This is a genomic window from uncultured Arthrobacter sp. (genome assembly GCF_964021775.1).
Taxonomy (GTDB): Bacteria; Actinomycetota; Actinomycetes; order Actinomycetales; family Micrococcaceae; genus Arthrobacter.
On record NZ_CAXHZI010000010.1, the window covers coordinates 1 to 56,831 of the forward strand.

The window sequence follows — 56,831 nt, forward strand, 5'->3', positions numbered from 1 at the left end:
CTTCGGTACCGCAGCCCCGGACACCGGCGCCACTGGTGCAGCAGGCGGCCCGGGCGGCGAGCCGGGTTCGGGCACCGGCGACCCAGGCAGCCCGGCCGACGAACGCGCCTTCACGACCTGGATCCGCCGGCTCTACACCGCCCCCGCCACCGGAGAACTCATCGCCATGGACTCCCGCGCCAGGCTCTTCCCCGCCGGGCTCCGCCGGTTCATCCAGGCCCGGGACGACACCTGCCGCACCCCGTACTGCGACGCGCCCATCCGCCACATGGACCACATCATTCCCTGGCGCAACGGCGGAACCACCAGCCTCAGCAACGGCGCCGGACTCTGCGAAGCCTGCAACCACACCAAAGAAACCCCCGGCTGGACCGCCAAGCCCCGCCCCGGCCCCAGACATACGCTGAAACTCACGACACCGACCGGCCACACTTACCACTCCACCGCACCGCCGTTGCCGGGAACCAGCGTCATCCGCCGGCCACAACCGCGCTCCGAAGAGGACAGATCTGCCACGGACACTCCAAAACCGCCGCTCCAGAGCCGAAAGCTCAGGCACCGCGCCAAACAGCGCCGGGCGAAGGTAAGCGCGGGCACCCGCCCGCCGGTACAGCCGGCCGCTTAGTTGAGCCAGCCGCCCTGCGCCGGGTCGGCTGCCGGGTCGGCCTGGGAGGCCGGGTCGGCTGCCGGCTCGGCCTGGGATGCGTCGCCCTCCGGAGCGGCACCGGTCACCACCTCGTTGGCGGCGTTGTTGGACCATTCCGAGAATGATCCCGGGTATAGGGCCGCGGGAAAGCCTGCGATCTCCAGTGCCGCGATCTCGTGGGCAGCGGTCACGCCGGAACCGCAGTACACCGCCGTCGGCAAGTCCACCTGCACGCCCAGGCGGGTGAAGCGTTCGCGGAGCTCGGCTGCCGGGAGGAAGCGGCTGTCGGCAGCCAGGTTTGCGCTGGTGGGCGCGCTCACCGCGCCGGGAATGTGCCCCGCGCGGGGGTCCACGGGTTCGATCTCGCCCCGGTACCTCTCGCCGGCGCGGGCATCCAGGAGCAGGCCCCGGCCGGACCACGCGGCTGCCTCACCCATGCCGATCACCGGCATGGCCCCGTCGTCCAACACGACATCTCCGGCCTCGACGGCCGGTTCACCGCTTTCGACGTCGAAGCCCTCGGCGCGCCAGGCTGCCAAGCCGCCGTCGAGCAGGCAGACCGCAGGGAAGCCGGCGTTGCGCAGCATCCACCACACCCGGGCAGCGGCAAGGTTGCCGGTGTCGTCGTACGCCACCACGACGTCGCCGTCCCGGACACCCCAGCTGCGCACTGACTCCTGGAACTGCTCCAGCGGCGGCAAGGGATGACGTCCGCGGCTGGGATCGGCCGGTCCGGCGAGTTCGGTGGCGAGGTCTACGAACACCGCACCGGGGAGGTGCGCCGCGAGGTAGTGTTCCCGGCCGTGCGGGTCGCCCAGCGCCCAGCGGACGTCCAGCAGCACGGTCCGCGCGCCGGAGTCCAAGCGGTCTTTGAGTTCGGCGGCAGTCATGAGGGTGTCCATCCGCCCACTCTAACCGGGGGCGCACGCCGCCGCGGGTAGGCTGGGTCGGTGACAAATGTGCGCCAGCAGGACCGGGATTGGGCCGACGAAGCCATCCGCCGGATCAATGCCGAGAACAACAGATCAGCCGACACCCACCTCTACTCGGTGCCCCTGCCCGAGGACTGGGGCGTCCAGTTGTACCTCAAGGACGAATCCACCCACCGCACCGGAAGCCTCAAGCACCGGCTGGCCCGTTCGCTGTTCCTCTTCGGGCTGGTCAACGGCTGGATCCGCGAAGGCACCACCATTGTGGAAGCCTCGAGTGGCAGCACTGCCGTCTCTGAGGCCTACTTCGCGCAACTGCTGGGCCTGCCGTTCATCGCGGTGATGACCCGGACCACCAGCCGCGAGAAGATCGCGCTGATTGAACAGTTCGGCGGCTCGTGCCATCTGGTGGACCATGCCTCGGAGGTGTACGCGGCGGCCGAGGATCTGGCCCGCAGCACCGGCGGCCATTACATGGACCAGTTCACCTATGCCGAGCGGGCCACCGACTGGCGGGGCAACAACAACATTGCCGAGTCGATCTTCGGCCAGCTTGCGCTCGAAGAGCACCCGGTCCCCCGCTGGATCGTCGTGGGCTCCGGCACCGGCGGGACGAGCGCCACGATCGGCCGCTATCTGCGCTACCAGCGGCACGCCACCCGGCTCGCCGTCGTCGATCCGGAGAATTCCGCGTTCTTCCCCGGCTGGCTGGCCAGCCGGGACGGCGGCGCTGCGGCGGGTGCGACCGGCCTGCCCTCCCGGATCGAGGGAATCGGCCGGCCCAGGCTGGAGCCGAGCTTTGTGCCGGCCGTGATCGACCACATGATCCAGGTGCCGGACGCCGCCTCGGTGGCGGCGATGCGCCATCTGCGCGAGCACGCCGGGCTGCATGCCGGCCCGTCCACCGGTACGAACCTCTGGGGCGTGTGGCAGCTCATCGCCGAGATGATCGCTGAAGGACGCCGCGGCAGCGTGGTCTCATTGATGTGCGACGGCGGGGACCGCTACTCCGGCAATTACTACGACTCTGCCTGGCTGCAGTCCCAGGGCCTGGATCCGGAACCCCACGAGGCCACCATCCGCGACTTCTTCGCCAGCGGAACCTGGCCCGCCTGACCGGCAGCGGAACCTAGACCTCCACCGATTCGCCGCTGGAGAGGTGCCGGTATTCGGTGCCGTACCGGGCGCCGATGCGGGTCACGTGCCCTTCCACCAGGCCGCGTCCCGTGTCGTTCAGCAGGGCGTCGTGGATCGGGAAAGCCAGCGGCGCGCGGACGCCGATGACGAAGTCCACCACTTCGCCCACCTTGTTCCACGGTGCGTGGATGGGCACCAGCAGGGTCTGAACCTCGATGCCGTCCGGGATCGCGAAGGAATCCCCCGGGTGGTAGACGTTGGAATCAATCAGGAAGCCGACGTTGGCCACCACGGGAATCTGCGGATGGATGAGGGCATGCTGTCCGCCGTAGCTCCGGATGGCGAAGCCGGCCGCCTCGAAGGTACTGCCCGCGGCCACCGTGTGGATCCGATCCTCCGCCGCGGGCGCCTTGCCGCGCAGCTGGGTCGCGACGCCGTCGGGGGCGAAGAGCTGCAGTTCTGCGTTCGCCAGCAACGCCTCGGTGACGACGTCGACGTCGATATGGTCCGGGTGCTCGTGCGTGATCAGCACGGCGGACGCACCGGCGAGGGCCTGGTCCGTCTCGGAGAACGTTCCAGGGTCCAGCACCAGCACCCGGCCTTCCTTTTCGAGACGGACACAGGCGTGGGTGAATTTTGTCAGCTTCATCCGGCCAGCCTATGGTGCCCCGCGAAGCGGTGTCCACGATGCCCGGCTGGTAATCTGGGACCCTGCCCCTTTCCCGCAGTATGACCCCCAGCGAAGCGAGTTTCCCCATGTCCCAGGGCGCCACCACCGGCGGCAGCCAGGCTCCGGCCCAGGCAGCGGCGCCGGCCGGCAAGGAGCCGGGCAAGGAGCAACGCGTCACGAAGCAGCGGCTGGCCGTCAGCGCCGCCCTGGACGATTTGGCCGACTTCGTCAGCACCCAGGAGCTGCACCGCATCCTGCAGGAGCGGGGCACTTCGGTTTCGCTTGCCACCTCGTACCGGATCCTGCAGTCTCTCGCCGACGACGGCCTGGTGGATGTGCTGCGGAACGCCGAGGGCGAAGTCGTCTACCGTCGGTGCGCGGTCACCGGGCACCACCACCATCTGCTGTGCCGCAACTGCGGCAAAGCCGTCGAAGTCGAAGCGCCGGCCGTCGAGGCCTGGGCGGCACGGATCGCAAGTGAGCACGGCTTCACCGCCGTGGAGCACACGGTGGAGATCTTCGGGCTGTGCCCCGAGTGCACGGCCCTGCAGGCAGGCCGCTAGAGAAACCCGGTTTGGCGCTGTCCGTCCAGACAGACCGGTCCCGAGCTCATTCACGGCCCTGCCCTTAGGATCAGGTCCATGACGGAGCTAAACGGCGAGCGGGCCCGGATCCTGGCGGAGTTGGCTGAACGGGCGTGGGCTGACCACCGGCTCAAGACGGAGACCGAGGACCGGCTGGCCGCCGAACGCTCGGCAGCGGTTTCCGAGGAACGGCTATCCGCTCTCGGAGTGACAGCGGAACGCCGCCGCGAAGCCGCCCTGTGGATAGCGCGGTGGAAGGACCAGGAGCGCGGCCATGAGCGCGCACAAATCGCAGAAGGGCTCAACTTTTTCGGTACGTTTGCGACTCAAACGCTGATGGATCTCGATCACGATCTGCAGTCCAACGGACCTTTTGCCGTGGCGATGCGCATCAGCCTTCATGACGGCAAGCCGAATCCCAGTCCTCGGTATCCACACGGGGCTACCGAAAGTTTTGTACGCCGCTTCCGGAGCGAGTTCTCGGGTGAGCGCTTCATCCGGGACTTCCTGGCGTTCGAGCCCGAAAACTACGAAATTATCCTCGACGCCTACCGTGCACTCGGGCTGGCCGAGCCCGTCGGCCTGACGGATTTGGCCTCGGAGGAGTATTCACTTCGGGCGGTCGAGGATGTCCTGCTCATCGGAGAGGCTCTCCGACGGGTCCAGCGCCGACGGCAGCAGGGTCTGGTAATAGGCACCGGGTACAGCGCGGGGGACGAGATGCATTGGCGCTGCAAGCACCTTCAACACCTGACGCCCCATTTCGCCCGCTGGATCCTCACTGAGTCGCCGTCGGATGAAACACTCGTCCAGAAGCTCTTCGTTGGACGCGGTGGCGTCTTTGGACTCACCCTTGAAGGACTCTCATCCGATGAATTCCTCAGGGAGCTCCGCCACTACCGAGCACGCCGAAAATGCTAGTCAGCCCAGCGGCGCGGACATCCTGAGTTCCAGCAGCGGCGGGGCGAAGCGTGAAATTGCGTCCCGCACCTCAGTTCTGCGTGAACCGGATCTGGCCGTGCTCGTTGGTCAGCACGAGCTCTGCGGAGGCCAGCTGGTAGACCAGCGGTGCCTTAAAAAAGGCGCTCGTCCAGGCCCGGTTTTCCGCGTCCGGGCCGGCGCAGCCGTCGGCCGACTCCGCCATGCGGGCCGGGTCGGGAACCAGCCCGAAATCGTCCACTGAAACAGGGACGTTCAGTACGCCGCACGGCATCCGGACCACCATGGTCACACCGCTCATCCGGTCAAAGCTCAGGTGCAGCGGCGACGATGTCAGCCAGTGCATGTTTTGGCCGCGAGCGTAGCCCGACGTCGAGGTGAACGTCCGGCAGGTCAGCGCGTCGGCGCCGGTTCCAGCTGTGCGGACGGGGCACGCCGCGGGCAGCCCGGCCGGCTGCGTCGGCTGCGGCGGCTGGCTTGAAGCGCCCGTCGAGGGGGTAGTCTCCCCCGGCAGAATCTTGGGATGGGCGCCCGGGCCGATGGGCTTCGCGCCGGCGCTTGCGCCGCCGCTCGGGCCGCCCGTTGACTCCCCCATCACCAGGACCCAGCGGTCGTCGCTCCACGAGATCGCGAAGCGGACGGCGGAGGCGTGTCCGTTCTGCGAGGCGGTGACGTTGGCTATCTCCGGGAAATCGTTGCTGATCCCGAGCTGCCAAGAGCCCGGAGTCCAGCCCCGGGTGGAGTCGACCAGCTGTTGGGCTTCGGGCCGGGGGTTGCTGAAGACGGGGTCGACCAGAGCTTCGACGCGCTCCACGGAGCCGGACACGGCTGCGGACATGACGCTGCGGGCGAAGTCCTCCCGGCTGGACAGGTCCGGCTGCCGCGGCTCCGCAAGGCAGCCGGAAACCGCCGTCGAGAGCAGCAGCATTAGCAGCACTACGCGCAGAAACGGCCGCAGCATTTTCCTCTGTGTATCCCCCATGCCTGCACCATACTTCCGGCGGCTGCCCGAAGCGACCATCCGGGCGAACGGCACGGCGGGGAAGGAACGGGTCCCTGGACCTAGCCCTGCGCCGGCGCCGGCGCGACGATCCGGCCGTTATAGCCCCGCCGGTCCCGGATGCCGCCGATCATCCGGCACACCACGTAGATCAGGAAGGACAACGTGGTCACATAGGGGCTGATCGGCAGCCGGCCGCCGAGCGCCAGCAGGATTCCGCCCACCGTTGCCGTCACCGCGAAGACCACGCTGAGGAGCACCACGAGCCGCGGTGAGGAGGTCACGCGCAGGGCGGCGGCGGCCGGAGTGATCAGCAGCGCCAGCACCAGCAGGGCGCCGACGATCTGGATGGAGAGCGCCACGCTCACGCCCAGCAGCAGCATAAAGCCGAGCGCCAGTCCGCGCACCGGAACGCCGCGCGCCGCGGCCACCCTGGGATCGACGCTCGCGAAGGTCAGCGGCCGCCAGATGGCGATCAGTGCCAGCATCACGACGACGGCGGCGCCGGCCAGCACCTGCAGCTGCACGGTGCCGACGGACACGATCTGGCCGGTGAGCAGCCCGAACTTGTTAGCGGCCCGGCCCTCGTAGAGCGAGAGGAACAGAATGCCCAGGCCCAGGCCGAAGGGCATAAGCACGCCGATGGTCGAGTTCTTGTCCCGCGCCCGGACCCCCATCAGACCCAGCAGCAGCGCCGCCACCACGGACCCGGCGAGCGAGCCGAGCACCACATCGGCCCCGACCAGCAGGGCAAAGGCGGCGCCGGCGAAGGAAAGTTCGGAGATGCCGTGAACCGCGAACGCGAGGTCGCGCTTCATGACGAAGGTGCCCACCAGGCCGCCCAGCAGGCCCAGCACCGCGCCGGCCCAGATGGAGTTCTGCACGAGCACCAGCAGTTCGCCGTAGTTCTCGAAGTTGAAGATTGAACGGAGCAGGCTGTCCAGATCCACCTAGCCCACCTCTCCGGCGATCGAGTGGGCGTCTTCATGGTGGTGCGTCGTCGCGTCGGGCAGCCCCACCACGATCAGCCGGCCGTTGGCGCGGATCACTTCGACGTGGCTGCCGTACAGATCCGACAGGACCTCCGTGGTCATGACTTCCTCGGGCGTTCCCACCCGGAAACGGCCGCCGGCCAGGTAGAGGACGCGGTCCACGTAATCCATGATCGGGTTGATCTCGTGGGTCACGAAGATCACCGCGCTGTCCTGCTCGTGGCACTGCTTGTTGATCAGCGCGCTGACCGCCTGCTGGTGGTGCAGGTCCAGTGACAGGAGCGGTTCGTCGCACAGCAGCACCTTGGGCTCGGTGGCGAGGGCCTGTGCCACCCGCAGCCGCTGCTGTTCCCCGCCGGAGAGCTTTCCGACCGGGACCTTGGCGTAGTCCTGCGCGCCCACTTCGGCGAGCAGCGCGTCGATCCTGCGGTTCACCTTCGCCCCGCCGAGGCGGATCCCCCAGCGGTGCCCGTCGACGCCGAGGCCCACCAGGTCCCGGGCGCGCAGCGGCGTGTCGGGATCGAAGGATTCCTGCTGCGGAACGTAACCGATCCTCCGGCTGCCGCGGGAGATGGGTTGGCCGTCCAGGACGGCGGTCCCGGAGCTCAGGTCCTGCAAACCCAACAGGACCTTGAGGAGGGTGGTCTTGCCGCTGCCGTTGGGTCCCAGCACGGCGAAGAATTCACCGGGGTGGATGTCCAGGTCCAGGTTCTCCCACAACGTCCGGTTCCCGAACGTCAGGGAGGCTCCGCGCAGGCTCACTACGGGTGTCAACTGGGTTTTCCTCGATTTCTGCTTAGGCCCGGTGGCCACGCCGTTGCGATCATCTTAGGCGCTAGCGCCGGGCGAGGGCCTTAGCCAGGTTGTCCACGTTGCCGGACATCCACTGCAGGTAGCCCTCGCCTTCCGGCGGGGTCTCGCCGAAGTCCACCACGGGTACCCCCGCGGCGACGGCGGCGTCCTTGAGCGCGCGGGTCTGGGGGCCCTCGGTTTGCGGGTTGTAGGCCAGCAGCCGGATGTCGCCGGACTTCACGACGTCGATCGCGGACCGCAGCACGGCGGGCGGAACATCCGAACCCGCTTCGATTGCGGCACTATATTCGGCCGGCGTTCGGTTCTCCAGGCCTGCTGCTTCCAGCAGGTACAGCGGCACCGGTTCGGTGACGGCGACGCCGCCGTGGGCGGCCGACGCCTTGAGCGCGGTCAGCTTCGTTTCCAGGCCGCCCAGCTCCTTCTTCATGGTCGCGGCGTTGTTCCGGAAGTCCCCGGCCGAGGAAGGCTCCAGCGCGCCCAGCTTCTCCGCCAGCGCATCAGCCAGTCGGCTCATCGCGGCCGGGCTGTACCAGACGTGTTCGTTGAATCCCCCGGCCGCGTGGCTGTGGCCGTCGTCGTCCGTCGAGGGTGAGACCGAGGCAGCGGTCGAGGGCGCGGCTGAGGCTGAACCGGCCGCGTCAGAGTCCAGGCCCGAGACCTCCACCGCGTTGAGCAGGTTCTTCTCGGCCAGCCCGGTGTCCTGCGCCAGTTTGTGCAGGAAGTCGTCGTAGCCGCCGCCGTTCTCGACCACCAGCTCGGCCTTGGAGACCGCGAGCTTGTCCTGCGTGGTGGCCTCGTAAGAGTGCGGATCCTGGCTGGTCCGGTTGATGATCGAGGTGACCTTGACCTTGTCACCGCCGACGGTGCGGGCGATGTCGCCGTAGACGCTGGTGGAAGCGACGACGTCGACCACACCGTCGCCGGCACCGGGCCGGTCGCCGCCGGAGGTGGGACCGCAGGCCGTCAGCAGGAGGCTGCTGAGGCCGGCAAGGAGAACAGCGGCAGCGGAACGGCGCACGGGAAGACCTCGGATCTGTTATTGAGAAGCATTAGCAATACACCGAGTCTAACCCTAAATAGGAATCATTCCTATTTAGGGTTAGCCCCCGTGTTGCCTGCCCTCCCCTAGTCCTGCCCGAGCCTGCGGTAGCCGGTGGCCTGCGTGGCGTCCCGGATCTCCCCGACCAGCTGCTCAATCACGTCCTCGAGGAACAGCACGCCCTGGGTATGTCCGTCCGGGCCGATCACCCGGGCCAGGTGTGAGCCGGTGCGCTGCATAACGGACATCGCCTTCTCGATCTCGTCCTCCATGGCCAGGTTGGCCAGCGAGCGGATACGGCTTTCCGCAATCGGGTGCTGGTAGCCGGCCTCCGGGATGGACAGCACGTCCTTGATATGGAGATAGCCCGAGAGCATGCCGTCGTCGTCGAGCATCGGGAAGCGGGAGAACCCGGTCCGGCTCACGGCCTTCTCGAACTCCTCCGGAGTCGTGGCGGCCTTGAGCATCACCAGCTTGTCCAGCGGAACCATGACCTGGGAGGCCGTATGTTCGGAGAACTCCAGCGCGCCGGTGATCAGCCCCGCGTCGTCGTCCACCAGGCCGTGCCGGGTGGACTCCTGCACGATCGACTGGACCTCCTCAAGCGTGAAGGAGGAGGTGACCTCGTCCTTCGGCTCGATCCGCATCAGTTTGAGGATGTGGTTCGCGGACCAGTTGAGCGCCACGATGGCCGGCTTGACCGCACGGGCGATGAACATCAGCGGCGGGGCCAGCAGCAGCGCGGCCTTGTCCGCGACCGAGACCGAGATGTTCTTCGGCACCATCTCGCCGAAGGTGACGTGCAGGAAGGTGACGGCCAGCAGCGCGATGGAGAACGCCACGACGTCGGCCAGCTCCAGCGGGACGCCCAGCGCCTCCAGCGGGACCGCCAACAGGTGATGGATGGCCGGCTCGGCCACCTGCAGGATCAGCAGCGAGCAGACCGTGATGCCCAGCTGGGCGCACGCCAGCATCAGCGAGACGTTCTCCATGGCGCGCAGCGTGGTCTGTGCCCGCTTGGACCCGGCCTCGGCGAGGGGCTCGATCTGGCTGCGGCGCGCGGACATCACGGCAAATTCGGCCGCAACGAAGAACGCGTTGCCCACCAGCAGTACAGCGAGCCAAAGTATTCCCAGCCAGTCGCTCATGCGGCACCGGCCTTTCCGGCAACGTCAATGCGCCCGTTGGATCCGGTGTGCGGTTCGTGTTCCGGCGGCGACGGCTTGAAGCAGATGCGGTCGATCCGGCGTCCGTCCATCCGCGTCACGCTGAGCTTTCCGCCGCCGACGTCGACGGTGTCGCCGACGGCGGCGATGCGGCCCAACTGGCTCATGACGTAGCCGCCGACGGTCTCGTACGCCGCTTCGTCCGGCACTGTCAGGCCGGGGATCTGCTCGGAGAGTTCGTCGGGGCGCAGCAGGCCCGGGAAGTACCAGTCCCCGGACGCGCTTTGCAGCAGCCCGGGCCGGACCTTGTCGTGTTCGTCGGCCACTTCCCCGACGATTTCCTCGACCAGGTCCTCCAGGGTGGCGATCCCGGCGGTTCCGCCGTATTCGTCCAGGACGACGGCGAGCTGCAGGTTGCCTTCGCGCAGTTCGGCCAGCAGGCCGTCGAGGTGGATGGTCTCGGGCACGCGGAGCACCTCGGTCATGATCGCGCCGGCTTCCAGGTTGGCGCGGCGGTCCGCCGGGACGGCGATGGCTTTTTTGACGTGCACTACGCCGCGGATATCGTCCGAGGACTCGCCGATCACCGGGAAGCGTGAATAGCCGGTGCGTTTGGCGGCCTCCACGATGTCTGAGACCGGCTGGTGGCCGTCGATGGTCTCCACCCGGATCCGGGGTGTCATCACGTCCGCGGCCGTCCGCCCGCTGAATTTCAGGGTGCGGGAGATGAAGTTGGCGGTCCGTTCGTCCAGGGTTCCCATCGCGGCCGAGCGGCGCACCAGCGAGGCAAGCTCGGCCGGGGTGCGTGCGCCCGAAATCTCTTCCTTGGCTTCGAGGCCGAAGACGTTCAGGACCTTGTTGGAGAAGCCGTTGAGCACAATGATCGCGGGCTTGAAGATGGCGGTGAAGACCAGCTGCGGCCGGGCCAGGGCCTTGCCCACCGGGAACGACAGCGCGATCGCCATGTTTTTCGGGACCAGTTCGCCGATCAGCATGGACAGCAGGGTCGCCAGCGCCATCGCGAGCACCAGCGAGACCGACGTCGCGGCGGCCTCGGGCAGGCCGAGGGCGGCCAGCGGGCCTTCGAGCAGCCTGCCCACGGACGGTTCCATCACGTAGCCGGTAAGCAGCGTGGTCAGGGTGATGCCGAGCTGGCAGCTGGAGAGCTGGGTGGACAGGGATTTCAGGCACTTAAGCAGTGGGGCCGCGGCGGTGTCGCCGTTGTCCACCGCCCGCTGGACGGTGGCCTGGTCAAGCGCAACCAGGGAGAACTCGACGGCGACGAAGAAGCCGGTGCCGAGAATGAGGAGCAGTCCTGCTCCGAGCAATATCCACTCCATTTAGCGGCCCGCTTCGGAGGGCCGGAGTGATGGCCGGGGGAAACGTCCCGGCGGAGGGTGGTCAGCCGCGGCCGACCCTGTTTCCTGGAAGGCACTGCGTCCGCGGAAAGACTGCGCAGCGGAGGAGTGATGGGCGCGTGAACGGGGTTTGCCGGCTCTGCGGGTGGACTGGGCGGGAACGGGTTCCGTTCCGCGCGGGCAGCCCCCAGGCCGGCACCTAGATTTACTGTCCATAAGAATTTCAGTCTACAGGAGCAGCCGCCGCCGACCGCCGCCGTGGTGCCCGGCGGCGGCCGCTCCGGCGGCGGGGCCGGTCACCAGCTTTGCGGGACCGGGCGGCCTTCCTCATAGCCCGCCGCCGACTGGATGCCGGCCACGGCCCGTTCCCGGAACGCGGCCAGGTCGGCCGCGCCAGCGTAGCTCATGGAGCTGCGCAGCCCGGCGGTGATCATGTCCAGCAGGTCCTCCACGCCCGGACGGGCGGCGTCCAGGTACATCCGGGAGGTGGAGATGCCCTCCTCGAACAGGGCTTTGCGGTCCTTTTCGAAGGCGCCCTCGCGCTGGTTGCGGTTCTGCACCGCCCGGGCCGAGGCCATACCGAAGCTCTCCTTGAACTGGCGGCCGTTGGCGTCGAGCTGCAGGTCGCCCGGGCTCTCGTGCGTGCCGGCGAACCAAGAGCCGATCATGACCTGGCTGGCCCCGGCCGCGAGGGCCAGCGCCACGTCGCGGGGGTAACGGACCCCGCCGTCGGCCCAGACCCTGCCGCCGGCGTCGCGCGCCGCGGCCGAGCACTCCAGCACGGCAGAGAACTGGGGACGGCCGACCGCCGTCATCATCCGGGTGGTGCACATCGCGCCGGGCCCGACGCCGACCTTGACGATGTCCGCCCCGGCCCGGATCAGCTCGCGGGTGGCGTCGGCGGTGACGACGTTGCCGGCAACGACCGGTACGCCGGGGTCCAGGCTGCGGACCGCGGCCAGGGCGTCGAACATCTTCTGCTGGTGGCCATGCGCGGTGTCCAGCACCAGCACGTTGACCCCGGCGGCGAGCAGCTCGGCCGCCCGGCCGGCGACGTCGCCGTTAATGCCGACGGCGGCAGCCACCTTCAGCGCGCCGCCGTCGTCGAGCGAGGGACGGTACAGGGTGGAGCGCAGGGCGCCCTTGCGGGTCAGCACGCCGGCGAGGACGCCGTCCTGCTGGACCGGCGCGAAGTCGGTCCCGGCGGCGTCCATGGCGTCGAAGGCCCGGCGCAGGGACAACGCCGGAGCGCCCGGCCCGGCTTCGGCGCCGCCGTCGAACTCCGCGGCGTCCAGCACCAGCGGCTGGTGGCGCATCACGGAGCCAAGCGACGCGAAACGGTCCTGGCCTTCAAAATCGGCAGCCCGCACCACGCCGGCGACGGCTCCGGCGTCGTCGACGACCACGACGGCGCCGTGCGGGCGCTTGCCCATCAGGTGCAGGGCATCGATCACGGTGTTCGAGGCGCGCAGGCTCACCGGCGTCTCAAACACGGCGTGGCGGGCCTTAACCCACGACGTGACGCTCCGCAGCACGTCGAGCGGCACGTCCTGGGGCAGGACCGCGAGGCCGCCGCGGCGCGCCATCGTCTCCGCCATCCGCTTCCCGGTCACCGCGGTCATGTTCGCGACGACCAGCGGGATGGTGGAACCGGTCCCGTCGTCCGCCGACAGGTCCACGTCAAGCCGGGAGGTCACGTCGGAGCGGGACGGCACCAGGAAGATGTCCGAATAGGTCAGGTCGGTGGTCGGCTCACTCAAAAAACGCACGGCTGCTCCTCGATTACCTCATTAAGCGGTGTCAGTTGTGATTCTAGAGGCACCCGTCAGGCATCGCGCTTCCGGCCCGGCGGCGGGCGCGACGGGCCCCGCGGGGCACCTTTGCGACTCCTGGATGATTTGAGTCACCCTTATTGGCGGTTTGGCCGGAATGCTCACTAGACTGGCAAAGGTCTGGGTTCACTGGACGCGGAGAACTGGTTCGATTGACGTGCTGCGGCACCGTGGAAACCAGCGGGAATCAAACTCATGGAAGAGGCGTATTTCAAGTGCCAGAGCAGCCTAGCCACCGTCTACCCGAGGAATTTGGCGGAAACGAGTGGCTCGTTGACGAACTGTACGAGCGGTACCAGCAGGACAAGAACACGGTGGACGCCAAGTGGTGGCCGCTTTTCGAGTCCTTCGACGCTGGCGACGGTTCCTCAACCAACGGCGCCTCGGCAACGGCCGCCGCGCACCCCTCCACCCGCGAACTCCCGGTCGTGACGCCGGCCGCCGCAGCCCCCGCGGCTGCCGCGCCCGCTGCCCCGAAGGCTCCCGCCGCCCAACCCGCTCCGGCAGCAACCGCAGCCGCGGCTCCTGCGCCCGCGCCGGCCCCCGCCGCAGCCCAGAAGGCCCCGGCCACCGTCGCCCGCGACGGCTCCAAGACCGCCGAGCCCGGCGCCGGCACCCAGCCCATTCCGGCCCAGCTGCCCAAGAACGTCAAGGCCCCCACCGCGCCGGAAGAAGACGTCGTCTCCGTACTGCGCGGACCGGCGAAGGCCATCGCCGCGAACATGGTGACCAGCCTGGAGGTGCCCACCGCCACCAGCGTCCGCGCCATCCCCGCCAAGCTGCTGATCGACAACCGCGTGGTCATCAACTCCAACCTGGCCCGCGCCCGCGGCGGCAAGGTTTCCTTCACTCACCTGATCGGCTACGCCGTCATCCGGGCACTGGCCCAGTTCCCCTCGATGAACGTTTACTACGACGTCGTCGACGGCAAGCCCGTTGCCGTCCAGCCCGCGCACGTGAACTTCGGCATCGCCATTGACATGCCCAAGCCGGACGGCACCCGCCTGCTGATGGTCCCGAACATCAAGAAGGCTGAGACGCTCAACTTCTCCGAGTTCTGGCACACCTACGAGGACCTGATCAAGCGCGCCCGCAACGGCAAGCTGACCGCTGACGACCACTCGGGCACCACCGTCTCGCTGACCAACCCGGGCGGCATCGGCACCGTGCACTCGGTCCCCCGCCTTTCCAAGGGCCAGGCGGCCATCATCGGCGTCGGCGCGCTCGATTACCCGGCCGAGTTCCAGGGCGCGAGCGAGAAGATTATCGCGCACAACGCCATCAGCAAGGTCCTCACGCTGACCTCCACCTACGACCACCGCGTCATCCAGGGTGCCGGCAGCGGCGAGTTCCTCAAGCTGGTCCACCAGCTGCTGCTCGGCGCGCAGAACTTCTACGACGAGATCTTCGAGTCCCTGCGCATCCCGTACGAGCCCGTGCGCTGGAGCCCGGACCTGCAGGTGGACCCGGCGGACGAGATTAACAAGGTCGCCCGGATCCAGCAGCTCATCCACTCCTACCGCGTCCGCGGCCACCTGATGGCGGACACCGATCCGCTTGAGTACGTCCAGCGCAAGCACCCGGACCTCGACGTCCTGACCTACGGCCTGACCCTGTGGGACCTGGACCGCGAATGGCCCACCGGCGGTTTCGGCGGCAAGCCGATGCTGAAATTCCGAGACATCCTCGGCGTCCTCCGCGACGCGTACTGCCGCACCACCGGCATCGAGTACATGCACATCCAGGACCCGGCCGAGCGCAAGTGGTTCCAGGACCAGCTGGAGCACCCCTACTCCAAGCCGAGCCGGGACGAACAGCTCCGGATCGTCTCCAAGCTCAACGCGGCCGAGGCTTTCGAGACGTTCCTGCAGACGAAGTTCGTCGGCCAGAAGCGCTTCTCGCTCGAGGGCGGCGAGTCGCTGATCCCGCTGCTGGACGCCATCATCTCCGACGCCGCCGACGACGAACTCGACGAGGTGGCCATCGGCATGGCCCACCGCGGCCGACTCAATGTGCTCACCAACATTGCCGGCAAGACGTACGCGCAGGTCTTCCGTGAATTCGAGGGCACCCAGGACCCGCGCTCCGTGCAGGGCTCCGGCGACGTGAAGTACCACCTCGGCACCGAGGGCACCTTCACCTCCGACAACGGCAAGGAGACCAAGGTCTACCTCGCCGCCAACCCCTCGCACCTCGAAGCCGTGGACTCCGTCCTCGAAGGCATCGTCCGCGCCAAGCAGGACCGGCTGGACCAGGGTGAGTCCTTCCCCGTGCTGCCGATCATGGTGCACGGTGACGCCGCCTTCGCCGGCCAGGGCGTGGTCGCGGAAACGCTCAACCTCTCCCAGCTGCGCGGCTACCGCACCGGCGGCACCATCCACGTTGTGGTGAACAACCAGGTCGGCTTCACCACCGCCCCGTCGTCCTCGCGCTCGTCCACGTACTCCACGGACGTCGCCAAGATGATCCAGGCGCCGGTGTTCCACGTGAACGGCGACGACCCGGAGGCCGTGGTCCGCATCGGCCAGCTCGCCTACGAGTTCCGCCAGCGTTTCCACAAGGACGTTGTCATCGACATGGTCTGCTACCGCCGCCGCGGCCACAACGAGGGCGACGACCCCTCGATGACGCAGCCGCTGATGTACAACCTCATCGAGGCGAAGCGGTCGGTCCGGAAGCTCTACACCGAATCGCTGATCGGCCGCGGGGACATCACCGAGGAGGAAGCCGAGCAGCTGCTCCGCGACTACCAGGAACGCCTCGAGCGTGTCTTCGCGGAAACCCACGCCGCGCAGACCTCCCCGATCCCGATCATCACCGCGGATTCCGCAGCGGTGTCCGACCTGGAACGGCCCTCCGCCCAGCAGGGCGACACGGCCATCAGCGCCCCGGAGTCCACTGCGATCTCCGCCGAGACGCTGGCCCGCATCGGCAAGGCCCACGTCGACTTCCCGGAGGGCTTCACGGTCCACGCCAAGCTCAAGCAGCTGCTCGAGAAGCGTGAGCAGATGTCCCGCGAAGGCGGCATCGACTGGGGCTTCGGCGAACTCGCGGCCTTCGGTTCGCTCAGCATGGAAGGCATCCCGGTCCGCCTGGCCGGCCAGGACTCGCGCCGCGGCACTTTCGTGCAGCGCCACGCCGTCTTCCATGACCGCGCCAACGGCGACGAGTGGATGCCCCTGGCCCACCTGTCCGAGGACCAGGCCAAGCTGTGGATCTACGATTCGCTGTTGTCCGAATACGCGGCCATGGGCTTCGAATACGGCTACTCGGTGGAGCGCCCGGATGCCCTGGTGCTCTGGGAAGCGCAGTTCGGCGACTTCGTCAACGGCGCGCAGACCATCATCGACGAGTTCATCTCCTCGGCCGAGCAGAAGTGGGGCCAGCGCTCGTCACTGGTGCTGATGCTGCCGCACGGCTACGAGGGCCAGGGCCCGGACCACTCCTCCGCACGGATCGAGCGTTTCCTGCAGCTCTGCGCCGAAGAGAACATGATCGTGGCCAACCCCACGACGCCGGCATCCCACTTCCACCTGCTGCGCCGCCAGGCGTACAGCCGGCCGCGCAAGCCGCTGATCATCTTCACCCCCAAGCAGCTCCTGCGCCTCAAGGCCGCGGCGTCCTCGGTGGAAGACTTCACCACGGGCACCTTCCGGCCGGTTATCCCCGAGCACGAGCAGCTGCAGGCTGACGCCGTCGACCGCGTCCTGCTGGTCTCGGGCCGCCTGTACTACGACCTGCTGTCCACCCGGCAGAAGACCGGCGACACCACGACGGCGATCGTCCGGGTCGAGCAGCTCTACCCGCTGCCCGCCGCGGAAATCGCCGCCGAGCTGGCCAAGTACCCGAACGCCGAGGTTGTCTGGGCCCAGGACGAGCCCGCCAACCAGGGACCGTGGCCGTTCATCGGCCTGAACCTGCCGGACGCACTGGACCGCCGCGTGCGCCTCGTGTCCCGGCCCGCCTCGGCATCCACCGCGGCAGGGTCGATGAAGCGCCACGCAGCCGAGCAGGACGCCCTGCTCAAGCAGGCATTCGCACGTAAGTAGCGCCAGGCTGCCCGGCCGGAAGTGGAACACCACGACTCCGGCCGGGCAGCTTTGTTTAAGGCTTTGAACCGGCATTCGGAATGAAGAGGTAGTCGTGGAAGATCGGAAGCTGCGGATCGCGGCCGTTGGAGATGAGCTGCTGGCCGGCCTGGGCGACCCCCGGGCGCTGGGCTGGCTTGGACGTGTGCTCGCCCGCACCCCGCAGGAGGGCCTGGGCCTGGAAAGCTACCCGCTGCCGTGCCCGCAGGAAGGCACCGAGGGCCTCGCCGAACGCTGGCTCGAGGAGGCCGGCCGCCGCTTCGGACCCCACCACGAGAACCGCCTGGTGATCGGCCTGTCCGGCCGCGACATCGAGTTCGGGCTGTCCACAGCCCGCAGCCGGCTCAACCTCGCCAACATCCTGGACTCCGCCTCGCAGAACAAGATCGAGGTCTTTGTCGTGGGGCCGCCGCCGACGCTGGATCCGGCGCAGAACCGCCGGCTCGGCGAGCTCAACACCGCTTTCGCCGACGTCACCACGCGCCGCAAGCACCTGTACGTGGACACTTTCTCCCCGCTGCTGAACCATGAGCAGTGGCGGCAGGATCTGGCAGCCAACGGCGGCACCCCCGGCCAGGCCGGCTACGGCCTGATGGCCTGGCTGGTGCTGCACCGCGGCTGGTTCCAGTGGCTGGGGATCGACGCGCCGGAGTAGGCAGCCCAAAAGGGGTCCACCGCCGTCGGTCTGAAAAAGCCGAACGCGATATATCTTGACCGTCGGGTGGGAGCGATATACCGTGTTTCCATAGTCGCGATATATCGCAAGCAACGGCGCTGGCGTGATCGCTCCGTCCACCCGGAGGAACCATGGAACAGAACTCGTGGACCATTACCGGTCCCCAGACTATCGACGTCGACGGCGTCCGCTCGCTGAAGCTCGGCATTGTCCGCGGCCGCTTCGACATCGTCACCCACGACGAGGCCGTGGCCCGCCTTGAAATCTCCGAGATCGACGGCGACCCGCTCGCGGTCAGCCTGACCGACGGCCGGCTCGAGGTGCGGCACCAGCTGCACGGCCCGCAGGGATGGTTCAAGAACCTCATGGGCACGGTTAACAACAACTCCAGCAATTCCGTGGTCATCAGTATCGCGCTGCCGGCCGGCGTCGACGTCGAAGCCGGCACCGTCAGCGGCGACGGTATGGTGTCCGGCCTCTCGGGCCACACCCGGCTGAACACCGTCTCCGGCTCGGTCCTGGCCGACGGCACCGCGGGTGAGCTGGCCGTGAGCACCGTCAGCGGCGAGGTGATCGCCCGCAACCACCACGGTGTGCTGACGGCCAAGAGCGTCTCCGGCGAGGTTACGGCCTCCGGCGAATTCAGCAACATCCGCGCCAACACCGTCAGCGGGGACCTGAGCTTCGACCTGCACGGCTTTACCCAGGACTTCGGCGCCAACTCGGTCTCCGGGGACGTCACCATCCGGTTGCCGCACGACGTCGGGGTGGACATCATCGCGAAGTCGGCCAGCGGCGCGGTGGTGATCGATGACCAGAAGTACGCCCTGCCGGGCGGGACGCTGCAGACGATCGCCGGACCCGACGCCAAGCTGATGCTGGTCCGGACCAACTCGATGTCGGGGAAAACCTCCATTTTCCACGGCCAGCCGGGCCCGGACGTCGCAGCGGGCCTCTGATGCCCCCGGTCTTCGCCCACGGCGCCCTGCGCCTGTACCTGCTCGCCTTGCTGGAGTCCGGCCCCAAGCACGGCTACGAGCTGATCAAGGCGCTTAGCGACCGCTTCGGCGGCACGTACTCCCCCAGCGCCGGAACCATCTATCCGCGGCTGGCCAAGCTCGAGGAGGAAGGGCTGGTGGCTACCCGCACCGAGGGCCGGCGCACCAACTACAGCATCACGCCGGCCGGGCTGGTGGAGCTCAACCGGCGCCGGGACGAGCTGGCGGATGTGGAAAACGACATTTCCGCTTCGGTCCGCCGGCTCGCCGACAAGCTGCGGCAGGACATCCGGGTGAACATGCAGGGGTTGCGCGCAGACCTGGCCGCCACGGCCGAAGCGGCGCGTTCCACCGCCCGCAGCGCCGCCTCCCCGGCCGGGGCCCGCTACTCCAAGGACAGCGACCGCAGGCTGCGGGAGGCGGAGATGCTGGTGCAGTCCTTCCGGGACGACGTCCGGATCGAGCTGCGCCGGCACGCCGGGACCAGTCCCATCACCCCGGTCACGCTCGAAACCGTCAAGACAGTCCTGGACCAGGCGCGGATCTCCATCCGGAACTCACTGGAGGGATGAGGCGCCCCGACGGCCGGGTCCCGGTTCGCGGCGGGTCCGCCGATGTGGGAGACTTGAGGGCAGCTCTTTTGAGTACCAAGATTAAGGAGGCCAGCTATGAGCAAACGTGCACGTAAACGTCGTGACCGTAAGCGTGGCGGCGCGAACCACGGTAAGCGCCCCAACACCTAAGCCACGGCTTGGATTGACAGCTTTAAGTGAAAGACCCCGGGAACCTCACGGTTCCCGGGGTCTTTCGCTGTGCTGCGTCTTGCTGTTCTGCGTCTTGCTGTGCTGGGTCTTGCTGTGCTGCGGCTTGCTGTGTGGGGCGCTCAGGCGTCGGCGTCGGCCGGGCGGATCGAGTGGATCCGGTCCAGGATGGAGTTCTTGAGGTTCTCCGGCGCGGCCTCGGTGCAGGAGCGCTTCACCATAACGCGGATGACGCATTCAAGGTCATACTGCTCGTGGCACTCCGGGCACTCGTCCAAGTGGTTCTTGATCTCGGCAATGTCGTCGTGCGTCAGGGCGCCGTCGAGGTACTCGTAGATGCGCTGCATCCGGGTGTCGTCGCAGTCGCCCAGTCCCTGGCAGTCGCTCATTTCCTGTTCTCCTGATTGTTGCTTTCGGCCGCTGCGGCGGGATCGCCCGCGGCCCTGAATCCCCGCTCGGCGGCATAGTCGGCCAGCATGTCCCGCAACATTCTCCGGCCGCGGTGCAGCCGGGACATAACGGTCCCGATCGGGGTGTTCATGATGTCTGAAATTTCCTTGTAGGCGAAGCCCTCCACGTCGGCGAAGTAGACAGCCAGCCGGAACTCCTCCGGGATCGACTGCAGGGCACGCTTCACGTCCGAATCCGGCAGGTGGTCCAGCGCTTCAGCCTCCGCCGAACGCAGCCCCGTCGAGGTGTGCGACTCGGCACGGGCCAGCTGCCAGTCCTCGATGGTGTCCGAGTTGGACTGCAACGGTTCGCGCTGGCGCTTGCGGTACAGGTTGATGTACGTGTTGGTGAGGATCCGGTACAGCCAGGCCTTGAGGTTAGTTCCGGGCTTGTACTGGTGGAAGGCGGAAAACGCTTTCGTGTACGCCTCCTGGACCAGGTCCTCGGCGTCCGCGGGATTCCGCGCCATCCGCATCGCCGCCGAGTACAGCTGGTCCACATACTGCATCGCATCACGCTCGAAGCGGACGCGGCGCTCGTCCGTGCTTTCGGCGTCCGTGTCCAAGGGCTGGCCGGTGCCGTCCGCCGCTACGGTTTCCACGGCTGTACGTTCTGCGATGGCGTCGTCCACGGCTGGCGTTTCCGCAGTACTACCGGCGGCGGTTGCCTTGGTGGGTTTGGCGTCGTCGTTTCCGGCAACCTCGTGCATGGCCGTAACGGCCGGATCCATGGTGCTCATTGCGTTCAAGTCTACTGTCACCTTCCGGCGGGTGCTTAAAGCTCCCGTCCGGGCCGCGGACCACGGGTCCGCGGTGGCTTCATCCAGCAGTCGGGATTCTTTAACCAGAACCAAACCTCCGCCTTCCTGCACTGGCCGAATGACCGGCTGTGCCGCTAGTTATTGCATTGGTTTTCCCGCCCCCATTTCGGCTGGAACCTGTCAGGCACAACCCCGCACAACGGGCAAATATTCCGCAAAAGTGCAAGACTAGAACCGGTTCTCCCGCACAGCGTCCGCGGTTCGTCCATCCAGGAGGAAATTCATGTCCTTTGTCCGCTTTCTCGCCCGCCCTATGCTCGCCTCCAGTTTCGTGCTCGCAGGCATGGACAAGCTGAAGAATGCGGATGACACTGCGACCCAGCTGTCTCCCCTGCTGCGCCGCGCCGCTGAGTCCCTCCCCTTCCAGACCAACGAGAAAGTCCTGGCCCGCGTCATCGGCGGCACCCAGGTGGGTGCCGGCGTCTGCCTGGCTCTCGGCAAGGCCTCCCGCCTGGCCGCCACCGTGCTGGCAGCTATCTCGGCCCTTAACGCTTACGTGGAATGGCGCAGCGCGGACATCTCCTCCAAGCAGGGCCGCGACGCCCGACGCAAGCAGTTGCTGAAGAACGTTTCCCTAACCGGCGGCGTCCTGCTGGCATCCGTGGACACCGCGGGCAAGCCGAGCCTGGCCTGGCGTGCCGAGCACCTCGCCGCGGACGCGCGCAAGACTACGGCCCACCTCGCCGCCGACGCACGCAAGACCACGGGCAAAAAGCTGAAGAAGGCTGACAAGGCGGTCCGCAAGGCCGTGGACCACGCCGCCGGAGCCTAAGACGGCAATGACTGGCACCACCCCCACCGCAGCAGCCACTTCCCTTCCGGCCGGCGGCGGTCCGCACTGGCGTGCGCCGTTCGCGGAGCGACCGGTCGACGCCACCGTTACGGTGCCCGGGTCGAAGTCCCTGACCAACCGGTACCTCGTCCTGGCCGCCCTCGCCGACGGCCCTTCGCGGCTGCGCACCCCGTTGCACTCCCGCGACTCGGCCCTGATGATCGAGGCGCTGCGGCAGCTGGGGGCCACCATCACCGAGGTGCCCGGCGACGGCGCCTACGGACCGGACCTGGACATCACGCCCATCCCCCTGGCTGCCGACGGTGATGCCGCAACGGGCGCCGCAATTGACTGCGGCCTGGCCGGCACGGTCATGCGCTTTGTCCCTCCGGTCGCCGCGCTGCGCCGCGGCGAGTCCCGCTTCGACGGCGATCCGCACGCACGCAAACGCCCGATGGGCACCATCATCGAGGCACTGACCGGACTCGGGGTGGCGGTCAGCGCACCCGAGGGCGGACCGACGTCGTCGTTGCCCTTCACCGTCCACGGCACCGGGGAAGTCCGCGGCGGCCACCTCGTCATCGACGCCAGCGCCTCGTCCCAGTTCGTCTCCGCCCTGCTGCTGGCCGGCGCGCGCTTCACCGAGGGACTCCACCTGGAACATGTGGGAAAACCGGTGCCCAGCCTGGACCACATCAGTATGACGGTCGCGGTGCTGCGCGGCGTCGGCGTGGCGGTCGATGACTCCGTGCCGAACCACTGGGTTGTCTCCCCCGGACCGATCCGCGCCTTCGACCAGCGGATCGAACAGGACCTCTCCAACGCCGGGCCCTTCCTCGCCGCGGCCCTCGCCACCCGCGGAACCGTCCGGATGCCCAACTGGCCGGCCGACACCACCCAGGTGGGAGACCTCTGGCGCACCATCCTCGCCACCATGGGGGCAAGCGTCAGTCTCGACGACGGCACACTGACCGTCACCGGCGGCCCGGAAATCAAGGGCGGCGACTTCGACGAGACCAGCGAGCTCGCGCCGACCGTCGCAGCGCTCTGCGCGCTGGCCAACGGACCCTCACGGCTCACCGGCATCGCGCACCTGCGCGGACACGAGACGGACCGGCTCGCCGCCCTGGTGGCCGAGATCAAAAGGCTCGGCGGTGACGCCGAAGAAACCGCCGACGGACTCATCATCCGCCCGGCCGCACTGCACGGCGGCGTCGTGCACAGCTACGCCGACCACCGCATGGCCACCGCCGGCGCCATCCTCGGCCTCGCCGTGCCCGGCGTGGAGGTCGAGGACATCGCCACAACGTCCAAAACCATGCCCGATTTCCCCCGGCTCTGGGACGCCATGCTGGCCCCGGGAGCCTCCGCCGGGAAGGACGCCGCCGGTGGCCCGCAGCACTGACTCCTGGGACGAATCCGACGTCCGGATCCGGCCGAATAAAAAGGGCACCCGGCCCCGCACCAAGGACCGGCCCAGCCACGACGACGCCGTCACCGGACGCATCATCACGGTTGACCGCGGACGTTACACCGCCGTCGTCGGTGAAGGCACCGGCACGGAACGCAAGATCATCGCGGCCCGTGCCCGCGAACTGCGCCGCAACCCCGTCGTAGCCGGGGACTTCGTCTCCCTCGTCGGGGACGTCAGCGGCGAGCCGGACACGCTGGCGCGGCTGGTCAAGATCCAAGACCGCCGCACCCTGCTGCGGCGCAGCGCGGACGACACGGACCCGATCGAACGCGCCGTCGTCGCCAACGCCGACCAGCTGGTCGTCGTCGTGGCCGCGGCGAACCCGGAACCGCGCACCGGGTTCATCGACCGGGCCCTGGTGGCCGCCTACGACGCCGGAATCGAGCCGCTGCTGCTGGTCACCAAGGCGGACGTCAAGGATCCCGCCGAACTGCTCGCCAACTACCAGCACCTCGACTTCCCGGTGATCATCTCCAAGACCGCGGATTCGGCAGCCTCCGGCATCGACGCCCGCTCCGATGACGGCCTCTCCGCCCGGCTGGACAAGACCGCCGTCTCGCAGCTGCGCGCCTACCTCGACGGAAAAGTCACCGTCATGCTGGGCCACTCCGGCGTCGGCAAATCCACCATGGTGAACGCGCTCACCGGCGCCGAACGCGCCACCGGCGGCGTGAACGCCGTCACCGGCCGCGGCCGCCACACCTCATCCTCCGCGCTGGCGCTGAAGGTCAACGATGCGCCCGCCGGCAGCTGGATCATCGACACCCCCGGCATCCGCTCCTTCGGCCTGGCCCACGTGGACCCGGACCGGATCCTGCGCTCCTTCCCGGACCTGGCGCCCGGCACCGAGGACTGCGAACGGGGCTGCAAGCACGACGCCTCCGCCGTCAACTGCGGGGTGGACGCCTGGGTGCAGGGCGGCCACGCCGGCCCGTCCGGCCCGGCCCGGCTCGCCTCGCTGCGCCGGCTGCTCGGCACCGACCCGCGGCTGGAAGCGCAGGACACCAAGGAACTCGGCAGCGTCTCCTAGCAGCGCCTCCCGAGCGGGTCTCCCGGCAGCGGGCGACGTGGCCTCCCGGCCTGCGGCGCGTTTTGGCGGTAGTTTGGAGGCATGAGTCAACCCGCTTCGAGCTACAACGATGACCTGCGCCTTGCCCATGTACTGGCAGATTCCGTAGATTCCCAGACCATGAACCGCTTCAAGGCGCTCGACCTTCGGATCGAGACGAAGCCGGACCTCACGCCCGTCACCGACGCGGACAAGGCCGCCGAGGAAGCCATCCGGGGGCAACTGTCCCGCTCCCGCCCCCGCGACGCCGTGCTCGGCGAGGAGTTCGGCAGCTCCGGCCACGGCTCCCGCCGCTGGATCATCGACCCAATCGACGGCACCAAGAACTTTGTCCGCGGCGTCCCAGTCTGGGCCACCCTGATCGCCCTGGTCGATGAAGGCGAGCCCGTGGTCGGCGTCGTCAGTGCCCCGGCCCTGGGCAAACGCTGGTGGGCGGCCAAGGGCGCCGGCGCCTACACGGGCCGCTCGCTGGCCGCCGCCAGCCGGCTGAAAGTCTCGAACGTCTCCCGGCTGGCCGACGCCTCGCTGTCCTACTCGAGCCTGGGCGGCTGGAAGCAGCGAGGCAACCTCGATGAGTTCCTTGGCCTCACCGAGGAGGTCTGGCGCACCCGCGCCTACGGCGACTTCTGGTCCTACTGCCTGGTGGCCGAAGGCGCCGTCGACATCGCCTGCGAGCCTGAACTCAACCTCTACGACATGGCGGCGCTGGTCCCGATCGTGACGGAAGCCGGCGGCCGCTTCACCTCGCTCGAGGGTGAGGACGGTCCCTTCGGCGGCAACGCCCTGGCCACCAACTCGATCCTGCACTCGGAGGTCCTCAAGCGCCTCAACCCCGGCCTGGATGACCTGCTCTAGCCGGCCCGCCCGCGGCAGTTCGTAACACAGCGCTTCATATTTCTGCCTCACTTTTCCGTCCGCCGGGCCATGTCCTAGGCTCGAAACAGGTCACGAGTGCCAGCGCTAAACCCCGGTTTGCTGGCCGGCAACCCTCCATTCGCGGCGGGGTGCCCCGGGTGACGACCTGGCCGGTCCGGAGCGGACCCGGCAAGCGCGGATCCCCTGTGAGCGGGGTCCTTTTTGAGCGAGGTCCCATGACGACTGCCACCATCCCCACCCACACCACCAGCACCGGCGCGGCCCTTTCCGAGGCACGCTTCGACGCCGCGCGCCGGCCGCTGTCCGCCGTCTCCGGCGCCGAGATCCAGGCCCCGCTGATCCAGGGCGGCCAGGTCCGCTACGCCAACCTTGACTACGGCGCCTCGGCCCCGGCGCTGTCCGTGGTGTCCGCCTACTTGAACGAGATCCTGCCCTACTACGCCAGCGTGCACCGCGGCGCCGGCTACGCCTCCCAGCTCAGCACCTCGGTGTACGAAAACGCCCGGAACATCGTCCGCGGGTTCGTCGGCGGACGCCCGGACGACTCGGTGATCTTCACCCGGAACACCACCGATTCGCTGAACCTGCTGGCCGGCTGCCTGCCCGTTGCCGGCGGCCAGCACACCGGCGAGGTGCTTTACCTCGACATTGAGCACCACGCCAACCTGCTGCCCTGGCAGAACGTCCCGCACCGCAGCGTCGTCGCGGCGCCCACCCTGGCCGGCACCCTGGCACGGCTCCGGGCGGAACTCACCCACGGCGACGTGAGCCTGCTGGCCGTGACCGGCGCATCCAACGTCACCGGCGAAATCCTGCCGATCCGTGAGCTGGCCGCCCTGGCGCACGAATTCGGCGCCCGGATCGCCGTGGACGCCGCCCAACTGGCCCCGCACCGCCGCATCAACATCGCCGCCGACGACGTCGATTACCTCGCCTTCTCCGGCCACAAGCTCTACGCCCCGTTCGGCGCCGGGGTGCTGGTGGGCCGGCCGGACTGGCTCGACGCCGGCACCCCGCACCTTGCCGGGGGCGGCGCCGTGCGGGATGCGCGGCTCGACACCGTCAGCTGGACCACCGGCCCGGCCCGCCACGAGGGCGGCTCCCCGAACGTCCTCGGCGCCGCCGCGCTGGCCCGCGCCGGCCAGGTGATCGAGTCGCTTGACGAACAGCAGTGGCACGCCCACGAGGACGCCATCCGCTCCTTCCTTGTGGAGGGCCTGCAGCGGATCGAGGGTGTGAGCGTGCACCACATCTTCGAAGACACCGCCCGCGGGGAGGGGCCCGGGACGATCGGCGTCGTGAACTTCTCGGTCGCCGGGTACGACGCCGGACTGGTCGCCGCCTACCTCTCCGCCGAACACGGCATCGGCCTGCGCGACGGCCGGTTCTGCGCCCATCCGCTGCTGAAGCGGCTGGGCCTGCCGGCCGGGTCGCTGCGCGCCAGCTTCGGCCTCGGCTCCCGGCTCGAGGACGCCCAGCGGCTGCTCGCCGGTCTCCAGGAGCTGCGGCGGGGCGGCCTTGGCTGGGACTACGTGGTGGACGCCGGCCGCTGGGTGCCGGCCAACGACGCGCGCAGCTACCCGCACTGGGCGCCGAACACGCCGGGCACCGCGGGCGCCGCCCCTTGCACCCTCGACTAGGGGCCCCGCCTCCGGCCGCGTGCGGTAAATTCGGAGGGTACTTACCTATTGCTGCCGAAGGAGATCGCACGTGGCATGCGGCGGCCCCAAACTCCACCACCACCGGCGGCAGGAGCTCGGCCAGAGCTTCCAGGACGGCGGCGAGCACTACGACCGGGTCCGGCCGGGCTACCCCGCGGACTCGGCCGACTGGCTGATCCCCGCCGGGGCCCGGGACGCCGCCGACCTGGGCGCCGGCACGGGCAAGTTCACGGCGCTCCTGGTCGAACGGGGACTGAAGACCGTGGCCGTGGACCCGTCCCCGGACATGCTGGAACAGCTGCGCCGCACGTTGCCGGACGTCACCGCCGTCGAGGGCACCGCCGAACACACGGGACTGGCGTCCGGGGCGTTCGACCTGGTCACGGTGGCCCAGGCCTGGCACTGGTGTGATCCCCTGCTGGCCAGCACCGAGGCTGCCCGGATCCTGCGCCCGCAGGGCATCCTCGGCCTGATCTGGAACCAACTCGACACCTCGGTCCCGTGGGTGCACCGGCTCTCGCGGATCATGCACGCCGGGGACGTCCACAAGCCCGACTTCAGACCGCCGCTGGGACCGGAATTCACCGGGTTGCAGAGCCACCTCACCCGTTGGGAGGATCCCGTCACCAGCCAGGACCTCATGGAACTGGCCAAGTCCCGCAGCTACTTCCTGCGGGCAGGCGAGGCCACCCGGGCCAAGGTCCTCGGCAACCTCGACTGGTACCTGCACGAGCACCTCGGGCACACTCCCGGCGAGCTCCTGCCGCTCCCCTACCTGACGCAAAGCTGGCGCGCCGCCCGGGCCTGAGGTTCCCGCATTGCGCTGGGGGCATGCCGCGCCTACTATTTCGGTGTGCCTAACTTTTGTGTGTAGGCACCCTGGAACTTCATGGGAGCCGCAGTGCTGGACGTCACCGGACACGAACCCCGCCCCGCGGGGCCGCCGCCCGCCCGCAGGGTCCGGGGCCGCCGCCGTGCCCTGCTGGGCCTGCTCGGCCCGGCGTTCGTGGCCGCCATCGCCTACGTGGATCCCGGCAACGTCGCCGCTAACCTCACGGCCGGGGCGCAGTACGGCTACCTGCTCGTCTGGGTCCTCGTCGCGGCCAACGTGATGGCGGTGCTGGTCCAGTACCAGTCCGCCAAACTCGGCATCGTCACCGGCAAAAGCCTTCCCGAGATCCTCGGCGAACGGCTCCGGCCGGTGTGGCGCCGTGCTTTCTGGGTCCAGGCCGAAATCGTGGCGGCGGCCACCGACCTCGCCGAGGTGGTGGGCGGCGCCGTCGCCCTGTACCTGTTGTTCGGCCTCCCCCTGCCCCTCGGCGCCGTGATCGTCGGCGGCATTTCCATGGCCCTGCTCGCCGTGCAGAGCCGGAACCAGCAGCGGCCGTTTGAGTTCGTCATTATCTTCCTGCTCGGCATCATCACCGTCGGCTTCCTGGCCGGACTGTTCATCAGCCCGCCCGATCCCGGCGGCGTGGTGGCCGGACTTGTGCCCGGCTTCCAGGGCCCGGACACGGTGCTGCTGGCCGCGAGCATGCTCGGCGCGACCGTGATGCCGCACGCCATCTACGTCCACTCCGCACTCTCCCGGGACCGGCACCGCCCGAACCCCCACCTCCTCGTCCCGCCGCACGCGATGGCGCGGCTGGTCAAGGCCACGCGCTGGGACGTCGTCGCGGCCCTGGCTGTGGCCGGTATCGTCAACATCGGCATGCTGCTGCTGGCCGCGTCCACGCTCGGCGGTGAGGAGGGAACGGACACCATCGAGGGCGCCCACGCTGCCATCACGGCCAACCTCGGCCCGGTGGTGGGTGTGGTGTTCGCCGTCGGCCTGCTCGCTTCCGGCCTGGCCTCCACCTCGGTGGGCTGCTATGCCGGCGGCACCATCATGCAGGGCCTGCTGAAGATCCGGATTCCGCTGATGACGCGCCGGGTGCTCACCCTGATCCCCGCGGTGGTCCTGCTGGCAGTGGGCTTCGACCCCACCTGGGGGCTCGTGCTCAGCCAGGTGGTGCTCAGCTTCGGGATCCCGTTCGTCCTGGTTCCGCTTGTGGTGCTGACCAGCAGCAAGTCTTTGATGGGCCGCTTCGCCGACGGGATGATCCTGCGCGTCGCCGCGATCGTCAGCGTGGTCCTGGTGGTGGCACTGAACCTGGTCCTGCTGTGGCTCACGTTCACCGGCGCCGCCGGACGGTAGGCTTGGGGCTGTGAAGACCAGCCCGCCCTCCTCCTCGATAGAGGATTACGTCAAGGTCATCTACTCCTTCACGGAGTGGCAGGACAAGCCGATCACCTCCACCCAGCTGGCCCAGCGCCTCGGCGTCGCCAATTCCTCCGTCTCTGAGATGGTCCGCAAGCTCAAGGATCAGGGCCTGGTGGACCACAAGCCGTACAGCGCCGTCACCCTGACCGAGGACGGCGTGCGGCTGGCCCTCTCGATGGTCCGCCGGCACCGCCTGATTGAGACCTTCCTGGTGCAGGAGCTCGGCTACCGCTGGGACGAGGTCCACGACGAGGCGGAGCTGCTGGAACACGCCGTCTCCGACACCTTCATCGAGCGGATGGCCGCCAAACTGGGCAACCCGGTCCGGGACCCGCACGGCGACCCGATTCCCGCCGCCGACGGCTCGGTCCTGATGCCGCCGGCCTACCGGCTGAGCGAGCTCGACGAGGGCCATACCGGCCGGATCACCCGGATCAGCGACGAGAACCCCGAGTTGCTGCGCTACCTCGCCGCCGAGCAGATCGACCTCGACGCCGACGTCGAGGTCCTGGGCAGGAAACCGTTCGGAGGCCCGCTCGTGGTCCGGATCGGCGCAGGGTCAGCGCTGCGCGACATCGACCTCGCCGACGAGGTGGCCTCCGCGCTCTGGGTGCACAGCGACGCCGCCCACTCCGGCTGCAGCGTCGCCGGCCAGGAGGAGCGAAAGAATGCTTGAGCAAAGAGCCTTTGGAAACACTGGAATCGAGGTCTCCATCGTGGGCCTCGGGGCCGGCCAGATCGGCGAAAGCGACGTCACCGAGGCCGAAGCCGCCGAGGTGCTCAACGGAGCGTTGGATCTGGGCGTCACGTTGATCGACACCGCCGCCAGTTACGGGTTGAGCGAAGAGCGGATCGGCCGGCACCTGGGCCACCGCAGGGATGAGTTCGTGCTCTCAACCAAGGGCGGGGCCGGGATCAACTGTCAACCAGACTGGTCGCCGGGCAGCGTGCTTGGGAGCATCGAACAGTCGCTGCGCTTGACCCGCTCGGAGCGGATCGACGTCTTTTACCTTCACTCCTGCCCGCTGGACATCCTGCAACGCGGTGACCTGCAGGACACCCTGGACCAGGCCGTGGCCGCCGGCAAGATCGGCGTCGCGGGCTACAGCGGAGACAACGAGCCGCTCGCCTACGCCGTCGATTCCGGCCGGTTCGGGGCGATCGAAACCAGCGTCAACATCGCCGACCAGTGGAATCTCCGGAACGTCCTCGGCCGGCGGTCCGACCTCGGGGTGATCGCCAAACGGCCGATTGCGAACGCGCCGTGGCGGTTCACCGAGCGGCCCACCGGGAACTATGCAGAACTCTATTGGGAACGGCTTCAGGCTCTGGGACTGGACCCGGACGGCCTGGATTGGGCCGAGTTCGCTTTGCGCTTCACGGTGTACGCGCCCGGGGTGCAGACCGCCATTGCCGGCACGGCCAAACTGGCCCACCTGCGCCGGAACATCGCGGCCGCCGCCCGCGGACCGCTTCCGGCCGCTGCCCTGGAAGGCATCGACCGCGCCTGGCGCGCCGCGGGCTCCGGATGGCCGGCGTCGACCTGACGGCCGGCGCCGCGTAGCCGCCAGCAGTTGTGCGGCGGCTACGCCGGCGCCTCCGCTCCCCCGGTGTCCCCCTCGTTTCCGTTGTCCCCGTCGTCCCGGTTGTCCCCACTGTCCCCACCGTCCCGTGGCGGGTTCCGGATCCCGACGGCGGACGCTGCGGCTCCGGCGATGAAGAGTGCCGCGGTGACGGCCGCCGTGCCGTGCAGACCCGCCGTCGTGATTACCGGACCGGTGATTAGCCCGGCGAAGGCGATGGCCACCAGCCCCGCGATGCGGGCGACGGCGTTGTTCACGGCCGAGCCGATGCCGGCTTCCGCGGGGTCCACGGCGCCCAAAATCGCTGCCGTCAGCGGCGCCACGGTCACGGCCAGGCCGATCCCGAAGACCACCAGCCCGGGGAAGACCTCGGCGAAATAGTCCAGCGGCAGGCCGACGCCCAGCAGCATCAGGAAACCCGCCGCGCATAGCAACGGCCCCGCCGTCATGAACCAGCGCGGGCCGTAGCGGCCGGAAAGTGTCCCCATGCGTGCCGACAGGAGCAGCAAAATCACGGTGGACGGTAGCAGGGCGAAGCCGGCGGCGGTGGCACCCAGGCCGGCCACCTGCTGCAGGAAAAGCCCCAGGACGAAAAATCCGAGGTTCAGCGCGCCGTAGATCACCGTGGTGGCGATGTTGCCCCAGCCGAAGTTGCGGATGGCGAACAGCCGTAACGGCATCATCGGGGCCGGGGTGCGCCGCTCGTGCAGCAGGAACCCGGTGAGACCGGCCACGCCCAGCACCAGCGGCAGCCAGACCTGGGGGGCGCCCCAGCCCAGGCTTCCGCGTTCGATGAAGGCGTAGACGACCCCGCCGAGGCCGACAATAGCCAGGACGGTCCCGGTGACGTCGATCGTGCTGCCGGGGGCCCGTTCCAGGTCCAGTTCACGCAGCCGGCGCAGCGCAGGCCAGACAGCTAACGCGGGGACGATGTTGAGGAAAAAGATCAGCCGCCAGGTGAACACGTCCACCGAAATCCCGCCCAGCACCGGGGCGGCGACGATGGCGCCGGAGGTCCATGCCGACCATTTGCCGATCGCGGCGGACTGGGCCGGGCCGCTGAAGACCGTCACAATCAGGGCCAGCGAACTGGGCACCAGGAGGGCACCCGCGACGCCCTGCAGGCCGCGCGCCAGGATCAGCGATTCACCGCTCCAGGCGAGGCCGCAGAGCACGGAGGTGGCGGTGAAACCGGCCAGGCCCCACTGCAGGACCCGCACCCTGCCGAACTGGTCCGAGAGGGAGCCGGCCACCAGGATCAGCGCTCCCAGGGTCAGCAGGTAGGCGTCCACCACCCATTGCTGGACCACCAGGCCGCCGCCGAGTTCCCGGTCGATCGCCGGGAGGGCAAGGTTGACCACCGAACCGTCCAGAAAGGCCATAAAGGACGCGATGATCGCCACGTACAGCACGCGCTTTTCAAGGCTGGACAAGGCTGCGGCGGGGGTGCCGGACATGGCTGTTGCCTTCCTCACTGCCTGCCTGACGGCGGGGCACCGGGTTTGGGATGAGCCTAGCACCGGGCGCCTGCGGATCGGCCGGGGTGCCCGGATCCCGTAAAGTTGAGGGATGGTTACACGACGCGAAGCTGCCCAGATCCTTGATATTCCGCTGGAAATGGCACACCGTCACGGCCTTCCGTCCCGCCTGACCGACGCCGAGCTGGGCGAACTGCTGGACGCTCCGCCGGCCTGGCTCGTTCAGTCGAAAGCGAACCGGACCGGCAAACGCCCGGTCTGGGTCCAGCTGACCTGCGCTGTCTGCGGATTCTCCGAGGCGGCCCGGCCAAAGAAGTGGTGGCCGGAGTTCAGCCACGTCTGCTGCGCCCACCACGCCCCGTACGAGCTGCCCGCCCTCGGCGCCGGGGAAGTCCGCAGCGAGTACGAGGGAGTCGGGAGCCGCTTCATCGGCATCGTGGACGTCGCGGTACCCGAGGCGTAGCCTTAAAAGCACGGGCTCATCCCGGGCCCCCACCTTTAGGGAGCGCGCAATGCCTGACAAGTCGCCGCACCGGCACCTGAGTAAGAAGCCGGTCAAAACCATCAAGGAAAAACGGGCCGAAAAGAAGGCCAAGCACATCGTGGACGAGCACACCGATCCGGTGGCGCACATTAAGAAGCGCTGACTGCCGCCCGCACCAGAGAGCCCCGCACCACAGAACATGGGCGGGCACAACAAAAAGGCCGGAAGCTGATGCTTCCGGCCTTTTGCTACGGGGTGGAGCTTTCCGTTGCCGGGGCTCCCGTGAGTGGAGATGGGGGGAATTGAACCCCCGTCCGATGTCGTGTTGTCAGGGCTTCTCCGGGCGCAGTTTGCGTCGGATTTTCTCGGCCCCAGCCATCCTGCAAACAGGTGGCTGATCCGGGCCCAGTCATCAAAGAGTCCCGTTCACCCCGATGACGGAGGTAAACAGCAGTGGCTATCTAAATGACGCCAGGATCCGGGGCAATAGCAACCTCGGGCTGACGGACTGTCTTACTGCTTAGGCAGCGAGAGCGAAGTCAGTGCGTTTTGATTCGGCACTTATTGGTTTGCAGACAGCGTTTACGAGATAATTCTGCATCCTCGGCCCGCTTCACCTGTCGCGACTAACATCGTCGAAACCGATCATCCCCGTATTTTTTTATCAAACCGATCAGGTTCCCCGCCGATCCGCCTTCGCGGGTTCAGCCGGTTCCTTCCCGGACTACCAATCATAACGCAAGGCCCACCGGATTCATTCCCGCGGGTTCCGGCGCGGCCTCACCTAGCGCCGGTTCCGCTCGCGCATGACACGCAGGGCCTCGCGCTTATCCTGCTGCTCGCGCAGCGTCTGGCGCTTGTCGTATTCCTTCTTGCCGCGCGCGACGCCGATCTCCACCTTCGCGCGGCCGTCGACGAAGTACAGCTGCAGCGGCACGATCGTGAAACCGGATTCGCGGATCTTGTGCGAGATCTTGGTCAGCTCCTCGCGGTGCAGGAGCAGTTTGCGACGGCGGCGGGCGGCGTGGTTGGTCCAGCTCCCCTGGTGGTACTCGGGGATGTGGATGCCCTCCATCCACAACTCGTCGTTATAGAAGGTGCAGAAGCCGTCAACCATCGAGGCATGGCCCTCGCGGAGGGACTTCACTTCGGTGCCCATAAGCGCGATGCCCGCCTCATAGGTATCCATGATGTGGTAGTCGTGCCGGGCCTTGCGGTTGGTGGCCACTACCTTCCGGCCACTTTCTTTGGGCACGGTAAAACTCCTTAGTCGATGGATCGGGTCTATTCCAGTTTAGAGCAGGCCCATCGGGTCGACTGCCTGGCCGTTGACCCAGGTCTCGAAGTGCGAGTGGCAGCCGGTGGAGTTGCCGGTGGTTCCGGAGTAGGCGATCAGCTGCCCCTGGCTGACCTGCTGGCCTGACGAGACCACCACGGAGGAGTTGTGGTAGAAGATCGTAGTCAGCGAGTTGCCCTGCACCACGCCGTGCGAGATCTTCACGTGGTTGCCGCCGCCGTCGTTCCCCCACCCCGCCGAGAAGACGGTGCCGGCGGCCGGGGCGTAGACCGGGGTGCCGCAGGCGGCGCCGAAGTCGATGCCGGTGTGCATGTAGCCGCCCTGGCCGTAGAAGTCGATGGTGCCCGGCGGCGTCGCACGCCAGCCGAAGCCCGAGGTGATCGGGACGCCGTTGAACGGGCTGCGCAGGCCGAAGGCCGATACCGGCCCGGGCGGCGCCGGGACGTAAGGCGCCGGTCGGGGCGCAATCTGGCCCTGGGCCCGGGCTGCCGCGGCGGCCGCGGCGGCGCGGGCCGCCGCGATCCGGCGTTGCTCGGCTTCCCATGCCTCGCGCAGTTTCCGGTCGCGTTCGACGATTTCGGCTGCGACGGCGTCCTGCCGGGACTTGACCTGAGCGAGCTGGGTCTGGATGGCTGGCTTGGCTGCCTGCAGCTGGCTGTTAAGCCGGGTGGTGTCGGCGATCAGCTTGTCCACCGTGGCCTTTTTGGCCGCCGCCTCGTCGCGTGCTGCCTGTTCGCGGACCAGCGCGGCGTCGGCCTTGGCCTTGAGGTCCGCGATTTCGGCCTCCACGGCCTGCAGGCGCGCCTGGGAGTTGACGTTCGTTGCGTTCTGCTGGCTCAACTTGTCCATCGCGGAGTTCTGGCTGCGCAGCGCCTGGTCCGCCAGGTCGATGGTGTCGGTCAGGCTGCCGTTGTTCGAGCCGAAGAAGAGCGAGAGGTTGGAGGGTACGCCGCCGGACTTGTAGGCCTGGGTGGCGATCTGCCCGATCAGCTTGCGGGTGTCGGTCATCTTCTTCTGGTCATTCGCCAGCTGCTGGGTGATTTTGGCCTTGTTCTGCTGGGCCAGGTCCACCCGGGCGGCGAGGGCTTCGACCTCCTTGACCGCACCGGCCACACGGCCCTGGGCGTCAAGCAGCGCCTGCTGGGCGCCGGGCAGCTGGCCCTGGTAGATCACCAGGTCGCCGGCGGCCTTGGCGATGCGTGCGTCCACGAACTCCAGCGAATGCTGGACCCGCTCGGCCTCGGCCCGCAGGGCAGCCTGCTGGTCCTCAAGGGTGTCGGCAAACGCCACCGGGGTCGAGGCGCCCAGGTTGGCGGCCAGGACCAGCACCACGGCGGCGCTGACCAGGCGGCCGCGGCGGAGGGCACGGCGGGCCGGATCGGCGCGTCGGAGCATCGGTTTCATGAGCGTTCCTCTTCGTTGCGCAAAGCTAGACCCGCAGGTAGCGGCGGAGGGTCAGGAGAGATGAGGTGCCGGCCAGCAGCACACCAAGGCCTACCAGGGCCGGTGCCAGGAGCAGCGTCTGGGCCGGGGAAATGAAGGCCGTGTCCGGATACTGCTTGGACAGGACCCCGCCCAGGAAGAAGTGGGCGACGGCCCACAGCGTGCCGGAAGCCAGGGCCGCGCCAATCACGGCCGCGATGACGCCCTCCAGGATGAAGGGCAGCTGGATCACCATCTTGGACGCGCCCACCAGGCGCATGATCCCGGTTTCGCGGCGGCGGCTGAAGGCGGAGAGCCGGATGGTGGTGGCAATGAGCAGGATGGCGCAGACAATCATCACACCGGCCACACTGACCGCCACCAGGGAGGCGGCGTTCATTGCGGAGAAGAGCCGTTCCAGCAGCTGCCGCTGGTCGATGACGGATTCCACGCCGGCCTGGGAGGAGAAGTTCTCGCTGATGACCTCGTATTTTTCCGGGTCCTTCAGGTTGATCCGGAAGGAGGCCGGAAGCTGGTCCGGGGTGACAGAGTCGACGATCGGCGAGTTGGAGAACTGTTCCTTGAAGTGCTTGTACGCCTCGTCCTTGGATTCGAACTGGAAATCGTTGACGTACTGGGCCACGGACGGGGACTGCAGCAGTTTGCGCAGGTTGGCCTGCTGCTCCGGCGTCGCCGGGCCGGTGGCGCAGCCGGGCGCCGTCGAACCGTCGCTGCAGAGGAAGACGGCGACCTGGACCTTGTCGTACCAGTAGCCCTTCATCTGGTTGATCTGCAGCTGCAGCATGCCGGCGGCGCCCACAAAGGTCAGGGACACGAAGGTCACCAGGATGACGGACACCACCATGGACAGGTTGCGGCGCAGGCCGCTGCCGATCTCGGCCAGGATAAAAGCGAGCCTCACAGTGCGCCCTCCCCGGCGGGCTGGGCTTGGCCGCGGCCGGCTGCCTCAGCAGCCGACGGCCCGCGGCCGCTGGCATCCCGCAACCGGCGGGACTGCCCCACCACCGGGATCATCGAGGTGTACAGGGCCTTGGCCTCGTCACGGATGATGACGCCGTTGCGCAGTTCCACCACGCGTTTACGCATTTCATTGACGATGTCGTCGTCGTGGGTGGCCATCACCACGGTGGTGCCGTTCTGGTTGATTTTGTCCAGGACGCCCATGATGCCCATGGACGTGGTCGGGTCCAGGTTGCCGGTGGGCTCGTCGGCCAGCAGGATGCCGGGACGGTTGACAACGGCGCGGGCGATCGCCACGCGCTGCTGCTCGCCGCCGGAGAGCTCGTGCGGCAGCCGGTTTTCCTTGCCCTCCAGGCCCACGGTCTTGAGGACTTCGGGCACAGTTTCGCGGATGACGCTGCGGCTCCGGCCGATGACCTGCATGGCGAAGGCGACGTTGGCAAACACGGTTTTCTGCGGCAGCAGGCGGAAGTCCTGGAAGACGACGCCGATCCCGCGACGCAGCCGCGGTACCCGCCAGCTGGAAATTTTGGCGACGTTCTGGCCGGCGACGTAGACGGCGCCCGAGGAGGCACGGTCTTCCTTCAGCACCAGGCGCAGGAAGGTCGATTTGCCGGAGCCGGAGGCCCCCACAAGGAAGGCGAACTCGCCGCGGTCGATCTCAAGGTTGATCGAGTCCAGCGCCGGCCGCGCTTTCTGGTCGTAGACCTTGGTGACATTTTCGAAACGGATCATGACCCTAAGTACCCTGCAGGAGCCGGGCATCTTTCAGACCAGTTCTGCCGCCGGGGCGCGGGCTTTCTTTTGGGGGAAGTAGGGCACCGGCCCCTCGACTATACGCACGGGTAACCGCGCAGCAGCCGGAGCGCGGGGGTGTGTCGCGGGATTCGGCCCTTGCTACAGGCTTACTTCTCGGCGTTGCGGTTGTCAGTCCGCCAGCGGATGCCGGCGTCGATGAAGTCGTCGATCTCGCCGTCGAACACCGCGGAGGTGTTGCCTACCTCATGTTCGGTGCGGAGGTCCTTGACCATCTGGTACGGGTTCAGCACGTAGGAACGCATCTGGTCGCCCCAGGAGGCCTTCACGTCGCCGGCGAATGCCTTCTTCTCCGCGTCTTCCTGCTCCTTCTTGAGCAGCAGCAGGCGGGACTGCAGCACGCGCAGGGCGGCCGCACGGTTTTGCAGCTGCGACTTCTCGTTCTGCATGGACACCACGGTGCCGGTGGGGATGTGGGTCAGGCGCACGGCGGAGTCCGTGGTGTTGACCGACTGGCCGCCCGGGCCGGAGGAGCGGAAGACGTCGACGCGGATTTCGTTGTCCGGGATGTCGATCGAGTCGGTCTGCTCGATCAGCGGAATGACCTCGACGGCGGCGAAGGAGGTCTGGCGGCGGCCCTGGTTGTCGAAGGGGCTGATCCGGACCAGCCGGTGGGTGCCGGCCTCGACGCTAAGCGTGCCGAAGGCGTAGGGCGCCTTAACTTCGAAGGTGGCGGACTTCAGCCCGGCCTCTTCGGCGTAGGAGGTGTCCATGATGGTGGTCGGGTAGCCGTGGCGTTCGGCCCAGCGCAGGTACATCCGCAGCAGCATCTCGGCGAAGTCCGCGGCGTCCACACCGCCGGCGCCGGCCCGGATGGTGACGACGGCTTCACGCTCGTCGAACTCACCGGAGAGCAGCGTAACGACTTCGAGGTCCTTCAGCGCCTTGCGGATCGACTCGAGTTCCGCGGCGGCCTCCCCCATCGACGCGGCGTCGTCCTCATCCTGGCCGAGCTCCACGAGGACTTCGAGGTCGTCGATCCGGGCCGCGAGCTTGTTCAGCCGCTCCAGCTCCGACTGCTTGTGCGAGAGCTTGGAGGTGATGACCTGGGCGGCCGCGGGGTCGTCCCAGAGGTTCGGCTCGCCGGCGCGCTCGCTCAGTTCGGCGATGTCTTCCTTCAGCGCCTCGACATTCGAAACGTTCTCGATCGAGGCGTAGGTGGCGCGCAGCGCGCGGATTTCTGCGGGAAAATCAATGTTTGCCATGGTTTTTCAAGCCTACGCTATCCGCCATGGACGCTCCCGCCCGGTGACTGTCCCCTGTCCTGGCCGGGGTCTGTCCGGGTTGCCCGGGCGGGGGGCCGGTCAGCGCGTCAGGCGGGACCGCGCCGTCGACGTCGCCTCGATCCGGATGCCATCCGGAACCAGGAAGTTGACCACCGGCGGGTGGACGGCGGCGCTGAGCGCCACGACGGCGGTAGCGCCGTCCGGGCTGCCCGTTGCCGGGCCGACGGCAAGTCCGCTGAACCGCGCGAACGCTCCGTTGCGGTTCAGATAGTCCACGGCGGTGCTGCGCACCCGGCCGGCGCTGAGGATGGCGGTGGGGCTTCCGGAGGCGCTTTGCAGCTGCCCCAGGGTGAAGCTGTCCGCTGCTGCGACGGAGGCGCCGTCCGCGAGGGACAGCAGTTTCTTGTGTTCCAGGTAGACGCTGGACGCGGCCGCGACGACGGTGGCCACCAGCAGGGCGAGCAACACGTAGCCGATAATCAGGACCATCAGCTGGCCGTCCTGACCGTCTTGGCGTCCCGCCGGCCGGACGGGCGGGCGGAGGGTCACCGGAACCGCCCGACAATCTGGGTGGCCGAAGCACTGAGGTGGCCGGCGTCGAGGCGCAGGGCGTCACTGAAGGGCACGAACGGCAGCGGCACCGTCAGCCGGACGGTGGCGGTGACGGCGGAGCCGGCAGCCGTGCAGTCGGCCGGGACGCAGCTGGTTTCGAGGCTGGCGTTGTCCGCCGCCTGGCCGTAGTCGGCGAGCGCCAGCTGCACGGCCTGCTCGGCGGCGGCGCGGCCGCCCGCCGCGTCCGGCTGCGCCACAAAGACCTTCGCTGCCTGCTCCGCCGCGCCGACCACCGCGAAGGAGCCGCCCTGCAGCTGCCCGATCGTGATGATGAAGTACACCACCGGCACCATCAGCAGCAGGGACAGGAAGGTGAATTCGACGACGGCGCTCCCCCGCTCGGCGTCGTCGTGGCTACCCGGCCCGGCGCCGTCGCCGCTACGGCTGAATCGCGGCATGCCCCTTCACCTCCAGCAGATCGCGGGGTCCGATCAGGCCGATGACCGGCAGCGGGGCGCGGACGGTGACCTCCAGCGTGCGGATGCCCGCGTAGGTGGTCTCCCCGGCGCTGACGTCCCGGGCGAAGTCCGGAGTGAGGGCCACCCCGATCAGCTGCGTGGTGCGGTCGGTGGCGTCCGCGGCGTTGCGGTCGGCCAGGGTGCCGTAGCGGGCACCGGAGGCTGCCGCGTCGACCAGCGTGTTCCGGACGTGCAACACCAGGGCGAGCTGGATGATGGCTAGAAAGAACACCGTGAGCAGGCTGCCGACGAGGACGAAGTCCACCACGGCGGAACCGCGTTCCCGGCCGGTTTGAGGCGCTCCGTCCTCCCCGTCCCGGCCGGCGCGCCCGCGCCTGCCGGCCGTCTCCACCGCCTACTGCCCGACTTTTTGCATGGCCTGGTTGAAGAGCCCCTCCAGCGCCGGGCCTGCGAGCGCCAGCAGGGCGGCGACCAGGACGGCCGACATCAGGGTGATCATCACCCAGCCCGGAACGTCACCGCGTTCGCTGCCGCCCCGGCTCCCGCGCGGCCGCCGGGCCAGCGTGCCCGGCTGCGTGCCCCCTGCTGTGCGACCCCATAACAGCATCCCCGCCAGCCGGACCAGTAACAACGTGCGGATACCGATAGTCTTCACTGTTTCCCCTTCGTCCAATGTTGCACTTCCTGCTCGTGAATAATGCGGATACTTCCTCTGCCTTGTTCTGCCCACTCAGAGCCCCAGGCTGATGGCCGCCAGCCCCGGGAACACGGCGAACACCACTGTCAGCGGCAAGACCCCGAAGACGAGGGGCACCATCATGCCTATTTCTTTCTTGCCGGCTGACTCCATCAGTTCCCGCTTCGCGGTGTCCCGCACGTCCTGGGCCTGGGCACGCAGGACCTCCGCGAGCGGCGTGCCGCGTTCCACCGCCACGATCAGCCCATCGACGAACCGGACCAGCGGGCCCAGCTCCGTCCGGGATGAAAACTCCTGCAGGGCCTCAGCCAACGGCTTGCCGGCCCGGGTATCGGCCAGCACCCGGGCAAACTCCTTCGACAGCTCCCCCTGCGTCCTGCGGCCGACGCGGTCCAGGGCACCGGTGGCGCTCTCCCCCGCGCTGACTGCCAGGGCCATCAGCTCGGCCACGCTCGGGAACTCCGCCATCATCCGGGCCTCCCGTTTCCTGACCTGTGCCCCCAGCGCGTAATCCCGGCACAGGAAGCCGGCCAGTCCCGCGCCCAGCACGATCAGCACGGCGAACAGCGGATTAAAGCGCCCGGCGGCTCCTCCGAGCAACACGATCCCCGCGGCTGCCGCAAAGCCGCCGGCCGCCCACAGCAGCTGCTCCGCACGGAAATCCACCGCGGATTTGCTGCTGCCGGCACGGGCAAGGCGGCGGGTGAGCGCCGTCGAGCCCGGGTTGAGTCTGCCCAGCTTCCTGACCCCGTCGCGGACCACCGGCCGCAGGATCCGTTCAAGCGGCCCGAAGGGCGTGACGTTCCCGGGCGCCGTGTGCAGGAGCCGCGATTCCAGGCTGTGGGACTTGAGCTGCGGCGCGATGCGGTCCGCGAAGCTGACCGGCCGCAGGAACGGCAGCCGCACCAGCATCAGCCACAGGCCGCCGCCCAGGACTGCGCCACAGACCACGGCGCTTGCCATCAGCCCGTTCACCGGAGCACCCGCTCGTCCTGCGGCAGGGCACCGATGCGCAGCATCATGGCATACGAGAACATCGAGACCAGCAGCCCACCGATCAGTACCGCTGCGCCCACGGGCGAGTTGTAGGCCGCCACTGCTTCCGGCCGGCTGGCCATCAGCACCAACACAATCCAGGGCGCGGCCACGGCGAGCCGGGCTGCATTGACGGTCCAGGATTGCCTGGCCTCCAGCTCGCTACTGGTCCGGGCATTCTCCCGCAGGAACTCGGCCAGCGTGCCCAGCAGCCGGCCGAGGTCCGATCCGCCCACCTCCCGGGTCAACCGGAGCGCCTCGATGATCCGGTCAGCAACCGGATCGGCGAGCCGTTCCTTCAACCGTCCCAGGGCGGGATCAAACTGACCGCCCGCCCGGTAGTCCGCACCGAAGTCGCGGAACAGCGGCCGAAGCTCCGACGGACCCTTCTCGCCGAGCTGGATCAGCGCCTCCGGCAACGACAAGCCCGCGCGGATGGCGGAGCGGAGGTGATCGACGACGTCGGGCCACAGCTCCCGGAGCATGGCTGTGCGCTTCCGGGCGCGCCATTTGACCACACCCAGCGGCAGCCAGCCGCCGAACAGGCCGAAGCAGCCGGAGATTGGCCAGGACCTGGTGCCCGCGTAGAACACGAGGGTAACGGAGGCGCCGACGCCGGCGCACGTCGCGACCAGGCCCAGCCGGCTGACTTTTTCAATGCCGGCGGCGCGCAGGAGGTCTTCCAGCCGGCTGGCCCGCGGCCGGCGTTTGGCCGTCTGCGGCTGTTCCCAGGCCGACCACCAGATCAGCAACAGTCCGGTGCCGCCGAGCACCCCCAGCAGCGGCGCCATCAGCGCTGCTCCAGAAGCGCCGCGACGTCGTACCCGGAGCGGGCGAACTTCTCCGCCGCCGGCATGGAATTGGCCTGCGCGTGGAGCTGCCCGTCGTGCAGGTCGAACACCATGGACGACTCGATGATGCCGTTTTCCACCCTGCGTCCCAGCGAGAGGATTTCCGTGACCTGCCGCCGGCCGCCGGGCTGCCGGCTGCAGTGGACCACCAGGTCGATGCAGGACGCGACGGTGGGGACGACGAAAGCGCTGGAAATGTTGTCCCCGGCCAGCAACGGCAGCGTGCAGATCTTGGTGACCGCGTCGTGGGCCGAGTTGGCATGGATCGTGCACATTCCCGGAAGGCCTGAATTTAAGGCAATCAGCATGTCCAGGCTTTCGGCTTCGCGGACCTCGCCGACCACGAGCCGGTCCGGCCTCATCCGCAGGGCTTCCTTGACGAGCCGCCGCATGGGGATCTCGCCCTCCCCCTCCAGGTTCGGCTGCCGGCACTGGAGTCCCACCACGTCGCGCAGCGGGAACTGGAGTTCGAAGATTTCCTCCACCGTGACCACCCGCTCCCGGGTGCCGATGCTGGCGGCCAGGCAGTTGAGCATGGTGGTTTTGCCGGCCTGGGTGGCCCCGGAGACCAGGATGTTGAGCCCGCTTGCGACGGCGGCCCCCAGGAAGCGGGCCGCCTGCGGCGTCAGGGTGCCCAGTTCCACCAGGTGTTCGAGCCGGCTGGCCTTGACCACGAACTTGCGGATATTGACCGCCCAGTGCCGCCGCGTCACATCCGGGATCACCACGTGCAGTCGCGAACCGTCCGGGAGGGCAGCATCCACAAACGGCGAGGAAATATCCAGCCGCCGTCCGGAGCTCTTGAGCATGCGTTCGACCAGGTTGCGGACCTGCTGGTCGGTCAGGGCGATCGAGGTCAGCTCGGATTCGCCGTTGCGGGCCACGAAGATTTCGTCCGGGGCGTTGAGCCAGATCTCTTCGATGGCCGGGTCGTCGAGCAAGGGCTGCAGCGCGCCGAAACCAGCCACTGCGTCGAAGACGAATCTGCGGGCCTGCTCCAGCGGACCGATCGGCGGGAGCGGCGCCAGCAGCGCACGCTCGTCGTAGTCGCTGATCGCTTCCTCCACCAGGCGGCGGACTTCACCGCTCTGCCGCAGCGGGTCCAGCCCGCGGCGACGGATCAACTCACGGACTTCGCCTTCGACGATGCGCACGGCTTCCACGGTGCCCCCAACATGGCCGCTACCCATCCCCCTGGGGCAGTCCAACTGGGGTTAAAACTAGAGGAGGTGCGGCAATCAGACAAGAGCCCGGCCGGCAGCTGTGGATAAGTGCCCGGCGGCCCCGCCCTGGAACGGGCGGCCGCCGGGGACGCTAATCCGCGGCCACTCCGGCGGTCTCAGCGACCGCGGCGTAACCCTGCGGATTCCTGCTCTGCCAGCGCCAGTGGTCCTCGCACATCTGCGCCAGGTTCCGGTGCGCGGACCAGCCCAGGTCGGCGAGCGCGGCGGAGGGATCGGCGTAGCTGACGGCGGCGTCGCCCGGGCGGCGGGGGGCGAATTCGTAGGGCACCGGGTGTCCGGCCGCCTTGCCGAACGCCTCGATGACTTCCAGCACGGAGGAGCCGCGGCCGGTGCCAAGGTTCCAGCGGTACACGCCCACCCTGTTGCCCAGGTAGCCCAGCGCGGCCAGGTGCCCGGCGGCGAGGTCCATCACGTGGATGTAGTCGCGCACCCCGGTGCCGTCCGGCGTCGGGTAGTCGTTGCCGAAGACCATGACCTTTTCGCGCCGCCCCACGGCCACCTGGGCCACGAACGGCAGCAGGTTGTTGGGGATGCCGCTGGGGTCCTCGCCGATCAGGCCGGATTCGTGCGCGCCCACCGGGTTGAAGTAGCGCAGCAGCGCGATGCTCCAGCGCGGGTCCGCGGCACCCAGGTCGGAGAGGATGTCCTCGATCTGTTCCTTGGTGCGGCCGTACGGGTTGGTGGCATCCAGCGGCGCCTTTTCGATCAGCGGGACCTCCTCCGAGGCGCCGTACACGGTGGCGGAGGAGCTGAAGACCAGGCGGCGTACCCCGGCGGCGTCCATGCTGTGCAGCAGGTTGAGGGTGCCCACCACATTGTTCTGGTAGTACATCAGGGGCTTCTCGACGGATTCCCCTACGGCTTTGAGCCCGGCGAAGTGGATGACGGCCTCAAAGCCGCCCTCGGCGAAGACGGCGTCGACGGCGGGGGCGTCCAGCAGGTCGACCTCCCGGAAGTCCACGCTTTTGCCCGTGAGCTGCTCCACACGGCGCAGGGACTCCGCGTTGGAGTTCATCAGGTTGTCGAGGACAACCACCTCGTGCCCCTCCTCGAGGAGCGAGAGCGTCGTGTGGGATCCGATGTAGCCGGCGCCGCCGGTAACCAATACCTTCATGGGTTCCAGTCTAAGTTGCCCCGCGGCGGCCGAGACGCGACGGGCCGCACAACGGAATGGTCACAAGTAACAGGACTAACACTGGCAACTCTGGTTTCACCGGGAACCCGGTGCTAACGTGGCCGCGTCAAGACCCAACCGAATTGACTTAACGGTGCCCGAATATGCGGACGACCGGTCATCGCGAACCAGATGGCGTGCTGTGCACAGCACGCCATCGCTCCGGAGAGACGCCCATGAAACCGAACCCGGCAAGACGACGCACTCCGTTTGTCAAACCCCTCGCTGCCGGCCTTGCCGCCGCTGCACTCTCGCTGGCCGCACTCCCGGTGCCGGCGAACGCCACGACGCCGGCCCCCGCGCCGTCCCCAGCCGCGAGCGTCACGGGGACGGTGGCCGAGCCGGCGCCGGCCACGGCAACGGCGACCCCGACGGCGGTGCCGGCGACAGCGAGCCCGACGCCGACGGCCTCCCCAACGGCGACGGCGGCTCCGGTGCCCACTGCGCCATCGACCGCCACCACTTTCCGCGAGGCCATGGCGGCGGCGGCGGGACCGGGCGGCGCCGAGATGGGCCAGAGCAGCAAGGGATCGCACGCGGCGCAGGCCGAATCGTCTCCGGCCACCGAGGGTACCTGGTCGCCGTCGTTCGGCGTCAAGGGTCTGGACGTCAGTTACTACCAGTCGGGGGTCAGCTGGCAGACGCAGTGGAATCTGGGCGCACGCTTCGCCTATGTAAAGGCCACCGAAGGCAACTACTACACCAGCCCTTCCTTCGCCGCGCAGTACCAGGGCGCCCGGCAGGTGGGAATGATCCGGGGCGCCTACCACTTCGCCAACCCGCTGGCCTCCTCCGGTGCGGACCAGGCCAGGATCTTTGTCCAGAACGGCGGAGGCTGGAGCGCCGACGGCTACACCCTTCCTCCCGTGCTGGACTTTGAGGCCAACCCCTACGCCGGGCAAACGATCGACGGTTTCTACCAGGGCAACAGCTGCTACGACCGGTCACCCAGCCAGCTGGCCAGCTGGGTGCGGGATTTTGGGAACACCATGAAGTCGCTGACCGGGCGGCTTCCGATGATCTACACCAACACCTCATGGTGGAAGCAGTGCACCGCCGACGCGGCAGGCTTCGGCGACTACCCGCTGTGGACCGCCTACTGGCCCAGCTCGGCCAGCAACTACGCCGGCCCGCTGCCCGCCAGCTGGAGCGCCTTCTCCTTCTGGCAGTACAGCGAGTCCGGCCCCTTCGCAGGCGACTCCAACGTCTGGAACGGCGACTACGAGGGGCTGCGGCGCTTCGCTTTCAACTCGGGGCCCAGCCTGAACACCGGCGTGGACGACTTCAACGGCGACGGACTGAATGACCTGCTGAGCATCCGCGCCGACGGTGCCCTGTGGTTTTACCCCGGCAACGGGCGCGGCGCCTTCGCGAGCCCGGTCCGGATCGGCACCGGCTGGAAGGTCTACATCCGCATCATCGGGGTCGGAGATTTCAACGGCGACCGCAGGAACGACTTCGTCGCGATCAGGCCCGACGGCTCAATGTGGTTCTACGCGGGAACCGGCAGCGTGGGTTCCGGCAACCAGGGTTATGCTCCCGCCGTCAAGATCGGCAGTCCCGACTGGGGCACCTTCAGCCAGATCACCGGCGCCAGGGACTTCAACGGGGACGGGAAAAGCGACCTGATCGCATCCCGCAAGGACGGGACCCTCTGGTTCTTTGCCGGCACCGGAACCGTATCCTCGACCCAAAGCGGTTACGCGGCCGCCCGGAAAATCGGCTCATCCGGCTGGAATGTGTTCACAAACATCGTCGGGGTGCGGAACTTCGGCGGCAAACCGAGCAACGACCTGGTCGCCACCAAAGCCGACGGCAGCTTGTGGTTCTACGACGGAACAGGCACCGTTTCGACAACGAACGAAGGCTATGCCCCGGGCACCCGCATCGGCACCTCGGGCTGGAACGATGTCCTTGACCTGCTCGGTACCGGGGACCTCGACGGCGACAGCAAGGCGGACCTGCTGACCCGGCGGCGTGACAATTCGTTGCTGCTCTATGCCGGGACGGGCATGAACGAAGCCGGCTACAAACCCGCCGTCAACATCGGCAAATCGAGCTGGAACAATTTCACCATCGTGGAGTCCGTCCAGGACTTCAACGGCGACGGCCGTCCCGACCTCCTGGCCGTGGCCAAGAACGGCGCCCTCTGGTTCTACGCCTCCACCGGCGACAACGGCTACGCGACGGGCCGCCAGATTGGCTCCGGCTGGCAGATCTATACCAAGCTGGTCGGCACCGGCGACATCAACGGCGACGGCAAGAGCGACCTCCTGGCCGTACGGCCCGACGGGACCCTCTGGTTCTACGCGGGAACAGGCGACCTGTCGGCCGGCCGTGAAGGGTACTCCCCCGCCCGGAAAGTGGGCTCGGGCTGGAACGTGTACAGCAGGCTCGTCGCCACACATGACCTGGACGGAGACGGCAGGAACGACCTGGCCGGCATCCGCCCGGACGGTTCCCTCTGGTTCTACCACGGCACCGGCCGCGTCTCCTCGACCGACGAGGGATACGCACCGGCGGTTAAGATCGGCCGGTCCGGGTGGTCCGGCTTCCACTCCGTTGCCGGCGTCCAGGACTTCGACGGAGACGGGCTCAACGACCTCGCCGGTATCCGCCCGGATGGAACCCTGTGGTTTTACGCGGGCACGGGCACGGTTTCGGCGGCCAGCCCGGGCTACCATGCCGGAGTGAAAATCGGCACGTCAGGCTGGAACGCCTACAGCATCCTGCTGGGCGCGGGAAACCTCAACGGCGACCGCCTGCCGGACCTGGCCGCTGTCAACCAGAACGGCACCCTGTGGTTCTATGCCGGGGCGCCCAAGCGCAACAGCGGGTACAAGGCCGCGACGTCGGCGGGCTGGCTGCCCTAGGAAGCCTTGGGGCAGCCAGCCCGCCCCGGCCCGGGGCCGCGGCTCAGGAAGCTGCGGACTCGGCGGCCGGCAGCAAGGCGCGGATCGCAGCTTCCCAGATCTTGAGCTGCGACTCGGCTGCCAGCGGCTCGGCGGCGCGGTCGGCCGCCCGCTTCCATTCCATGATCTGGCCGCGGTCCAGCGACTGGATCGTCGCGGCCAGGGCGTCCGGGGAGAAGTCCGGAGTGACGGTGCCAAAACCGTACTGCTTGACTATTTCCACCATCGAAGGCGAGGGCCCCACAATCACTCCCAGACGGGCCTGGACCGCTTCGAAGAACTTGTTGGGCAGAGAGTTCTCCAAATTGAAGGTCGTCGGGGGAAGAAAGACCAACGAGACGTCATAGTGCCTCGAGGTTTCCACAAGCTCGGTGTACGGCACGGGATCGCGGAACTTTACCGAAGGTACGTCAGCGGCAGTCTGTTTCAATTCTGCAATATAGTCCGGCTCATTCGGCATGACGAAAATATCCAGTTCAACCCCTGGCGGCGCGCTGCGCATCGCTTCAATGAGATTCTCCAGCTTGCGATAGCGCTGGCCAGCACCGTTGTGTATGAGCTTGATGGTCTCGCCGACGGGCTGCGGCGTCCCCTCCGTGAAAGGCGCTGCGTTGGTAACCACCTGCGCAGCCACTCCATAGTCCTTGGTGTACTGCGCCGCAATCCGGGGAGCCACCGTGGTAATTGAGCGCGCCCGGGGCAGGTATGTTCGGCAGAGCCACCGCATGTAGGGTGCAACAAACAGGCGCCACTTCAGGTCCGCCTCTTTTTCCTTCGGCGCAAACTCATGCAGATCAGAGTGGACGCCGTATTTCGGCTCCAGTTCCAAGGCCAGCGGCAGGGTGTTCAGATCGTTGGCGAGTACGACGTCCAGTGGGACACCGGTGAGCAACTTTCGAGCCTGCTGGACAGCCGGTATTTGGCCGTAGGCGCGCTTATAGCGGCGACCCAACAGTCCGATCTTGTCAGAGGGCCAGCCGACCGCATCCGGAGTCAAGGCGAAGTGTTCATCCACGCCATCGGGCGCGGCCCCGTAGCCGCAGGTGATGAGGTGATACTTGCCGCTGAACAGGCCCACCTGCTTGAGCACACGCGGATCTGACCGGATCGGTGAAAAGGAAACGATAAGCATTCGGGGCAAGGCAGTCATGTTTCCATCATTCCAGACGGCGGGCAGCCCCCACACGCCTGCCCGGACCCGGAGGCGGGGCGGAGGTGAAGTCCGGCCGCTAGAAAATGCTCCGCAGGGAAACGAATGCGGGAGGCGGGGACGGCGAGGGGAAAACTGGCCACCAGGGTGGCGGCGTAGCCCGCGAGGCCCACTGCGAACGTCTTGCCGTCATAAACCGCCGGAACGTTCAACCGAATGACCTCGAAGACCAGCAGATGAACTAGGAACACACCGAAAGATGCCCCGGAGGGGCGACCAGCATCCGCCCGGCCGAGGCAGCAGGCCTGATCCGGCCGAACAGCGACCTGCCCGACAGGAAGACCGCCACGGGCAGCGTCATCACGGTCAGTGAGAGGTAGCTAACCGGCGACACCACGTTCAGCACCCTGACCTGTCCCCGGTGTCCGTACTGCCAAAGCAGGAGCGCGGCCAAACCGGCTGCGACGCCAATGGCGGCGGCAAGAGACCGTCCGCTCAGCCTAACGTCCCTGAGGGCTCGGCCGGCCACGAAGTCACCAACGTACGGCAGCCAATGCGGCAAGATGTTGCGCCTGATCCGCCAGGGAAGCCCAGCGACGCGGTGATTTCCAAGGCCATAAACGCCAGCGCGGTAGCGGCCAGCAGGACGCCCGACAGGTCCGGCGCGCGCCGCTGACCGCCGTCCTGCAGGAACTGCCCCACGACCAGCGCCGGTAGCAACCAGACCGCCCGCTTGCGGTTAAACGCCCGTGCCGCCGGCACCCGGGTTGGCCTTGCCAGCAGTAATCTCCGCAAATCATCACGAAAACCTGGACCACCCAGACAAAGGGGATGTCGGGGGAGGTCGCATCCACTAGTTACGGGACTGCGGGACAGAACGGCCGACAACGTATCCGAAGAGGTGGATTGCAACGACACCCCAGATGCTGAGGATTCTCAGGATGTCCAGCGAGTAGTCCCGGGCCGGGGCTTCCGCCCCGCGGACCGCGGGGGCGCGTCCCCAGACGCGTCACTCGGTCTCCCGCATCCGTTCCGAGAACACGGCCGAGGAGGCCTGCGGCGCTTCGTTGAGCCACGGCCGGGGGGTCTCGTCAATGGCAATCCGGCGGGAAAGCTGGGTGAGCGTAGTTTCCATGTGCCGGAAGCGCTGGTAGGTGGTGGCCATAAAGACCATGAAGCTGACGACCAGTCCGTAAAGGACAAGGTCCGTCCCGCGGCCAATGCCCAGGAAGCGGGCGAGCATGGTCAGCAGCTCCGGGAAGAAGATCGAGAGCGCGGCCACCACCGCGAAAATGACCAGCATGATCCGGCGGATAGCCAGGTGCCGGGCATTTGAACCGCCCCGCATGAGCGCCAGCGAGACGACGATGACGGCTAGGACGAGGACTATTTGGACTATGATCTGCAATTTCTCACCTAAACAGAAGGTCAGCGAGGATGTTGACGGAGTTCAGCAAAGACTGGCCTTTTGCCTTTGAGTAATCGGTGTAGATGATCTCAACCGGGTGCTCCACCCAGCGGGGCTTGATCTCGGACACCTGGTGGATCAGCTCCGAGGCATGCGCCATCCGGTTCTGGGTGAGATGAATCTTGCGGGCGACATCCGGCCCGATGGCGCGCAGTCCGTTGTGCGCGTCGGTCAGCGCCATCCCGGTTGCCAGCCGGGACTGGACCGCAGCGGTCCGCAGCACGAGCCGCTTGGCCGGGGACAGTTTGGTCCGGCCGTCCAGGAAGCGTGAGCCCAGAACCAGATCGGCTTCGCCCGAGCGTACGCGTTCGGCCATGGCTTTGGCGTCCTCAACCCGGTGCTGGCCGTCGGCGTCGAACGTTACGATGCAGTCAAGGTCCGGGTCCTGGAGTGCATACTCGAATCCCGTTTGAAGGGCAGCGCCCTGGCCCAGGTTGACCGGGTGCTGGACGACGACCGCGCCGGCGCGCCTGGCCACGTCCTGCGACCCGTCGCTGCTTCCGTCGTCGACGCATACGACGTTCGGAAACTCTTGGCGGATTCCGTCGATCACCCCGCCAACGACGGAGGCCTCGTTGTACATCGGTATGACTATCCAAGTGCGACTCACCCGTCAAGTATTCCATAGTCGGCACGGCCGGGCTGGGCGGTTCAGCGTTCCGCCTTCCCGCGCAGTGCATGCATCATGGCGATCGGACCGTGCACGAGCGGGGCGGCGGTGCGGCGCCTCAGCTGCCAGACGGTTCGGTTGGCGGAGACGTCGGCAGCAACGACCACATCGGCGGTGAGCAGCGCCGCCTGCAGCTCTGGCCGGGCGGCCACGGACCTCGCGAGCTGACGGGATTCGCGGTTGTCCCGGACCAGCCGTCCCGCAATGCCGAGCGGACCGCCTTTGCCGGCGACGGCGGCGATGACTCCGTCGAGGCGTCCGGGCGCGGCCGGCGGGAGGGCGACGACGTCCAGCCCGGCGGCCGGCGACACCGGCGTAGAGCCGGGACCGGCCACCACCAGGGCTTCGCCGCTCAGCCGGGTGCCCGTCGCAGCCACGGCGTCCTCGGCCCGGCGCCACAGGTCATTCAGCGTCGCCTGGGGGTTGGGGCTGCGGCCGACGACGATGCCGAGGCGGAGCGTTCCGGTTGATTTCATGGCTTGGGGCTCCTCTGGACTTCGGCGACGGGTTGCTGGAGCGGGTGGCCCACCAGCCGGCGCAAATCGGAAATGACCGGCGCCAGGATGGCGCTCCGCGCGAACTGCTGGCCGTATTCCCAAGCCGCCTGCCAGGCGGCGCTGTCCGGATGCGCCAGGGCATCGGCGCAGGCCTGCAGGGCAGCGGCGATGCTCTCGGGGGTAAGGTCTTTGGCCGGAAACCACAACGGATAGTCTTTGAGTTGATATGTGGCTGCAATGCCGAGATCGTGGACTGACACTATGGGCAACCCGGTCGCCAGGTACTCCGCAGTCTTTCCCCCGGTGACGTACTTTCCGCTGGGCAATAGGAGGACCAGTGCGTCAAGCCTGTTGTAGAACTTAGCCACGTCTCGTTTTGAAATAGGGCCCAAATGGCGCAGTCCAAATGCTTCCACATCTGCGAATGCTCGCAGCACCTCGGCAGAGGCCGCGCCGGATGAACTCATCTTTCCTCGAAACACTGCGTGCAGCTTGCCCGATGAGCCTTCCCCGGTGGATGCCTGGCGCCATCCGTCGAGAAATTCTTGCGTTGGCATCCGTTCGTAGAGCAGGGTTCCCAGGTATCCAAACGTTGGGGTGGTGGTCTGTCGTGGGGGCGGCTGTCCATGGCCAGGTTGTGGATCAAACCCGTTTTCGACGACTCGCATTTTGTCAGCAGCATCCGGATACCGGCGAGCGTATTCGTCTCGGATCGGTCCATTAACGAACCAGACCTGCGCCGCGTTGCACAGGTATTCGGCCTCAAAACGTCCCTGCTTCGAATCCGGCGTGTATTTCGAGGCTTCCGAGAATGTGTTAAACGCCCAGGCATCACGATAGTCCATGATGTAAGGTACGCCCTCTAGGCACCGGGCAACGCCGAACGAAACATAAGGACCCGCCGACGCCATAACTAGGTCGACCGGCTTTTCAGCGTGGATGCTCCGGGCCGCCGCGCTGGCAGGCGCCAGCCACGCGCCATGGAAGTCTTCCGGGAAGTCTTTCCGTCCCCGACGGCGGGCAACTTCCTTCCACAGGTAGGGCGCCTCGATCCGCAGCCGGGAGAACCGGCGGAGGTCCCCGCGGGCAGGTTCCTCGGAGCCGCCGTCGTCCACCTGGACGACGCGGATCCGCGGGTCCACTGAGTCCGCGAGCTTCTGGTCCACCCCGGAGATTTCGGACCAGATGTTCCGGTCCAGCGTCAGCACCGTAACGTCCCAACCGTCCTCGGCGAAGGCGTTGGCCACCGCCGTGCAGCGGTAGACGGACGAGGCAGTGCTAGGCGGAAAGGCGAACGCTATATACAGCAGGTGCGGCTTACTCATGCGGACCTGCCCAGCACCTTGGCGTAGCCGGCTTCCAGAGCCGGAAGCAAGCCGGCAGCCCCGTGCGACAGGCGTACATATTCCGGTCCCTGCAGCTTTTCAGAAACCGTCACCGGATCGGCCAAGGCCTCGCGCACCGCCTGGCCGACGTCGGCGCGGTTAACACTGATCGTGGCCAGATCCGCGCTGTAGCCCTCCACCTGGTCGGCGAAAACTGTCGGTACCCCGATGCCGATGGCCTGCAGCTCGCTCACGGCCAGGATCCCGGCGACCTGGCCCACAGCGACATGGGCCTGGGCGATTTCCGCCAGGAACTGCTTCTTCGGCATCTTGGGCAGGAGCCGGATCCCTAGTTCGGCCGCTTCCGCCGCCCGGTCACCCCAGTCCAGGCCCACGATGTCCGCGCCGCCCGGGCCGCCGGCAGCGGCGACCACGTCGGCCGCGGTTTGCAGCAGCGCGTCCCCTCCCTTGGAGGCGTCCCAACGGGAAGGGAAGATGACCCTCGGCCGGGTCGCGGGGGCCCATGCCGGCAGCTCATCCAGGTCCACGGGAACCGGCAGGTACTCCGCGTCCGGACGGGCGCGTTCGGCCTTCTCGCGCAGGTCCGGGGTGGTGTACCAAACGTGGCCGGCGCGGTCGATGTCCTCCTTCATAGCCGCGTGGTGCTGGTCCTGCCAGTAGTTTTCGCGGATGTCGGTGCCGTGCAGGGTCAGGGCATAAGGTCGGGCCAGCGCGCCACGCGCCCAGACCGCACGCCCGCCCATGTTCACATGCCACATGCTGGTTCCCGGGTACGCCAGAAGCTGTTCCGCCCGGAAGCGGTAATAGGCCGCTTTCCCCCCGCCGCGGGTCCAGGGACCTTGGATGAGTCGCCACGGCAGGCCCTGATGGCGGCCCTCGGCCACCAGCGTTTTCCCGACGTCGGCGCAGTCGAACAGTTGAGTGACTCGGATCTTCTGACTCATGGTGCCCATCTTCTCATTTCGGCAGGGAGCGAATGCCCGCGGCCCAGACGGCGGACCGGATAGCTAAGCAGGGCCCGGCCCGGCACCCCGCGTAGTATGGAAAGGATTCTTCCCCCCGCCGTCCTGGAGTAGTCCTTGAAACACCTTCGCCGCACGATGCGCGAGTTGCTGCCTCTTTTACCCGCCAACGCCAGACGGTTCCTGCTGCTTTTCGGCGTGCTCTCGGCGGTGCTCTCACTCCTTGATGCGACGGCGCTGGGCGTCTTTGCGCTGGTCCTGAACCAGATCCTCAAGGGCGGCGCGATGACCCTGCCGGTCCTCGGCGCAGTCACCCAGGAGTTCAGCCTGCTAATCCTGGTTTCCTCGGCACTAGTTATGATCCTGAAGTCCGTGCTCAATATCTGGCTTCAGTGGGTATCCACCCGCAAGTTCGCCGACTATGAACTGGAGATAGGCTCCATTCTGTTCCAGAGCTACATCCGGGCACCGTGGACGGAGCGGATGAAGCGGTCCACCACCGAGCTGGTCCGGATGATCGACGTCGGCATCGCCAACACCGTATCGGGAGTGCTCTTCCCGGCTGTGACGCTCCCGGCCCAGGCACTGACGTTCGCGTCGGTGTTGGTGGTGCTGGTCGCCGCGTCCTGGCAAACGGCTCTGGTGACGGTCATCTACCTCGGCATCATCGCCGCGTTCCTCTACCTGTGGCTATCTAAGAAGTCGTATGAGGCCGGACGGGTGAACCGCGACGCCGCGATGCGCATGTCCACCTTGGTCGCCGAAATGCTCGCTGCCCTGAAGGAAATCACGCTCCGCGACAAGGCTGAGGAAGTGGGCAACATCGTCCTGCACAGCCGGGAACGCGCTGCCCGGTCACGGTCGAATATCCGGTTCATAAGCGCGGTCCCCAAGTTTGTCATTGACATGGCGCTAATCGGCGGTTTCCTGCTTATCGGGGCGGTGGGGTACGCGATCGGCGGCATGGAGACGGCAATGTCCTCGGTGGCGATCTTCGGCCTGGCGGGCTTCAAGCTCGTCCCGGCACTCACCACGGTCCAGGCCCAGCTGACACTGGTCCAGTCAACACTGCCCTACACCGAGACGGTGATGCGCGACATCAAGGACGCCGCGATCTTCCGGGAGAACGCCGAAAAGCTCGGCAAGACCCCGATCACCAGCGAGCCGAAGATGCTTGAGCTGAAGGATGTCGAGTTCACCTACCCGGGGGCCGAGGGCCCGGCCGTCACCAATATCAACCTCCGGCTGCCCATCGGCTCTTCCGTCGGCATCGTCGGGCAGTCCGGGGCCGGCAAATCGACCCTGATCGACATCTTCCTCGGCCTGCTGACTCCCTCGAAGGGCACCATGACCCTCGACGGTGTGCCGCTTGAGCTGGTGCTCTCGGACTGGCGCAAGCGGGTGGGTTATGTGCCCCAGGACGTGGCGATCTTCGACGGCTCAGTCGCGCAGAATGTGGCCCTGAGCTGGGGCGGGGACATCGACGAGGAAAAAGTGCGGACCGCGCTGGAACGCGCCCAACTGCTGGACACCATCGATGCCCGCGCCGGCGGCGTGCACGGCAGGGTGGGCGAACGGGGCCTGGCTCTGTCGGGCGGGCAGCGCCAGCGCCTGGGAATCGCCCGCGCCTTGTACATGGACCCCCTGGTGCTGGTGCTCGACGAAGCCACCAGTGCGCTGGACACGTCCACGGAAGCCGCGGTGGCGAACGCCATCAGTGAACTGCACGGTGAGATCACGGTCATTTCCGTCGCGCACCGTCTCTCCACGATCCGGAACAACGACCAGATCTGCTTCATGAAGGAGGGCAGCGTCGTCTCGCAGGGGACGTTCGACGAGGTCATCCGCCTCAATCCGGACTTCGCCCAGCAGGCCGCCCTCGCGGGCCTGTACACCCCGGACGCCGCAGGCGCCGACGGTTCAGGCCCTGGCGGCTTCGACGCCGCGCGGCTGGCCGGCAGGAACGCGGCCTCCTGACGCCGGTCAGCCGCCGCTTGAGCCAGCGACCTCGCGGTACAGCGAATCCAGCCGCGCCACGTAGGACGCCGCGTCATAGCGCGGCAGCGCCCACGTCGCTCCCCTAAGCCGGCTGGCGGTGGCCCGGGGGTCCAGGAGCGCCCCGGCGACCTGCTCGACCACCTCGTCCTCGGAGCCTTCCAGCACAGGCGGCACCGTTCCGTCGTCAGGCCGGGGAAGCCGCCGGCCAAGGGCGGCCATGGGCGCTCCCATGCAGAGGGCCTCAAACTCGCTGGTGGCGAAGTTCTTCGTCGCCTGCCCGATGGTCAGGTGCGCGCGGGAGACCAGCCGGTGGAACTCGGTCTGCGGCATCCGTTCCAGCAGTTCCACCCCCGCGTCCGCCGCGGAGCCAGCCCCCGGGCCCCAGTTCAACCCCAGCATGCGGGTCTGCGGACCGACGGCCGCGCGCAGGGCGCGCGCCAGCCGCAACTGCTCGTCAACTCCCTTGTCCTCATCCCAGCGCGAGACGAAGAGGATGGTCGGTTCAGCTGCAGGGTCCCACGCCGGCAGTGCCGAAGCGTCAACGAGCGCCGGCAGGAATTCAGCGTCGGGACGCGCCGCGTGGGCGTTGTCGGCCGTGTCGTTGTTGGCGAAAAATACGTGGGCGGCGCCGTCGATCGCCCGCTGAATTTCGTCGTGGAAGTCCGGGTCCCGCCACTGTTTCCGGATGTCCGTGCCATGAAGCGTCAGCACGTAGGGCCGCCGCGGCATGCCCCGTTCCCGCAGCAGGCGTGCGCTGGTGGCGTAGTGGACGTGAACGACGTCGGCGCGCAGGAGCTTCGCGGCCCGGCGCGCAACATAGGGAGCAAAACGCGCCTTGGCAAGGACGGGGTTGGCCGGTGCCGCCGTCAGGGGGCGGACCTGTTCGGGCGGCAGGTAGTCCCAAGTGATACCGGCCCGCCCCGCGGCGCGGACCATGGACCGGGCGACGAAAGCGCAGTCGTTGAATTGCAGGACACGGGGACGGGGCGTCATCGCTGACTTCGTTCTTCGAAGGAAGGATGAGGTTCCCCGGACGACGTGGACGGAATCCCGAATTTCGCTTTGCACCCAGTAAGGTTATCGCGGGGCTCCCCAAATACTCTCGCTCAGGAGTGCTAAGTCCATGACCCAAAGCATCGAGGTCGTCATCCCTGTCCATGATCCGGCGCGGCCGGTAGCGCGCGGAATCGCTTCCGTCCTCGAGCAGCGTTCCGAACTGGCCGCCTGCGGCGTCGAGCTGCGCGTAACCGTGGTGCTGCACAACCTGGCGACGGACAGCCTGTCCCGCGGTCCCGGGTTCACGGCTGGACCGCCAGGGGCCGCCGGCGTCAGCTATCTCAGCCATTCCGACGGCGTCCCGTCACCGGCCGGCCCGCGCAACTTTGCCCTGAACCGCAGCACCGCTGATTACCTGAGCTTCCTCGACTCGGACGACTACCTGGAACCAGGGTCGCTGCTGTCCTGGTGGGAGGTGGCCGAGAAGCACCATGCCGCCG

54 protein-coding genes, 1 other RNA gene and 1 riboswitch (1 of these 56 running past the window's edge) are annotated in these 56,831 nt (G+C 67.8%); of the genes, 22 read left to right on the top strand and 33 right to left on the bottom strand.

The window, feature by feature from the left end:
• A partial coding sequence (locus tag ABIN76_RS10375; RefSeq protein ID WP_346959637.1) for an HNH endonuclease signature motif containing protein occupies positions 1–625 on the top strand: 625 nt, incomplete at its 5' end.
• Here the strand turns inward: ABIN76_RS10375 and ABIN76_RS10380 are convergent.
• Positions 622–1,548, bottom strand: coding sequence for a sulfurtransferase (locus tag ABIN76_RS10380; RefSeq protein ID WP_346959638.1), 927 nt, complete (start codon positions 1,546–1,548; stop codon positions 622–624). The two genes, ABIN76_RS10375 and ABIN76_RS10380, sit on opposite strands and share 4 nt — an antisense overlap.
• Before the next feature lie 48 nt (positions 1,549–1,596).
• Here ABIN76_RS10380 and ABIN76_RS10385 point away from each other — a divergent pair, with 48 nt between their 5' ends.
• Complete coding sequence (locus tag ABIN76_RS10385; protein WP_346959639.1) at positions 1,597–2,691, top strand: PLP-dependent cysteine synthase family protein; 1,095 nt, start codon at positions 1,597–1,599, stop codon at positions 2,689–2,691.
• 13 nt (positions 2,692–2,704) lie between these two features.
• Here the strand turns inward: ABIN76_RS10385 and ABIN76_RS10390 are convergent, their stop codons facing one another.
• Entirely contained in the window at positions 2,705–3,361 is a 657-nt protein-coding gene (locus ABIN76_RS10390; protein WP_346959640.1) for an MBL fold metallo-hydrolase, read from the bottom strand.
• An 80-nt stretch (positions 3,362–3,441) separates the two neighbouring features.
• On the opposite strand from ABIN76_RS10390, the gene ABIN76_RS10395 reads away from it, so the two are divergent.
• Entirely contained in the window at positions 3,442–3,945 is a 504-nt protein-coding gene (locus tag ABIN76_RS10395) for a Fur family transcriptional regulator (RefSeq protein ID WP_346959641.1), read from the top strand.
• 78 nt (positions 3,946–4,023) lie between these two features.
• Positions 4,024–4,887, top strand: coding sequence for a hypothetical protein (locus ABIN76_RS10400; RefSeq protein WP_346959642.1), 864 nt, complete (start codon positions 4,024–4,026; stop codon positions 4,885–4,887).
• Positions 4,888–4,957: 70 nt separating this feature from the next.
• Here ABIN76_RS10400 and ABIN76_RS10405 read toward each other — a convergent pair whose 3' ends face one another.
• The 7 genes from ABIN76_RS10405 to ABIN76_RS10435 all read right to left on the bottom strand — a co-directional run bounded on the left by ABIN76_RS10405 (position 4,958) and on the right by ABIN76_RS10435 (position 13,042).
• Positions 4,958–5,887, bottom strand: coding sequence for a hypothetical protein (locus ABIN76_RS10405; RefSeq protein WP_346959643.1), 930 nt, complete (start codon positions 5,885–5,887; stop codon positions 4,958–4,960).
• 80 nt (positions 5,888–5,967) lie between these two features.
• A complete protein-coding gene (locus tag ABIN76_RS10410; RefSeq protein ID WP_346959644.1) occupies positions 5,968–6,855 on the bottom strand; it encodes a metal ABC transporter permease in 888 nt (295 codons plus the stop codon).
• Positions 6,856–7,671: a metal ABC transporter ATP-binding protein gene (locus tag ABIN76_RS10415; RefSeq protein WP_346959645.1), complete on the bottom strand. Its 816-nt coding sequence runs from the start codon at positions 7,669–7,671 to the stop codon at positions 6,856–6,858.
• 61 nt (positions 7,672–7,732) lie between these two features.
• Entirely contained in the window at positions 7,733–8,728 is a 996-nt protein-coding gene (locus ABIN76_RS10420) for a metal ABC transporter solute-binding protein, Zn/Mn family (protein ID WP_346959646.1), read from the bottom strand.
• 107 nt (positions 8,729–8,835) lie between these two features.
• Complete coding sequence (locus tag ABIN76_RS10425; protein ID WP_346959647.1) at positions 8,836–9,897, bottom strand: hemolysin family protein; 1,062 nt, start codon at positions 9,895–9,897, stop codon at positions 8,836–8,838.
• The gene (locus ABIN76_RS10430; RefSeq protein WP_346959648.1) at positions 9,894–11,255 is read right to left on the bottom strand and encodes a hemolysin family protein; all 1,362 of its coding nucleotides are present in this window, start codon (positions 11,253–11,255) and stop codon (positions 9,894–9,896) included. The genes ABIN76_RS10425 and ABIN76_RS10430 overlap by 4 nt, the downstream gene beginning before the upstream one ends.
• A 314-nt stretch (positions 11,256–11,569) precedes the next feature.
• On the bottom strand, positions 11,570–13,042 hold the full coding sequence (locus ABIN76_RS10435; RefSeq protein WP_346959649.1) for a GuaB1 family IMP dehydrogenase-related protein: 1,473 nt from the start codon (positions 13,040–13,042) through the stop codon (positions 11,570–11,572).
• 278 nt (positions 13,043–13,320) lie between these two features.
• Between ABIN76_RS10435 and ABIN76_RS10440 the strand changes: the two genes are divergently transcribed.
• The 4 genes from ABIN76_RS10440 (at position 13,321) to ABIN76_RS10455 (ending at position 19,439) form a co-directional block, all read left to right on the top strand.
• Complete coding sequence (locus ABIN76_RS10440) at positions 13,321–17,154, top strand: multifunctional oxoglutarate decarboxylase/oxoglutarate dehydrogenase thiamine pyrophosphate-binding subunit/dihydrolipoyllysine-residue succinyltransferase subunit (protein ID WP_346959650.1); 3,834 nt, start codon at positions 13,321–13,323, stop codon at positions 17,152–17,154.
• A 94-nt stretch (positions 17,155–17,248) separates the two neighbouring features.
• On the top strand, positions 17,249–17,848 hold the full coding sequence (locus ABIN76_RS10445) for a GDSL-type esterase/lipase family protein (protein ID WP_346959651.1): 600 nt from the start codon (positions 17,249–17,251) through the stop codon (positions 17,846–17,848).
• Between the two features lie 152 nt (positions 17,849–18,000).
• On the top strand, positions 18,001–18,828 hold the full coding sequence (locus ABIN76_RS10450) for a DUF4097 family beta strand repeat-containing protein (RefSeq protein WP_346959652.1): 828 nt from the start codon (positions 18,001–18,003) through the stop codon (positions 18,826–18,828).
• Complete coding sequence (locus ABIN76_RS10455; protein WP_346959653.1) at positions 18,828–19,439, top strand: PadR family transcriptional regulator; 612 nt, start codon at positions 18,828–18,830, stop codon at positions 19,437–19,439. The genes ABIN76_RS10450 and ABIN76_RS10455 overlap by 1 nt, the downstream gene beginning before the upstream one ends.
• Before the next feature lie 311 nt (positions 19,440–19,750).
• Here ABIN76_RS10455 and rsrA read toward each other — a convergent pair whose 3' ends face one another.
• Both rsrA and ABIN76_RS10465 read right to left on the bottom strand, forming a co-directional pair.
• On the bottom strand, positions 19,751–20,017 hold the full coding sequence (gene rsrA / locus ABIN76_RS10460; RefSeq protein ID WP_346959654.1) for a mycothiol system anti-sigma-R factor: 267 nt from the start codon (positions 20,015–20,017) through the stop codon (positions 19,751–19,753).
• Entirely contained in the window at positions 20,014–20,838 is an 825-nt protein-coding gene (locus ABIN76_RS10465) for a sigma-70 family RNA polymerase sigma factor (protein WP_346959655.1), read from the bottom strand. The genes rsrA and ABIN76_RS10465 overlap by 4 nt, the downstream gene beginning before the upstream one ends.
• A gap of 283 nt (positions 20,839–21,121) precedes the next feature.
• Here ABIN76_RS10465 and ABIN76_RS10470 point away from each other — a divergent pair, with 283 nt between their 5' ends.
• From ABIN76_RS10470 to ABIN76_RS10510, 9 genes are all read left to right on the top strand, one after another.
• Complete coding sequence (locus ABIN76_RS10470; protein ID WP_346959656.1) at positions 21,122–21,670, top strand: DoxX family protein; 549 nt, start codon at positions 21,122–21,124, stop codon at positions 21,668–21,670.
• A gap of 7 nt (positions 21,671–21,677) precedes the next feature.
• Positions 21,678–23,075, top strand: a complete 1,398-nt coding sequence (aroA, locus tag ABIN76_RS10475; RefSeq protein WP_346959657.1) for a 3-phosphoshikimate 1-carboxyvinyltransferase — start codon at positions 21,678–21,680, stop codon at positions 23,073–23,075.
• Positions 23,059–24,174, top strand: a complete 1,116-nt coding sequence (locus ABIN76_RS10480) for a ribosome small subunit-dependent GTPase A (protein ID WP_346959658.1) — start codon at positions 23,059–23,061, stop codon at positions 24,172–24,174. The genes aroA and ABIN76_RS10480 overlap by 17 nt, the downstream gene beginning before the upstream one ends.
• A gap of 81 nt (positions 24,175–24,255) precedes the next feature.
• Positions 24,256–25,068 (top strand): histidinol-phosphatase, encoded by an 813-nt coding sequence (gene hisN, locus ABIN76_RS10485; protein WP_346959659.1) that lies wholly within the window; start codon positions 24,256–24,258, stop codon positions 25,066–25,068.
• Positions 25,069–25,156: 88 nt separating this feature from the next.
• Positions 25,157–25,270: riboswitch (SAM riboswitch) on the top strand.
• A 34-nt stretch (positions 25,271–25,304) separates the two neighbouring features.
• Positions 25,305–26,729, top strand: coding sequence for an aminotransferase class V-fold PLP-dependent enzyme (locus ABIN76_RS10490; RefSeq protein ID WP_346959660.1), 1,425 nt, complete (start codon positions 25,305–25,307; stop codon positions 26,727–26,729).
• 70 nt (positions 26,730–26,799) lie between these two features.
• Positions 26,800–27,558: a class I SAM-dependent methyltransferase gene (locus tag ABIN76_RS10495; protein WP_346959661.1), complete on the top strand. Its 759-nt coding sequence runs from the start codon at positions 26,800–26,802 to the stop codon at positions 27,556–27,558.
• Between the two features lie 81 nt (positions 27,559–27,639).
• Positions 27,640–28,947, top strand: coding sequence for an Nramp family divalent metal transporter (locus tag ABIN76_RS10500; RefSeq protein ID WP_346959662.1), 1,308 nt, complete (start codon positions 27,640–27,642; stop codon positions 28,945–28,947).
• Positions 28,948–28,957: 10 nt separating this feature from the next.
• Positions 28,958–29,689, top strand: coding sequence for a metal-dependent transcriptional regulator (locus tag ABIN76_RS10505; protein WP_346959663.1), 732 nt, complete (start codon positions 28,958–28,960; stop codon positions 29,687–29,689).
• A complete protein-coding gene (locus tag ABIN76_RS10510) occupies positions 29,682–30,560 on the top strand; it encodes an aldo/keto reductase (RefSeq protein WP_346959664.1) in 879 nt (292 codons plus the stop codon). Before ABIN76_RS10505 ends, ABIN76_RS10510 begins: the two co-directional genes overlap by 8 nt.
• 38 nt (positions 30,561–30,598) lie before the next feature.
• Here ABIN76_RS10510 and ABIN76_RS10515 read toward each other — a convergent pair whose 3' ends face one another.
• Positions 30,599–32,053 carry an MFS transporter gene (locus ABIN76_RS10515; protein ID WP_346959665.1) on the bottom strand — a complete coding sequence of 485 codons (1,455 nt, stop codon included), beginning with the start codon at positions 32,051–32,053 and terminating at the stop codon, positions 30,599–30,601.
• Positions 32,054–32,165: 112 nt separating this feature from the next.
• Here ABIN76_RS10515 and ABIN76_RS10520 point away from each other — a divergent pair, with 112 nt between their 5' ends.
• Entirely contained in the window at positions 32,166–32,537 is a 372-nt protein-coding gene (locus ABIN76_RS10520) for a hypothetical protein (protein ID WP_346959666.1), read from the top strand.
• A 49-nt stretch (positions 32,538–32,586) separates the two neighbouring features.
• Positions 32,587–32,721 carry a hypothetical protein gene (locus ABIN76_RS10525; protein ID WP_268760372.1) on the top strand — a complete coding sequence of 45 codons (135 nt, stop codon included), beginning with the start codon at positions 32,587–32,589 and terminating at the stop codon, positions 32,719–32,721.
• 121 nt (positions 32,722–32,842) lie between these two features.
• Here ABIN76_RS10525 and ssrA read toward each other — a convergent pair.
• The 14 genes from ssrA to galE form a co-directional block, all read right to left on the bottom strand.
• Positions 32,843–33,211, bottom strand: a transfer-messenger RNA (tmRNA) gene (gene ssrA / locus ABIN76_RS10530).
• 131 nt (positions 33,212–33,342) lie between these two features.
• The gene (smpB, locus tag ABIN76_RS10535; protein ID WP_175321881.1) at positions 33,343–33,813 is read right to left on the bottom strand and encodes an SsrA-binding protein SmpB; all 471 of its coding nucleotides are present in this window, start codon (positions 33,811–33,813) and stop codon (positions 33,343–33,345) included.
• Positions 33,814–33,852: 39 nt separating this feature from the next.
• Entirely contained in the window at positions 33,853–35,259 is a 1,407-nt protein-coding gene (locus tag ABIN76_RS10540) for a peptidoglycan DD-metalloendopeptidase family protein (protein ID WP_346959667.1), read from the bottom strand.
• 25 nt (positions 35,260–35,284) lie between these two features.
• Positions 35,285–36,199, bottom strand: coding sequence for a permease-like cell division protein FtsX (ftsX, locus tag ABIN76_RS10545; RefSeq protein WP_346959668.1), 915 nt, complete (start codon positions 36,197–36,199; stop codon positions 35,285–35,287).
• Positions 36,196–36,993 carry a cell division ATP-binding protein FtsE gene (gene ftsE / locus ABIN76_RS10550; protein ID WP_346959669.1) on the bottom strand — a complete coding sequence of 266 codons (798 nt, stop codon included), beginning with the start codon at positions 36,991–36,993 and terminating at the stop codon, positions 36,196–36,198. The genes ftsX and ftsE overlap by 4 nt, the downstream gene beginning before the upstream one ends.
• A 170-nt stretch (positions 36,994–37,163) precedes the next feature.
• Entirely contained in the window at positions 37,164–38,279 is a 1,116-nt protein-coding gene (prfB, locus tag ABIN76_RS10555) for a peptide chain release factor 2 (protein ID WP_346959670.1), read from the bottom strand.
• Between the two features lie 99 nt (positions 38,280–38,378).
• Complete coding sequence (locus tag ABIN76_RS10560; protein WP_346959671.1) at positions 38,379–38,789, bottom strand: pilus assembly protein TadG-related protein; 411 nt, start codon at positions 38,787–38,789, stop codon at positions 38,379–38,381.
• Between the two features lie 56 nt (positions 38,790–38,845).
• Complete coding sequence (locus ABIN76_RS10565) at positions 38,846–39,310, bottom strand: hypothetical protein (protein ID WP_346959672.1); 465 nt, start codon at positions 39,308–39,310, stop codon at positions 38,846–38,848.
• Entirely contained in the window at positions 39,291–39,635 is a 345-nt protein-coding gene (locus ABIN76_RS10570; RefSeq protein WP_346959728.1) for a TadE family protein, read from the bottom strand. The genes ABIN76_RS10565 and ABIN76_RS10570 overlap by 20 nt, the downstream gene beginning before the upstream one ends.
• 90 nt (positions 39,636–39,725) lie before the next feature.
• Complete coding sequence (locus tag ABIN76_RS10575; RefSeq protein WP_346959673.1) at positions 39,726–39,986, bottom strand: hypothetical protein; 261 nt, start codon at positions 39,984–39,986, stop codon at positions 39,726–39,728.
• A gap of 75 nt (positions 39,987–40,061) precedes the next feature.
• Positions 40,062–40,991: a type II secretion system F family protein gene (locus ABIN76_RS10580; protein WP_346959674.1), complete on the bottom strand. Its 930-nt coding sequence runs from the start codon at positions 40,989–40,991 to the stop codon at positions 40,062–40,064.
• An 8-nt stretch (positions 40,992–40,999) separates the two neighbouring features.
• A complete protein-coding gene (locus ABIN76_RS10585) occupies positions 41,000–41,854 on the bottom strand; it encodes a type II secretion system F family protein (protein ID WP_346959675.1) in 855 nt (284 codons plus the stop codon).
• Positions 41,854–43,077, bottom strand: coding sequence for an ATPase, T2SS/T4P/T4SS family (locus ABIN76_RS10590; protein WP_346959676.1), 1,224 nt, complete (start codon positions 43,075–43,077; stop codon positions 41,854–41,856). Before ABIN76_RS10590 ends, ABIN76_RS10585 begins: the two co-directional genes overlap by 1 nt.
• 151 nt (positions 43,078–43,228) lie before the next feature.
• The gene (gene galE, locus ABIN76_RS10595) at positions 43,229–44,272 is read right to left on the bottom strand and encodes a UDP-glucose 4-epimerase GalE (RefSeq protein ID WP_346959677.1); all 1,044 of its coding nucleotides are present in this window, start codon (positions 44,270–44,272) and stop codon (positions 43,229–43,231) included.
• A gap of 236 nt (positions 44,273–44,508) precedes the next feature.
• On the opposite strand from galE, the gene ABIN76_RS10600 reads away from it, so the two are divergent.
• Entirely contained in the window at positions 44,509–47,205 is a 2,697-nt protein-coding gene (locus tag ABIN76_RS10600) for a GH25 family lysozyme (RefSeq protein ID WP_346959678.1), read from the top strand.
• Between the two features lie 43 nt (positions 47,206–47,248).
• Here the strand turns inward: ABIN76_RS10600 and ABIN76_RS10605 are convergent, their stop codons facing one another.
• The 6 genes from ABIN76_RS10605 to ABIN76_RS10630 all read right to left on the bottom strand — a co-directional run bounded on the left by ABIN76_RS10605 (position 47,249) and on the right by ABIN76_RS10630 (position 53,319).
• Positions 47,249–48,394 (bottom strand): glycosyltransferase family 1 protein, encoded by a 1,146-nt coding sequence (locus ABIN76_RS10605; protein ID WP_346959679.1) that lies wholly within the window; start codon positions 48,392–48,394, stop codon positions 47,249–47,251.
• 1,009 nt (positions 48,395–49,403) lie between these two features.
• Complete coding sequence (locus ABIN76_RS10610) at positions 49,404–49,802, bottom strand: DUF2304 domain-containing protein (RefSeq protein WP_346959680.1); 399 nt, start codon at positions 49,800–49,802, stop codon at positions 49,404–49,406.
• 4 nt (positions 49,803–49,806) lie between these two features.
• The gene (locus tag ABIN76_RS10615; RefSeq protein ID WP_346959681.1) at positions 49,807–50,472 is read right to left on the bottom strand and encodes a glycosyltransferase family 2 protein; all 666 of its coding nucleotides are present in this window, start codon (positions 50,470–50,472) and stop codon (positions 49,807–49,809) included.
• Between the two features lie 41 nt (positions 50,473–50,513).
• Positions 50,514–51,008: a hypothetical protein gene (locus ABIN76_RS10620; RefSeq protein ID WP_346959682.1), complete on the bottom strand. Its 495-nt coding sequence runs from the start codon at positions 51,006–51,008 to the stop codon at positions 50,514–50,516.
• A complete protein-coding gene (locus ABIN76_RS10625) occupies positions 51,005–52,354 on the bottom strand; it encodes a glycosyltransferase (RefSeq protein ID WP_346959683.1) in 1,350 nt (449 codons plus the stop codon). Before ABIN76_RS10625 ends, ABIN76_RS10620 begins: the two co-directional genes overlap by 4 nt.
• Positions 52,351–53,319 carry a hypothetical protein gene (locus ABIN76_RS10630; protein WP_346959684.1) on the bottom strand — a complete coding sequence of 323 codons (969 nt, stop codon included), beginning with the start codon at positions 53,317–53,319 and terminating at the stop codon, positions 52,351–52,353. The genes ABIN76_RS10625 and ABIN76_RS10630 overlap by 4 nt, the downstream gene beginning before the upstream one ends.
• A 135-nt stretch (positions 53,320–53,454) precedes the next feature.
• On the opposite strand from ABIN76_RS10630, the gene ABIN76_RS10635 reads away from it, so the two are divergent.
• Positions 53,455–55,314 carry an ABC transporter ATP-binding protein gene (locus tag ABIN76_RS10635; protein WP_346959685.1) on the top strand — a complete coding sequence of 620 codons (1,860 nt, stop codon included), beginning with the start codon at positions 53,455–53,457 and terminating at the stop codon, positions 55,312–55,314.
• Positions 55,315–55,320: 6 nt separating this feature from the next.
• Here ABIN76_RS10635 and ABIN76_RS10640 read toward each other — a convergent pair whose 3' ends face one another.
• On the bottom strand, positions 55,321–56,328 hold the full coding sequence (locus tag ABIN76_RS10640; protein ID WP_346959686.1) for a glycosyltransferase: 1,008 nt from the start codon (positions 56,326–56,328) through the stop codon (positions 55,321–55,323).
• Positions 56,329–56,458: 130 nt separating this feature from the next.
• Between ABIN76_RS10640 and ABIN76_RS10645 the strand changes: the two genes are divergently transcribed.
• Positions 56,459–56,831 carry the start of a glycosyltransferase gene (locus tag ABIN76_RS10645; protein ID WP_346959687.1) on the top strand. It continues 785 nt past the right edge of the window, so the window shows 373 of its 1,158 coding nt (coding positions 1–373); its start codon is at positions 56,459–56,461; the stop codon falls past the right edge of the window.

What these genes read in the sequence shown, in the direction of transcription:
- ABIN76_RS10380 (WP_346959638.1), bottom strand. Translation starts at nt 1,548, where the DNA reads ATGGACACCCTCATGACTGCCGCCGAACTCAAAGACCGCTTGGACTCC.
- ABIN76_RS10390 (WP_346959640.1), bottom strand. Translation starts at nt 3,361, where the DNA reads ATGAAGCTGACAAAATTCACCCACGCCTGTGTCCGTCTCGAAAAGGAA.
- ABIN76_RS10395 (WP_346959641.1), top strand. Translation starts at nt 3,442, where the DNA reads ATGACCCCCAGCGAAGCGAGTTTCCCCATGTCCCAGGGCGCCACCACC.
- ABIN76_RS10400 (WP_346959642.1), top strand. Translation starts at nt 4,024, where the DNA reads ATGACGGAGCTAAACGGCGAGCGGGCCCGGATCCTGGCGGAGTTGGCT.
- ABIN76_RS10405 (WP_346959643.1), bottom strand. Translation starts at nt 5,887, where the DNA reads ATGGGGGATACACAGAGGAAAATGCTGCGGCCGTTTCTGCGCGTAGTG.
- ABIN76_RS10425 (WP_346959647.1), bottom strand. Translation starts at nt 9,897, where the DNA reads ATGAGCGACTGGCTGGGAATACTTTGGCTCGCTGTACTGCTGGTGGGC.
- ABIN76_RS10430 (WP_346959648.1), bottom strand. Translation starts at nt 11,255, where the DNA reads ATGGAGTGGATATTGCTCGGAGCAGGACTGCTCCTCATTCTCGGCACC.
- ABIN76_RS10450 (WP_346959652.1), top strand. Translation starts at nt 18,001, where the DNA reads ATGGAACAGAACTCGTGGACCATTACCGGTCCCCAGACTATCGACGTC.
- ABIN76_RS10455 (WP_346959653.1), top strand. Translation starts at nt 18,828, where the DNA reads ATGCCCCCGGTCTTCGCCCACGGCGCCCTGCGCCTGTACCTGCTCGCC.
- rsrA (WP_346959654.1), bottom strand. Translation starts at nt 20,017, where the DNA reads ATGAGCGACTGCCAGGGACTGGGCGACTGCGACGACACCCGGATGCAG.
- ABIN76_RS10470 (WP_346959656.1), top strand. Translation starts at nt 21,122, where the DNA reads ATGTCCTTTGTCCGCTTTCTCGCCCGCCCTATGCTCGCCTCCAGTTTC.
- aroA (WP_346959657.1), top strand. Translation starts at nt 21,678, where the DNA reads ATGACTGGCACCACCCCCACCGCAGCAGCCACTTCCCTTCCGGCCGGC.
- hisN (WP_346959659.1), top strand. Translation starts at nt 24,256, where the DNA reads ATGAGTCAACCCGCTTCGAGCTACAACGATGACCTGCGCCTTGCCCAT.
- ABIN76_RS10490 (WP_346959660.1), top strand. Translation starts at nt 25,305, where the DNA reads ATGACGACTGCCACCATCCCCACCCACACCACCAGCACCGGCGCGGCC.
- ABIN76_RS10500 (WP_346959662.1), top strand. Translation starts at nt 27,640, where the DNA reads ATGGGAGCCGCAGTGCTGGACGTCACCGGACACGAACCCCGCCCCGCG.
- ABIN76_RS10510 (WP_346959664.1), top strand. Translation starts at nt 29,682, where the DNA reads ATGCTTGAGCAAAGAGCCTTTGGAAACACTGGAATCGAGGTCTCCATC.
- ABIN76_RS10515 (WP_346959665.1), bottom strand. Translation starts at nt 32,053, where the DNA reads ATGTCCGGCACCCCCGCCGCAGCCTTGTCCAGCCTTGAAAAGCGCGTG.
- ABIN76_RS10520 (WP_346959666.1), top strand. Translation starts at nt 32,166, where the DNA reads ATGGTTACACGACGCGAAGCTGCCCAGATCCTTGATATTCCGCTGGAA.
- ABIN76_RS10525 (WP_268760372.1), top strand. Translation starts at nt 32,587, where the DNA reads ATGCCTGACAAGTCGCCGCACCGGCACCTGAGTAAGAAGCCGGTCAAA.
- ABIN76_RS10540 (WP_346959667.1), bottom strand. Translation starts at nt 35,259, where the DNA reads ATGAAACCGATGCTCCGACGCGCCGATCCGGCCCGCCGTGCCCTCCGC.
- ftsE (WP_346959669.1), bottom strand. Translation starts at nt 36,993, where the DNA reads ATGATCCGTTTCGAAAATGTCACCAAGGTCTACGACCAGAAAGCGCGG.
- prfB (WP_346959670.1), bottom strand. Translation starts at nt 38,279, where the DNA reads ATGGCAAACATTGATTTTCCCGCAGAAATCCGCGCGCTGCGCGCCACC.
- ABIN76_RS10560 (WP_346959671.1), bottom strand. Translation starts at nt 38,789, where the DNA reads ATGGTCCTGATTATCGGCTACGTGTTGCTCGCCCTGCTGGTGGCCACC.
- ABIN76_RS10565 (WP_346959672.1), bottom strand. Translation starts at nt 39,310, where the DNA reads ATGCCGCGATTCAGCCGTAGCGGCGACGGCGCCGGGCCGGGTAGCCAC.
- ABIN76_RS10580 (WP_346959674.1), bottom strand. Translation starts at nt 40,991, where the DNA reads ATGGCAAGCGCCGTGGTCTGTGGCGCAGTCCTGGGCGGCGGCCTGTGG.
- ABIN76_RS10585 (WP_346959675.1), bottom strand. Translation starts at nt 41,854, where the DNA reads ATGGCGCCGCTGCTGGGGGTGCTCGGCGGCACCGGACTGTTGCTGATC.
- galE (WP_346959677.1), bottom strand. Translation starts at nt 44,272, where the DNA reads ATGAAGGTATTGGTTACCGGCGGCGCCGGCTACATCGGATCCCACACG.
- ABIN76_RS10600 (WP_346959678.1), top strand. Translation starts at nt 44,509, where the DNA reads ATGAAACCGAACCCGGCAAGACGACGCACTCCGTTTGTCAAACCCCTC.
- ABIN76_RS10605 (WP_346959679.1), bottom strand. Translation starts at nt 48,394, where the DNA reads ATGACTGCCTTGCCCCGAATGCTTATCGTTTCCTTTTCACCGATCCGG.
- ABIN76_RS10620 (WP_346959682.1), bottom strand. Translation starts at nt 51,008, where the DNA reads ATGAAATCAACCGGAACGCTCCGCCTCGGCATCGTCGTCGGCCGCAGC.
- ABIN76_RS10625 (WP_346959683.1), bottom strand. Translation starts at nt 52,354, where the DNA reads ATGAGTAAGCCGCACCTGCTGTATATAGCGTTCGCCTTTCCGCCTAGC.
- ABIN76_RS10630 (WP_346959684.1), bottom strand. Translation starts at nt 53,319, where the DNA reads ATGAGTCAGAAGATCCGAGTCACTCAACTGTTCGACTGCGCCGACGTC.
- ABIN76_RS10640 (WP_346959686.1), bottom strand. Translation starts at nt 56,328, where the DNA reads ATGACGCCCCGTCCCCGTGTCCTGCAATTCAACGACTGCGCTTTCGTC.